The 56,405-nt window shown below is 72.9% G+C and carries 50 protein-coding genes, 1 tRNA gene and 1 pseudogene (1 of these 52 cut by a window edge); 25 read left to right on the top strand and 27 right to left on the bottom strand.

The genetic code is table 11. From position 1 onward, the window contains the following. Positions 1–1,146, bottom strand: partial view of a proteasome ATPase gene (arc, locus tag ACFY61_RS16635; protein WP_389472409.1) — the 5' portion only. The gene continues 621 nt to the left of window position 1, outside the view; only the first 1,146 of its 1,767 coding nucleotides appear in the window; it begins with the start codon at positions 1,144–1,146; its stop codon lies off the left edge, out of view. Between the two features lie 222 nt (positions 1,147–1,368). Between arc and ACFY61_RS16630 the strand changes: the two genes are divergently transcribed. Next, positions 1,369–1,653 (top strand): ferredoxin, encoded by a 285-nt coding sequence (locus ACFY61_RS16630; RefSeq protein ID WP_389472406.1) that lies wholly within the window; start codon positions 1,369–1,371, stop codon positions 1,651–1,653. A gap of 4 nt (positions 1,654–1,657) precedes the next feature. Here the strand turns inward: ACFY61_RS16630 and ACFY61_RS16625 are convergent, their stop codons facing one another. From ACFY61_RS16625 to ACFY61_RS16615, 3 genes are all read right to left on the bottom strand, one after another. Continuing rightward, entirely contained in the window at positions 1,658–2,266 is a 609-nt protein-coding gene (locus tag ACFY61_RS16625) for a hypothetical protein (protein WP_389472405.1), read from the bottom strand. A 287-nt stretch (positions 2,267–2,553) separates the two neighbouring features. Then, the gene (locus ACFY61_RS16620) at positions 2,554–3,459 is read right to left on the bottom strand and encodes a tRNA (adenine-N1)-methyltransferase (protein WP_389472403.1); all 906 of its coding nucleotides are present in this window, start codon (positions 3,457–3,459) and stop codon (positions 2,554–2,556) included. Between the two features lie 18 nt (positions 3,460–3,477). Further along, positions 3,478–4,608: a site-2 protease family protein gene (locus ACFY61_RS16615; protein WP_389472733.1), complete on the bottom strand. Its 1,131-nt coding sequence runs from the start codon at positions 4,606–4,608 to the stop codon at positions 3,478–3,480. Between the two features lie 222 nt (positions 4,609–4,830). Between ACFY61_RS16615 and ACFY61_RS16610 the strand changes: the two genes are divergently transcribed. Together ACFY61_RS16610 and ACFY61_RS16605 are read left to right on the top strand one after the other, a co-directional pair. Beyond that, the gene (locus ACFY61_RS16610) at positions 4,831–5,748 is read left to right on the top strand and encodes a RecB family exonuclease (RefSeq protein ID WP_389472401.1); all 918 of its coding nucleotides are present in this window, start codon (positions 4,831–4,833) and stop codon (positions 5,746–5,748) included. Positions 5,749–5,814: 66 nt separating this feature from the next. Further along, positions 5,815–6,486, top strand: coding sequence for a response regulator (locus tag ACFY61_RS16605; RefSeq protein WP_389472399.1), 672 nt, complete (start codon positions 5,815–5,817; stop codon positions 6,484–6,486). A 95-nt stretch (positions 6,487–6,581) separates the two neighbouring features. On the opposite strand, the gene ACFY61_RS16600 is transcribed toward ACFY61_RS16605, so the two are convergent. The 4 genes from ACFY61_RS16600 to metH all read right to left on the bottom strand — a co-directional run bounded on the left by ACFY61_RS16600 (position 6,582) and on the right by metH (position 14,625). Further along, on the bottom strand, positions 6,582–8,165 hold the full coding sequence (locus ACFY61_RS16600; protein ID WP_389472396.1) for an ABC transporter substrate-binding protein: 1,584 nt from the start codon (positions 8,163–8,165) through the stop codon (positions 6,582–6,584). Between the two features lie 32 nt (positions 8,166–8,197). Then, positions 8,198–9,805 carry an ABC transporter substrate-binding protein gene (locus tag ACFY61_RS16595; RefSeq protein WP_389472393.1) on the bottom strand — a complete coding sequence of 536 codons (1,608 nt, stop codon included), beginning with the start codon at positions 9,803–9,805 and terminating at the stop codon, positions 8,198–8,200. Positions 9,806–10,286: 481 nt separating this feature from the next. After that, entirely contained in the window at positions 10,287–10,988 is a 702-nt protein-coding gene (locus tag ACFY61_RS16590) for an HAD family hydrolase (RefSeq protein WP_389472390.1), read from the bottom strand. Between the two features lie 124 nt (positions 10,989–11,112). Further along, a complete protein-coding gene (gene metH / locus ACFY61_RS16585) occupies positions 11,113–14,625 on the bottom strand; it encodes a methionine synthase (RefSeq protein ID WP_389472387.1) in 3,513 nt (1,170 codons plus the stop codon). 240 nt (positions 14,626–14,865) lie between these two features. On the opposite strand from metH, the gene ACFY61_RS16580 reads away from it, so the two are divergent. The 5 genes from ACFY61_RS16580 (at position 14,866) to ACFY61_RS16560 (ending at position 21,107) form a co-directional block, all read left to right on the top strand. After that, a complete protein-coding gene (locus ACFY61_RS16580; protein WP_389472385.1) occupies positions 14,866–15,633 on the top strand; it encodes an IclR family transcriptional regulator in 768 nt (255 codons plus the stop codon). A 348-nt stretch (positions 15,634–15,981) separates the two neighbouring features. Then, on the top strand, positions 15,982–16,770 hold the full coding sequence (locus tag ACFY61_RS16575) for an MIP/aquaporin family protein (protein WP_389472382.1): 789 nt from the start codon (positions 15,982–15,984) through the stop codon (positions 16,768–16,770). Between the two features lie 52 nt (positions 16,771–16,822). Beyond that, positions 16,823–18,349 (top strand): glycerol kinase GlpK, encoded by a 1,527-nt coding sequence (gene glpK / locus ACFY61_RS16570; protein ID WP_389472380.1) that lies wholly within the window; start codon positions 16,823–16,825, stop codon positions 18,347–18,349. Between the two features lie 47 nt (positions 18,350–18,396). Continuing rightward, the gene (locus ACFY61_RS16565) at positions 18,397–20,001 is read left to right on the top strand and encodes an FAD-dependent oxidoreductase (RefSeq protein ID WP_389472377.1); all 1,605 of its coding nucleotides are present in this window, start codon (positions 18,397–18,399) and stop codon (positions 19,999–20,001) included. A 137-nt stretch (positions 20,002–20,138) separates the two neighbouring features. Further along, entirely contained in the window at positions 20,139–21,107 is a 969-nt protein-coding gene (locus ACFY61_RS16560) for a PAC2 family protein (protein WP_389472374.1), read from the top strand. A gap of 147 nt (positions 21,108–21,254) precedes the next feature. On the opposite strand, the gene mshC is transcribed toward ACFY61_RS16560, so the two are convergent. The 4 genes from mshC to ACFY61_RS16540 form a co-directional block, all read right to left on the bottom strand. After that, positions 21,255–22,484 (bottom strand): cysteine--1-D-myo-inosityl 2-amino-2-deoxy-alpha-D-glucopyranoside ligase, encoded by a 1,230-nt coding sequence (gene mshC / locus ACFY61_RS16555; protein ID WP_389472371.1) that lies wholly within the window; start codon positions 22,482–22,484, stop codon positions 21,255–21,257. Positions 22,485–22,604: 120 nt separating this feature from the next. Beyond that, a complete protein-coding gene (locus ACFY61_RS16550) occupies positions 22,605–23,387 on the bottom strand; it encodes an SCO1664 family protein (RefSeq protein ID WP_389472730.1) in 783 nt (260 codons plus the stop codon). Positions 23,388–23,527: 140 nt separating this feature from the next. Then, entirely contained in the window at positions 23,528–24,118 is a 591-nt protein-coding gene (locus ACFY61_RS16545) for a DUF3090 domain-containing protein (protein ID WP_389472369.1), read from the bottom strand. 100 nt (positions 24,119–24,218) lie between these two features. Further along, positions 24,219–24,923 carry a histidine phosphatase family protein gene (locus ACFY61_RS16540; RefSeq protein WP_389472366.1) on the bottom strand — a complete coding sequence of 235 codons (705 nt, stop codon included), beginning with the start codon at positions 24,921–24,923 and terminating at the stop codon, positions 24,219–24,221. 64 nt (positions 24,924–24,987) lie between these two features. On the opposite strand from ACFY61_RS16540, the gene ACFY61_RS16535 reads away from it, so the two are divergent. Continuing rightward, the gene (locus tag ACFY61_RS16535) at positions 24,988–25,980 is read left to right on the top strand and encodes a magnesium and cobalt transport protein CorA (protein WP_389472363.1); all 993 of its coding nucleotides are present in this window, start codon (positions 24,988–24,990) and stop codon (positions 25,978–25,980) included. A 69-nt stretch (positions 25,981–26,049) separates the two neighbouring features. Here the strand turns inward: ACFY61_RS16535 and ACFY61_RS16530 are convergent, their stop codons facing one another. Continuing rightward, positions 26,050–26,838 (bottom strand): ferritin-like domain-containing protein, encoded by a 789-nt coding sequence (locus ACFY61_RS16530; protein ID WP_389472361.1) that lies wholly within the window; start codon positions 26,836–26,838, stop codon positions 26,050–26,052. A 240-nt stretch (positions 26,839–27,078) separates the two neighbouring features. After that, positions 27,079–28,128, bottom strand: coding sequence for an LLM class F420-dependent oxidoreductase (locus ACFY61_RS16525; RefSeq protein WP_389472358.1), 1,050 nt, complete (start codon positions 28,126–28,128; stop codon positions 27,079–27,081). A 104-nt stretch (positions 28,129–28,232) separates the two neighbouring features. Here ACFY61_RS16525 and ACFY61_RS16520 point away from each other — a divergent pair, with 104 nt between their 5' ends. Together ACFY61_RS16520 and ACFY61_RS16515 are read left to right on the top strand one after the other, a co-directional pair. Beyond that, on the top strand, positions 28,233–29,216 hold the full coding sequence (locus ACFY61_RS16520) for an aldo/keto reductase (RefSeq protein ID WP_389472355.1): 984 nt from the start codon (positions 28,233–28,235) through the stop codon (positions 29,214–29,216). Then, on the top strand, positions 29,213–31,621 hold the full coding sequence (locus tag ACFY61_RS16515) for a helix-hairpin-helix domain-containing protein (RefSeq protein WP_389472353.1): 2,409 nt from the start codon (positions 29,213–29,215) through the stop codon (positions 31,619–31,621). Before ACFY61_RS16520 ends, ACFY61_RS16515 begins: the two co-directional genes overlap by 4 nt. Positions 31,622–31,693: 72 nt before the next feature. On the opposite strand, the gene ACFY61_RS16510 is transcribed toward ACFY61_RS16515, so the two are convergent. Continuing rightward, positions 31,694–32,317: a hypothetical protein gene (locus ACFY61_RS16510; protein ID WP_389472350.1), complete on the bottom strand. Its 624-nt coding sequence runs from the start codon at positions 32,315–32,317 to the stop codon at positions 31,694–31,696. A gap of 47 nt (positions 32,318–32,364) precedes the next feature. Between ACFY61_RS16510 and ACFY61_RS16505 the strand changes: the two genes are divergently transcribed. Beyond that, entirely contained in the window at positions 32,365–32,553 is a 189-nt protein-coding gene (locus tag ACFY61_RS16505; protein WP_389472348.1) for a DUF5703 family protein, read from the top strand. Positions 32,554–32,600: 47 nt separating this feature from the next. Here ACFY61_RS16505 and ACFY61_RS16500 read toward each other — a convergent pair whose 3' ends face one another. From ACFY61_RS16500 to ACFY61_RS16485, 4 genes and pseudogenes are all read right to left on the bottom strand, one after another. Beyond that, a complete protein-coding gene (locus tag ACFY61_RS16500; protein ID WP_389472747.1) occupies positions 32,601–32,729 on the bottom strand; it encodes a hypothetical protein in 129 nt (42 codons plus the stop codon). A 585-nt stretch (positions 32,730–33,314) separates the two neighbouring features. Continuing rightward, positions 33,315–33,440: pseudogene (locus tag ACFY61_RS16495) on the bottom strand (chaplin); the annotation flags it as partial. A 151-nt stretch (positions 33,441–33,591) separates the two neighbouring features. After that, complete coding sequence (gene chpH / locus ACFY61_RS16490) at positions 33,592–33,825, bottom strand: chaplin ChpH (protein WP_389472345.1); 234 nt, start codon at positions 33,823–33,825, stop codon at positions 33,592–33,594. 132 nt (positions 33,826–33,957) lie between these two features. Continuing rightward, the gene (locus ACFY61_RS16485; RefSeq protein ID WP_389472342.1) at positions 33,958–35,283 is read right to left on the bottom strand and encodes a M20/M25/M40 family metallo-hydrolase; all 1,326 of its coding nucleotides are present in this window, start codon (positions 35,281–35,283) and stop codon (positions 33,958–33,960) included. A 167-nt stretch (positions 35,284–35,450) separates the two neighbouring features. Here ACFY61_RS16485 and ACFY61_RS16480 point away from each other — a divergent pair. Further along, positions 35,451–35,538, top strand: a tRNA-Leu gene (locus ACFY61_RS16480). Positions 35,539–35,684: 146 nt separating this feature from the next. Here the strand turns inward: ACFY61_RS16480 and ACFY61_RS16475 are convergent. The 3 genes from ACFY61_RS16475 to ACFY61_RS16465 form a co-directional block, all read right to left on the bottom strand. Beyond that, the gene (locus ACFY61_RS16475) at positions 35,685–37,130 is read right to left on the bottom strand and encodes an amino acid permease (protein WP_389472340.1); all 1,446 of its coding nucleotides are present in this window, start codon (positions 37,128–37,130) and stop codon (positions 35,685–35,687) included. 209 nt (positions 37,131–37,339) lie between these two features. Then, complete coding sequence (locus ACFY61_RS16470; RefSeq protein WP_389472337.1) at positions 37,340–38,881, bottom strand: APC family permease; 1,542 nt, start codon at positions 38,879–38,881, stop codon at positions 37,340–37,342. A gap of 38 nt (positions 38,882–38,919) precedes the next feature. Then, positions 38,920–39,867: a hypothetical protein gene (locus ACFY61_RS16465; protein ID WP_389472335.1), complete on the bottom strand. Its 948-nt coding sequence runs from the start codon at positions 39,865–39,867 to the stop codon at positions 38,920–38,922. 210 nt (positions 39,868–40,077) lie between these two features. Between ACFY61_RS16465 and ACFY61_RS16460 the strand changes: the two genes are divergently transcribed. Continuing rightward, complete coding sequence (locus ACFY61_RS16460; RefSeq protein ID WP_389472332.1) at positions 40,078–40,503, top strand: ASCH domain-containing protein; 426 nt, start codon at positions 40,078–40,080, stop codon at positions 40,501–40,503. A 47-nt stretch (positions 40,504–40,550) separates the two neighbouring features. Here the strand turns inward: ACFY61_RS16460 and ACFY61_RS16455 are convergent, their stop codons facing one another. After that, complete coding sequence (locus ACFY61_RS16455; RefSeq protein WP_389472330.1) at positions 40,551–42,206, bottom strand: FAD-binding dehydrogenase; 1,656 nt, start codon at positions 42,204–42,206, stop codon at positions 40,551–40,553. Between the two features lie 56 nt (positions 42,207–42,262). On the opposite strand from ACFY61_RS16455, the gene ACFY61_RS16450 reads away from it, so the two are divergent. The 7 genes from ACFY61_RS16450 to ACFY61_RS16420 all read left to right on the top strand — a co-directional run bounded on the left by ACFY61_RS16450 (position 42,263) and on the right by ACFY61_RS16420 (position 47,416). Next, the gene (locus ACFY61_RS16450) at positions 42,263–42,820 is read left to right on the top strand and encodes an NUDIX hydrolase (protein WP_389472327.1); all 558 of its coding nucleotides are present in this window, start codon (positions 42,263–42,265) and stop codon (positions 42,818–42,820) included. Between the two features lie 46 nt (positions 42,821–42,866). Then, positions 42,867–43,265, top strand: coding sequence for a YidH family protein (locus ACFY61_RS16445; RefSeq protein ID WP_389472325.1), 399 nt, complete (start codon positions 42,867–42,869; stop codon positions 43,263–43,265). Next, positions 43,262–43,588, top strand: coding sequence for a DUF202 domain-containing protein (locus tag ACFY61_RS16440; protein WP_389472322.1), 327 nt, complete (start codon positions 43,262–43,264; stop codon positions 43,586–43,588). The genes ACFY61_RS16445 and ACFY61_RS16440 overlap by 4 nt, the downstream gene beginning before the upstream one ends. A 61-nt stretch (positions 43,589–43,649) precedes the next feature. Further along, positions 43,650–43,946 (top strand): hypothetical protein, encoded by a 297-nt coding sequence (locus ACFY61_RS16435; protein ID WP_389472320.1) that lies wholly within the window; start codon positions 43,650–43,652, stop codon positions 43,944–43,946. Positions 43,947–44,074: 128 nt separating this feature from the next. Beyond that, entirely contained in the window at positions 44,075–44,986 is a 912-nt protein-coding gene (locus tag ACFY61_RS16430) for an MBL fold metallo-hydrolase (RefSeq protein ID WP_389472317.1), read from the top strand. 135 nt (positions 44,987–45,121) lie between these two features. Then, positions 45,122–46,183, top strand: coding sequence for a phosphotransferase family protein (locus tag ACFY61_RS16425; protein WP_389472315.1), 1,062 nt, complete (start codon positions 45,122–45,124; stop codon positions 46,181–46,183). 12 nt (positions 46,184–46,195) lie between these two features. After that, the gene (locus ACFY61_RS16420) at positions 46,196–47,416 is read left to right on the top strand and encodes an acyl-CoA dehydrogenase family protein (protein ID WP_389472313.1); all 1,221 of its coding nucleotides are present in this window, start codon (positions 46,196–46,198) and stop codon (positions 47,414–47,416) included. Positions 47,417–47,500: 84 nt separating this feature from the next. Here ACFY61_RS16420 and ACFY61_RS16415 read toward each other — a convergent pair whose 3' ends face one another. The 3 genes from ACFY61_RS16415 to ACFY61_RS16405 are packed head-to-tail and all read right to left on the bottom strand — an operon-like array spanning position 47,501 to position 50,742. Then, positions 47,501–48,127 (bottom strand): TetR/AcrR family transcriptional regulator, encoded by a 627-nt coding sequence (locus tag ACFY61_RS16415; RefSeq protein WP_389472310.1) that lies wholly within the window; start codon positions 48,125–48,127, stop codon positions 47,501–47,503. A gap of 36 nt (positions 48,128–48,163) precedes the next feature. Then, on the bottom strand, positions 48,164–49,981 hold the full coding sequence (locus ACFY61_RS16410; protein ID WP_389472308.1) for a class I adenylate-forming enzyme family protein: 1,818 nt from the start codon (positions 49,979–49,981) through the stop codon (positions 48,164–48,166). Beyond that, positions 49,978–50,742, bottom strand: a complete 765-nt coding sequence (locus tag ACFY61_RS16405; RefSeq protein WP_389472306.1) for an SDR family oxidoreductase — start codon at positions 50,740–50,742, stop codon at positions 49,978–49,980. The genes ACFY61_RS16410 and ACFY61_RS16405 overlap by 4 nt, the downstream gene beginning before the upstream one ends. Before the next feature lie 109 nt (positions 50,743–50,851). On the opposite strand from ACFY61_RS16405, the gene ACFY61_RS16400 reads away from it, so the two are divergent. The 4 genes from ACFY61_RS16400 to ACFY61_RS16385 all read left to right on the top strand — a co-directional run bounded on the left by ACFY61_RS16400 (position 50,852) and on the right by ACFY61_RS16385 (position 55,028). Further along, positions 50,852–52,114 (top strand): exo-beta-N-acetylmuramidase NamZ domain-containing protein, encoded by a 1,263-nt coding sequence (locus ACFY61_RS16400; RefSeq protein WP_389472304.1) that lies wholly within the window; start codon positions 50,852–50,854, stop codon positions 52,112–52,114. Positions 52,115–52,207: 93 nt separating this feature from the next. Further along, positions 52,208–53,551: a serine-threonine protein kinase gene (locus ACFY61_RS16395; RefSeq protein WP_389472302.1), complete on the top strand. Its 1,344-nt coding sequence runs from the start codon at positions 52,208–52,210 to the stop codon at positions 53,549–53,551. 89 nt (positions 53,552–53,640) lie between these two features. Beyond that, on the top strand, positions 53,641–54,183 hold the full coding sequence (locus ACFY61_RS16390; RefSeq protein ID WP_389472299.1) for a hypothetical protein: 543 nt from the start codon (positions 53,641–53,643) through the stop codon (positions 54,181–54,183). After that, positions 54,180–55,028, top strand: coding sequence for a 3-keto-5-aminohexanoate cleavage protein (locus ACFY61_RS16385; RefSeq protein ID WP_389472296.1), 849 nt, complete (start codon positions 54,180–54,182; stop codon positions 55,026–55,028). Before ACFY61_RS16390 ends, ACFY61_RS16385 begins: the two co-directional genes overlap by 4 nt. A gap of 57 nt (positions 55,029–55,085) precedes the next feature. On the opposite strand, the gene ACFY61_RS16380 is transcribed toward ACFY61_RS16385, so the two are convergent. Beyond that, complete coding sequence (locus tag ACFY61_RS16380) at positions 55,086–56,336, bottom strand: M23 family metallopeptidase (protein ID WP_389472293.1); 1,251 nt, start codon at positions 56,334–56,336, stop codon at positions 55,086–55,088. Between the last annotated feature and the right edge of the window lie 69 nt (positions 56,337–56,405).

Genomic DNA, 56,405 nt, shown 5'->3' with positions numbered 1-56,405 from the left:
TTCCACGCCGTCGATCTCGGCGAGCAGCTGGGGGACGATGGTGTTCTCCACGTCCGAGCTGACGCCGGATCCGCGGGTGCGGAAGAGGGATTCCATCTCGTCGAAGAAGACGATGACGGGGGTGCCCTCGCTGGCCTTCTCGCGGGCTCGCTGGAAGACGAGGCGGATGTGCCGCTCGGTCTCACCGACGTACTTGTTGAGGAGCTCGGGGCCCTTGATGTTCAGGAAGTAGGACTTCCCGGCGGGCTGGCCGGTCACCTCGGCGACCTTCTTCGCCAGTGAGTTGGCCACGGCCTTGGCGATGAGGGTCTTTCCGCATCCGGGGGGCCCGTAGAGCAGGATGCCCTTCGGGGGCCGGAGTTCGTGCTCCTTGAAGAGGTCGGGGTAGAGGTAGGGGAGCTCGACGGCGTCGCGGATCAGCTCGATCTGGTCGCCCAGGCCGCCGATCTTGTCGTAGTCGATGTCCGGGACCTCTTCGAGGACGAGTTCCTCGACCTCGCTCTTGGGGACGACCTCGTAGACGTAGCCGGAGCGGGGTTCGAGCAGGAGGGCGTCGCCGGGGCGGATGGTGATGTCCAGCAGCGGCTCGGCGAGCCTGACCACCCGTTCCTCGTCGGTGTGCCCGACCACCAGGGCGCGCTCGCCGTCCTCCAGGATCTCCTTGAGGGTGACGATGTCCCCGGCCCGCTCGAATTCCATGGCCTCGACCACGTTGAGGGCCTCGTTGAGCATGACCTCCTGGCCGCGCCGGAGCTCTTCCGGGTCGACGCTGGGGCTGACGTTCACGCGGAGCTTCCGGCCTCCGGTGAAGATGTCGACGGTGCCGTCCTCGTTCGCCTGGAGGAAGACACCGAAGCCGGCCGGGGGCTGAGCGAGCCGGTCGACTTCCTCCTTGAGGGCCACGATCTGGTCGCGGGCCTCACGGAGCGTATTTGCCAGTCGTTCGTTCTGGGCGGAGACGCCGGCCAGGTTCGTCTGGAGCTCGACGATCCGCTCTTCGAGAATCCTCGTGTGCCGAGGAGAGTCGGCGAGCTTGCGTCGCAGGACGGCGATTTCCTGCTCTAGGTAGGCAACCTGACCGGCGGGGTCGTCGGACCCCCGCCCGGGCCGGATGCCGCGGTTGATGTCGTCGTCGTGGGCTGCCACGGTCCTCACCTCCTCCAAGGGGAGCTGGACGCTTTCTGACCCTACCTGGGCTGGTGGTGATTGAAACCCCTAGATCACAAAGACGGTAGGGGTGTGTCCGATCTTCACCCTTGCGTATCCCCTCACGCCAGGTGAATACCCAGCCATCAACATCGGAAAGCGGCCAGTTGTAAGGTCGGGGTGTTCAACACCCGCGCGCAGCACAAGGAGACGGCAGAGGATATGACCGGGCAGCAGCCGCTGGAGGTCTGGATCGACCAGGATCTCTGCACCGGGGACGGGATCTGCGTGCAGTACGCGCCGGAGGTGTTCGAGCTGGACATCGACGGTCTGGCGTACGTGAGGGGCGAGGGGGACGAGCTGCTGCAGGACCCGGGGGCGACCGTTCCGGTTCCCGTGGACCTGCTGCGGGACGTGGTGGAGTCGGCCAAGGACTGTCCGGGCGACTGCATCCACGTCCGGCGGGTTTCGGACAGGGTCGAGGTGTACGGCCCGGACGCGGAGTAGCAGGTCAGGTACGCAGGGTGGGAGCGGCGGCGTCCGTACGCTCCTGGCGGAATCCGCCTCCGCTCCAGCGCCAGTTGAGCCGCTCCGCGAGGTCGGGGCAGCAGCGCGGGACGCCGGGGCCGCTGTAGCCGAGGAGCGTGGCGTGGACCGCGCGGCCGGTGACGGCCAGCTCGGTGACGTTCTGTCGCCGGGTGGTGTCCACGAGGGTGGCGACGACGCGGGGGCGGCCGGGGTCCCGCGGGTCGTGGGTGAGGACGTAGAGGGCGCTGGGCGGGGTGCCGATGCCGGTCTCGCAGCGGACGGCGGCCACGGTCTCGGCGTTGCCGTCGCCGTCGAGGTCGCCCTCGGCGGTGGCGGTGACCTGGTGGGGGCCGCCGCGGCAGTCGAGGGGGTAGGCGCCCGCGTTCGCGTCGGGGGCGGGGCGGCCGGGTGCCGGGCGGCCCGGTGCCGCGGCGGGGCCGGTGGTGGCCGCCGGGGGGCGGCCGGCGGCGGGTTCGGGCTGTATGAGGCCGGCGGTGGCGACCACGGCGGCGATGGCGGCCGTGGTGGCGGCCCAGTGCGCAGGACGGGTGCGGGTGTGGGCCGGGTCCGGTGTGGCGGGGCTGTGCAGCACGCGGAGGTCTCCTGAGGGGCGGCCGGCGGGGAGTCAGCGACGTGGCCGAGTCAGCATCGTGCCACAGGCCCGGCAGGGGTGGAACGGTCGGGTCCGGGCGGTCGCGCGTGCGGCCGCCCGGGGGACGCCGCGGACCGGCAGCCCGGGGGTCGCCGCGGGCCGGCCGGGCGGCGCCAGGAGCAACGGAAAGGCGCCCTGCGGCAGTTCCCCCGCGTGTGGGGGGAACTGCCGCACGGCGCCGTCGTGTTGGGCCGGCCTGGGCCGGTACGGGGTGTCTGCCGTGTCGGCTAGCCGCGCTGGGAGCCGCCGGCGGCGCCGGGGCCCTCGTAGTCCTCGCCGTAGGCACCCTTGGCCGGGCGGCGGCGGCGCAGTGGCGGCTCGACGCCGTCGGCCAGGCGGCGGGCGGTGACGAGGAAGCCGGTGTGGCCGATCATCCGGTGGTCGGGGCGGACGGCGAGGCCTTCCACGTGCCAGTTGCGGATCATCGACTCCCAGGGCTGCGGTTCGGCGAAGCAGCCGATCTCGCGGATGGACTCGACGGTCTTGGAGAGCTGGGTGGTGGTGGCCACGTAGCAGCAGAGGATGCCGCCGGGGACCAGGGCCTTCTTGACCGCTTCCAGGCACTCCCAGGGGGCGAGCATGTCGAGGATGACCCGGTCGACGTCGGTGTCGGAGAGGTTGTCCTGGAGGTCGCCCACGGTGAGCTGCCACGCCGGGTGGGGGCCGCCGAAGTAGCGTTCGACGTTCTCCTTGGCGATCTCCGCGAAGTCGGCGCGCCGCTCGTAGCTGTGGAGCATGCCCTGGTCGCCGATGGCGCGGAGCAAGAAGCTGCTGAGGGAGCCGGAGCCCACACCCGCTTCGACGACGCGTGCGCCGGGGAAGATGTCGGCGAAGGCCAGGATCTGGCCCGCGTCCTTGGGGTAGACCACGGCGGCGCCGCGGGGCATGGACAGGACGTAGTCGGGGAGCAGGGGACGCAGCGCGAGGTACGCGACGTTCCCCGTGGTACGGACAACACTGCCCTCGGGAGCGCCGATCAGCTCGTCGTGCGGGAAGGAACCCTTGTGGGTGTGGAAGTTCTTCCCGGCTTCGAGCGTGAACGTGTAGTGGCGTCCCTTGGGGTCGGTGAGCTGGACCTGGTCCCCGACCTTGAAGGGCCCGCGTCGGCGGGCGGCACCGGTCGGTTCGGACATGTGACCAGTGTATTGGGTTCAGGAGTGGGGCCGTGCCATGGCCTTGAAGAAGGCCTTCTCGACGTCGAGGGTGGACAGGACGCCGTAGACGGCCCCGTCGTCCTCGACGACGAGGTATTCGGAGGCGGGGGTGGTGCGGAGGTGGTCGAGGAGTTCCTCGCCGGTGAGGTGCGCGGAAACCTTCATTCCGTCGGTGAGGTCCTGGGCGAGGGTGCCGGAGGCGACCCAGGGGCGCCGGTGTTCGGGGACGGAGGCGATGGCCGTCTCGCGGACGATGGCGGTGGGGTCTCCGTGGCCGTCGGTGACGACGAGGGCGCGGGCGCCGGCCTCGTTGGCGCGGCGGAGGGCCTCGGAGAGCGGGGTGGCCGCTTCTACGGGGATGGCGCGGCGGGTGAGGGTGCGGGCGCGGAGTTCCGGGAGGTGTTCGCGCAGGCGGGCCATGCGCAGGCTGTTCCCGGCGCCGGTCCACATGATCGCGGCGAGGATGGCGGCGAGCAGGGCGTTCAGGACGGTGTCCATGCCGCCGGCGCCGTCGCCGCCGGAGCCGATGACTCCGGTCTCGGTGAGGAGGGGGAGGCCGAGGAGGACGCCGACGGCGATGGCGCGGCCGACCCAGGCGGCGGCGACGGTGCCGGACATGGGGCGTCCGGTGACGGCCCAGACCAGGGCGCGGAGCATGCGGCCGCCGTCGAGGGGGAGGCCGGGGAGCAGGTTGAAGACGGCCACGATGAGGTTGGCGACCATCAGTCCGGCGAGGAGGACGCCGGGGACGGTGCCGGGTTCGACGGCGGTCATGCCGAGGTAGAAGGCGCCGGCGAGGAGCAGGGAGAGCAGGGGGCCGACGCCGGCGAGGACGAATTCGCGGCCGGGGCTGTCGGCCTCGTCGACGTGGGTGGCGCCGCCGACGAACTGGAGCTGGATGCGGCGGACCGTGAGTTTGAAGCGGAGGCCGGCGACGGCGTGGGCGAGTTCGTGGACCAGGACGGAGGCGTAGAGGGCGACGGCGAAGAAGAGGGCGACGAGGTAGCGGGCGGCGCCGAGGCCGGGGAGGACCTCGTCGAGGCGGTCGCCGAAGATCCAGGTGATGAGGGCGGCGACGACGAACCAGCTGGGCGAGACGTAGACGGGTACGCCGAAGGGGCGGCCCATGAGGATGCCGCCGCCGGGTTCGGAGCGCCGGTCCGGGCGTTCGCCGGTTCCGTCGGTGTCTGCCACGGCTGTCCTTCGTTCGTCGTGCGGCGGCCGGTGGTGCGGCCGGGGTGTCCGGTGTGTCCGCCGTCGCTGGGGGTGATGGTCCGATCATGCAGTGCGAGGGGGGTCGCCGTCGATGGTATGCGCGTGCTGTCGGCCTCGGGTCGTAGGGTCTTGTCCATGACGACGACTTCCGGCGCCGTGCCCGGCGCTGCCGACGCCGCTGCCGATGCCGCTGCCGATGCCGCGCCGGTTGCCGCGCGGCCCGCTTCGCTGTCCCCCTCCCGGGCCAGTGACTTCATGCAGTGTCCGCTGCTGTACCGGTTCCGGGTGATCGACCGGCTGCCGGAGAAGCCCAGTGCGGCGGCTACCCGGGGCACGCTGGTCCATGCGGTGCTGGAGCGGCTCTTCGACGATCCGGCGGTGGAGCGCACGGCGGTGCGGGCGAAGGCGTTGCTGCCGGGCCAGTGGGACCGGTTGCGCGAGGCGCGGCCGGAGCTGTCGGAGCTGTTCGCGGGGGACGGGGGCGGGGAGGCGCTGGCGCGGTGGCTTTCGGAGGCCGAGGCGCTGGTGGAGCGGTGGTTCACGCTGGAGGACCCGACGCGGCTGGAGCCGATGGAGCGGGAGTTCTTCGTGGAGACGGAGCTGGAGTCGGGGCTGCGGCTGCGCGGGATCATCGACCGGGTGGACGTGGCGCCGACCGGCGAGGTGCGGATCGTCGACTACAAGACGGGCAAGGCGCCGCGGCCGGAGTACGCCGAGGGCGCGCTGTTCCAGATGAAGTTCTACGCGCTGGTGGTGTGGCGGCTGAAGGGCGTGGTGCCGCGGCGGCTGCAGCTGGTGTACCTGGGCAGCGGGGACGTGCTGACGTACGACCCGGTGGTCGCGGACCTGGAGCGGGTGGAGCGGAAGCTGCACGCGCTGTGGGAGGCGATCAAGGAGGCGACGGAGTCCGGTGACTGGCGGCCGCGGCCGACGAAGCTGTGCGGTTGGTGTGATCATCAGGCGGTGTGTCCGGAGTTCGGGGGCACTCCCCCGGCCTATCCTCTGATGATCGTCCCCCGGGTGTCCGAGGGGGCCCGTCCGGCGGAGTCGTGATCCTCCGTCCGGGGCAGAATGGGGCGCGTCGTTCGATGCGCCGTTGACGAATACGAGGTGGACCCCGTGGCGATCCGCGTCCTTCTGGTCGACGACCAGCCGCTGCTGCGTACCGGTTTCCGGATGATCCTGGAGGCCGAGCAGGACCTGGCGGTGGTGGGTGAGGCCGGGGACGGTCTGCAGGCGCTGGAACAGGTCCGCGCCCTCCAGCCGGACGTGGTGCTGATGGACATCCGGATGCCGCGCATGGACGGGGTGGAGGCGACCCGCCAGATCACCGGGCCGGGCCGGGACGGGCCGGCGAAGGTGCTGGTGCTGACCACCTTCGACCTGGACGAGTACGTGGTGGAGGCGCTGCGGGCGGGGGCCAGCGGGTTCCTGCTGAAGGACGCGCCGGCGGACGAGCTGGTGCAGGCGATCCGGGTGGTGGCGGGCGGCGAGGCGATGCTGGCGCCGTCGATCACGCGGCGGCTGCTGGACAAGTACGCGGAGCACCTGCCGGCCGGCGAGGAGGCGGTGCCGGATTCGCTGGGCTCGCTGACGGAGCGCGAGGTCGAGGTGCTGAAGCTGGTGGCGCGGGGGCTGTCGAACGCGGAGATCGCGGCGGACCTGTTCGTGAGCGAGACCACGGTGAAGACGCACGTGGGTCACGTGCTGACGAAGCTGGGGCTGCGGGACCGGGTGCAGGCGGCGGTGTACGCGTACGAGAGCGGCCTGGTGCGGCCGGGCGCGCAGTAGCCGCGCGCCGGCGCCGGGCCGGTGCCGGACGTACGCGCGAGGGGCGCCCCGTGCTCGGCACGGGGCGCCCCTCGCGTGTGTGCGTGTGTGCGCGGTCAGCCCTTGGCGATCTCCCAGAAGCGGAAGACGGTGCTGGCGTCGAGGGACCACTGGAGGCCGCTGACGTTCTCGCGGGCGACGGCGTACTGCTTGCTCTGCCAGAGCGGGAGGACCGGGATCTCCTCGGCGACGATGTCCTGGAGGCGGGCGAAGTCGTCGTCGGCGGCGGAGCGGTCGGAGATCGCCGAGGTGGCCGGGATGATCTTCCCGGTGATCTCCTTGTTGTCGTAGTTGTTCCCGAGGACGTTGTCCTTGCCGAAGAACGGCTGGGTGAAGTTGTCGGCGTCCGGGTAGTCGGGCACCCAGCCCTTGACGTAGACGCCGTACTTGCCGGCGGCGATGTCCTTCTCGTACTGGTCGAACTCGACCGACTTGACGTCGGCTTCGAACAGGCCGCTGTCGTTGAGCTGCTTGGCGATGGCCTGGAACTCCTGGTCCGTGGCCGGGCCGTAACGGGACGGGGTGGACCAGAGGGTGAGCTTGACCTTGCCCTTGATGCCGGCCTTCTGGAGGACCTCGCGGGCCTTCTCGGGCTGCGGGGAGCCGCCGTACTTGTCGAAGAAGGAGGTGGTGTGGCCTCCGATGCCGGCCGGGACGATGGAGTAGAGCGGCGTGGCGGTGCCCCCGTAGACGTTCTTCGTCAGGGCCTGGCGGTCCACCAGGTACGCGATGGCCTTGCGGACCGGGAGCTTCCCGGCGACCGGGTCGTTCATGTTGAAGACCATGTGCTCGACCTCGGCGCCGGCGCCCTGGATGACGGAGGTCTTCCCGTCGGTGCCGCCGGCGGCGGTGAGGCCCGCTATGTCCTGGGCGGCGAGGCCGCGGAAGGCGAAGTCGACCTCGCCGTTCTGCAGGGCCTTCTTCAGGGCGGCCTGGTCCTCGTGGAAGAACTTCATGGTCACGCCGGTGTTCTTGGCCTTGGCCGCACCGGTGTAGCTCTCGTTGACCGAGAAGGAGGCGCTCTTGTCGCCGAAGCTGTCGAGCTTGTAGACGCCGGAGCCGATGGCCTTGCCGTCGCTGCGGAGCTTGTCCGCGGGGTACTCGCGGTGGTCGACGATCGAGCCGGCGCCGGAGGCGATCTTGCTGGGGAAGGTCGCGTCCGGCGTCTTGAGGCGGAAGACCACGGTCCTGGCGTCCGGGGTGTCGATGCCGGCGATCGACGTGAGCATGACGGCGGGGCCGTTCTCGTCGTTGATCTTCAGCGTTCGCTCGAAGGAGTACTTGACGTCCTCGGAGGTGAGGGCGTGGCCGTTGGAGAACTTCAGCCCGCCGCGCAGGGTGCACTTGTAGAGCTTGCTGTCGCTGCCCTCGAAGCCGCAGGACTCGGCGGCGTCGGGGGAGGGCGTGGTGGAGCCCTTGGGGAAGTGCAGCAGCGACTGGAAGACGTTGTTGAACAGCATCCAGGACCCCGGGTCGTAGCCGGAGGCGGGGTCCGTGGACTTCACCACGTCGGACATGCCCATGACCACGGAGTTGCCGGTGCCCCCGGCGCCGCCCTCCTGCGAGCCGCAACCGCTGAGCAGCGCCGCCGCGGTGGCCGCTCCGAGCGGGGCCGCCAACCACTGGTTACGAATCTTCACGTGCCTGTCCTTCACAGTCTTGGTGCTTCGTTTCAGCCGCTGACGCCGCGGCCCAGTTCCCACAGCTGGAGGTCGGAGATGGAGTTGACGGACCACTCCACTCCGGTGATGCCGTCGCGGGCGGCGACGTACTGCTTGCCCTGCCACAGCGGCAGGACGGGCACGTCGTCGGCGACGATGTCCTGGATGTCGCCGAGCGGGCCGCTGGCCATGGTGCGGTCGGCGGCCCGGCGCGACTCGGGGAGGAGCTTGGTGCGCACCGTGGCGTTCGCGTACGGCGTGCCGAGGAAGTTGTCCTGGTCCAGGAAGGGGCCGAGGAAGTTCTCGGCGTCGGCGTAGTCGGGGAACCAGCCGAGGCCGTAGGCCGCGTAGTCGCCCTTCTTCTGCGCGGGCCGGAACTGCGCCCAGTCGGTGCCCTGGACGGTGATGTCGAACAGCTTGGTCGCGTTGAGCTGCTGCTTGAGGGCCTCGAACTCGGCGGCGGTGCCGTCGCCGTAGTGGTCCGTGGTGTAGTTCAGGGTCAGCTTGACCGGGGTCTTCACGTTGGCGGCGCGCAGCAGGCCGGCTGCCGCCTGGGTGTCGGCCTGCCCGTACTTGTTGAAGAACGAGTTGACGTGGCCGGGGACGCTGCTGGGCACCAGCGAGTAGAGCGGCTGGGCGCTGTGGCCGTAGACCTTGTCGATGATCCGGGCCCGGTCGACGGCGGCGGCGAGCGCCTGGCGTACGGCCTTCTCCTTGACGGCGGGGGCCTCGGTGTTGAAGCCGAGGTAGCGGATCTCCAGGCCGGGCAGCGGGACGAGCCGGACGCCCTTGGGCGGGGTGGCGGAGAACCGCTTGATCTGGGCCGGCGACAGGGTGCGGGAGACCACGTGGACGCTGCCGCCGGTGAGCGCGTCGCCCAGGGACTCGGCGTCGTCGAAGCTGCGGAGCTCGACCCGGTCGGTCTTCGGCTTGAGTTCGCCCTTGTAGTTCTCGTTGCGGGTGAACACCGCCCGGACCATGCGGTTGCCCTCGACCTCGGCCTTCATCCGGTACGGACCGGAGCCGTCGACCTCGAAGCCCTCGCGGAGCTTCTTCGCCTCGTAGGTCTTGCTGTTGACGATGCCGGTGGCGGGGGTGGCGAGCTTGTAGGGGAAGGTCGCGTCGGGGGTCTTCAGGTGGAAGACGACGGTGTCCTCGCCCTTGGCCTCGGTGCGGTCGATGGTGGACAGCAGGGAGGCCGGGCCGTTCTCGTCCTTGATGGCGAGGACCCGGTCGATGGAGAACTTGACGTCCTTCGCGGTGAGCGGGTCACCGTTGGCGAACTCCAGGTCCGGCCGCAGGGTGCAGCGGTACGTCTGGTTGGTGCCGTCCGTGAAGGCGCAGTCGGAGGCCGCCTCGGGGACGGGCTTGCCGCCGCCGCGCGGGGTGCGCATCAGCGTCTGGAGGGTCTGGCGCAGCACGTTCCAGGCGCCGGCGTCGTAGGCGTAGGCGGGGTCGAACGGGGCGGGGGCGGAGTCGGCGGCCTCGAACCGGTCGGTGGTCCCGACGACGATCGCTCCGGATCCCGCTCCTCCCCCGGTCGCGCTGCCGCAGGCGGCGAGCGCGGGGGTGAGCAGGCCTGCGGCGGCGGCCGTCAGCACCATGGTCTTGCGGTTCATGCTTCGAAAACTCCCTCACCCGGCACTTGTTCACAGCTGTACGCCAGGCGCTTCGCGGCGTCGCCCGTTCTGGGCGGAACGATCGGGCCGGTGTCATGACGATCGGTCCACGCGGTTCCGGGCGCGTGGGTGTGCGCCCGGAACGGCTGAGGTGCGGCGAAGTGCCCGCGACGACATTAGTGGCCCGGAAGGGGGTGGCTTGAACCGGTTGGGGAGGGGAGGGTGCCGCAGGGTGAGGGGAGCGAACTGGCTGTTCCCCTAGGGGACTCGGCAGATCCGGTCAGGAGCTGATCAATCCGGACACAAGGGAACGTGCGCCGGGGTGCCGCGGGGGGCGGAGGCGGCGTGCCGGGTGACGAAGCTCACCCGGCGCGGGAGGCCCCCCAGGGGATGGAATTTCGGCCTCCGGTCTTCCGTACGGGAGATCCTTCCGCGGATCGGGCCCTCGGGCGGGGTTCCGTTCGGTACGGAGCGTGCGCGGTCAGTTCATCACCGTGATGAGCGAGCGGAGGAAGGGCAGGTCGACGTCCTCCAGCGAGCGGACGACGGTCCGGCCGGGTGCGGGAGGGATCAGGCCGACCGAGGGGACGGCCACGACCGGGCAGCCCGCGGCCTCGGCGGCGGCCACGCCGGTGGCGGTGTCCTCGATGACGGCGCAGCGGGAGGGGTGGGCACCGAGGGCCTGGGCGGCGTACAGGTACGGGTCGGGGTGGGGCTTGGTCCGGGCCACCTCGTCGCCGGCGACGGTCAGGGCGAACCGGTCGGCCCCGAGGGAGAGCAGGACGCGGTCGATGACGCGGCGGTGGGAGGCGGAGACGAGGGCGGTGGGCACCCCGTGGCGGGCGAGTTCGGCGAGCAGGCGGTCGGCGCCCGGCATGAGGGGGACCTGTCCGGCGATCCTGGCCTCGAAGCGCTCGTTGAGCAGGACGCTGAGCTCGGCGACGGTGATGTCGGCGCCGGTGGACTCGATCAGGAAGCCGGCGCTGCGGGTCATCGGGCCGCCGACGACCACGTGGCGCCAGGAGTCGTCCAGGCTGTGGCCGAGTTCACCGAAGACCGCGACCTCCACGTCCCACCAGAAGCCCTCGGTGTCCACCAGGGTGCCGTCCATGTCGAGCAGCACCGCCTGCAGGGCCGAGCCGTCCGCCGTGCGGGTGAGGGCGGCGGGAACGGTGCTGGTCATTCGGCTTACCTCTTCCGGAGGGACGAGAAGGCCGGTCACCTCTTCCCGCGCGGGGCGCCCTGGGGCGCGCCGGTGGGAACAGGCGACCGGCCTGTGTGGACCGACAAGTGTACGTCGCGGAGGGTCAGCGTGCGTTGAAATACTTCGCTTCGGGGTGGTGGATCACGATCGCGTCGGTGGACTGCTCGGGGTGGAGCTGGAACTCCTCGGAGAGCTGGACCCCGATGCGTTCGGGCTGCAGCAGGTCGGCGATCTTGGCGCGGTCCTCCAGGTCGGGGCAGGCCCCGTAGCCGAGGGAGAAGCGGGCGCCGCGGTACTTGAGGGCGAACATGTCCTCGACGTCGGCGGGGTCCTCGCCGGCGAAGCCGAGTTCGGAGCGGACCCGGGCGTGCCAGTACTCGGCGAGCGCCTCGGCGAGCTGGACGGACAGGCCGTGCAGTTCGAGGTACTCGCGGTAGGAGTCGGACTCGAAGAGCCGGGCGGTGGCCTCGCCGATCCTGGAGCCGACGGTGACGACCTGGAGGCCTACCACGTCGGTCTCGCCGGACTCCTCGGGGCGGAAGAAGTCGGCGAGGCAGAGGCGGCGGCCGCGGCGCTGGCGCGGGAAGGTGAACCGGGTCCGCTCGTTGCCGCGCTCGTCGAGGATGAGCAGGTCGTCGCCCTTGGAGACGCAGGGGAAGTAGCCGTAGACCACGGCGGCTTCCAGCAGGTTCTCGGTGTGGAGCTTCTCCAGCAGGCCGCGCAGCCGGGGCCGCCCCTCGGTCTCGACGAGCTCCTCGTAGGTGGGGCCGCCGGCGCGGGCCTGCTTCAGGCCCCACTGGCCCTTGAAGAGCGCGCCCTCGTCCAGCCAGGAGGCGTAGTCCTTCAGGCCGATGCCCTTGACGACGCGGGTGCCCCAGAACGGAGGGGTGGGCACCGGGTTGTCGACCGCCACGTCGGAGCGGCCGCCCTGCTCGGGCTCCTGGACGTCCAGCACGGGCGTGTCGCGCTTGGCGACCCGGCGCTGCTTGAGCTCGGGCAGGGTGGCGCCGGGCACGCCGCGCTTGACGGCGATCAGGGCGTCCATCAGGCGCAGGCCCTCGAAGGCGTCGCGGGCGTAGCGGACTTCGCCCTCGTAGATCTCGTGGAGGTCCTGTTCGACGTAGGCGCGGGTGAGGGCGGCGCCGCCGAGGATGACGGGGTAGGTGGTGGCCAGCTTGCGCTGGTTGAGCTCCTCCAGGTTCTCCTTCATGATCACGGTGGACTTGACCAGGAGGCCGGACATGCCGATGACGTCGGCCCGGTGTTCCTCGGCGGCTTCGAGGATGGCCGAGACGGGCTGCTTGATGCCCAGGTTGACCACGTTGTAGCCGTTGTTGGAGAGGATGATGTCCACGAGGTTCTTGCCGATGTCGTGGACGTCGCCGCGGACGGTGGCCAGCACGATGGTGCCCTTGCCCTCGGCGTCGGACTTCTCCATGTGCGGTTCCAGGTGGGCCACGGCGGTCTTCATGACCTCGGCGGACTGGAGGACGAACGGCAGCTGCATCTGGCCGGAACCGAACAGTTCGCCGACCACCTTCATGCCCTCGAGCAGGGTGTCGTTGACGATGTCCAGGGCGGGGCGGGTCGTCAGCGCCTCGTCCAGGTCCGCTTCCAGGCCGTTCTTCTCGCCGTCGATGATGCGGCGCCTGAGGCGCTCCTCCAGGGGCAGGGCCAGCAGTTCCTCGGCCTTGCCGGCCTTGAGGGACTTGGTGTTGACGCCCTCGAACAGCTCCATCAGCTTCTGCAGCGGGTCGTAGCCCTCGCGGCGCCGGTCGTAGATGAGGTCGAGGGCGGTGTTGACCTGCTCCTCGTCGAACCGGGCGATCGGGAGGATCTTCGAGGCGTGCACGATCGCCGAGTCCAGGCCGGCCTTGACGCACTCGTCGAGGAAGACCGAGTTGAGCAGGATGCGCGCGGCCGGGTTCAGGCCGAAGGAGATGTTCGACAGGCCCAGGGTGGTCTGCACGTCCGGGTGGCGGCGCTTGAGTTCGCGGATCGCCTCGATGGTGGCGATGCCGTCGCCGCGGGACTCCTCCTGGCCGGTGCAGATGGTGAAGGTGAGGGTGTCGATGAGGATGTCGGACTCGCGGATGCCCCAGTTGCCGGTGAGGTCGGCGATGATGCGTTCGGCGATGGCGACCTTGTTCTCGACGGTGCGGGCCTGGCCCTCCTCGTCGATGGTCAGGGCGATCAGGGCGGCGCCGTGCTCCTGGGCCAGACGGGTGACCTGGGCGAAGCGGGACTCGGGTCCGTCGCCGTCCTCGTAGTTGACCGAGTTGATGACGGCGCGGCCGCCGAGCTTCTCCAGGCCCGCCTTGATGACGGCCACCTCGGTGGAGTCCAGCACGATCGGCAGGGTGGAGGCGGTGGCGAAGCGGCCGGCCAGCTCCTCCATGTCGGCGACGCCGTCGCGGCCGACGTAGTCCACGCACAGGTCGAGCATGTGCGCGCCCTCGCGGATCTGGTCGCGGGCCATCTCCACGCAGTCGTCCCAGCGGGCGTCGAGCATGGCCTCGCGGAACTTCTTCGAACCGTTGGCGTTGGTCCGCTCGCCGATCGCCATGTACGAGGTGTCCTGCCGGAACGGCACGGTCTGGTACAGGGAGGCGGCGCCGGGCTCGGGCCGGGGCTCGCGGGCCTGGGGGGCCAGGCCCCGCACCCGCTCCACGACCTGCCGCAGGTGCTCGGGGGTGGTGCCGCAGCAGCCGCCGACCAGGGACAGGCCGTACTCGCGGACGAAGGTCTCCTGGGCGTCGGCGAGCTCGGCGGGGCTCAGCGGGTAGTGGGCTCCGTCCTTGGTCAGGACGGGGAGGCCGGCGTTGGGCATGCAGGAGAGCGGGATGCGGGCGTTGCGGGCCAGGTAGCGCAGGTGCTCGCTCATCTCGGCGGGGCCGGTGGCGCAGTTCAGGCCGATCATGTCGACGCCGAGCGGCTCCAGGGAGGTCAGGGCCGCGCCGATCTCCGAGCCGAGCAGCATGGTGCCGGTGGTCTCGACGGTGACGGAGCAGATCAGCGGGACGTCGACGCCCAGGGCCGCCATGGCGCGGCGGGCGCCGATGATCGAGGCCTTGGTCTGCAGGAGGTCCTGGGTGGTCTCGACGAGCAGGGCGTCGGAGCCGCCGGCGATGAGGCCCTCGGCGTTGGTCTGGTAGGCGTCGCGGAGGGTGCCGTACGCGATGTGGCCGAGGGTGGGCAGCTTGGTGCCGGGACCCATGGAGCCGAGGACCCAGCGCTGGCTGCCGGTCTCGGCGGTGAAGCGGTCGGCGACCTCGCGGGCGACGCGGGCGCCCGCCTCGGACAGCTCGAAGTTGCGCTCGACGATCTCGTACTCGGCCAGGGCGGAGTGGTTGGCGCCGAAGGTGTTGGTCTCGACGCAGTCCACGCCGGCGGCGAAGTAGGCCTCGTGGACCGAACGGACGATGTCCGGGCGGGTCACGTTGAGGACCTCGTTGCAGCCCTCCAGCTGCTCGAAGTCGTCGAGGCTGGGTTCCTGCGCCTGGAGCATGGTCCCCATGGCTCCGTCGGCCACGACCACGCGGGTGGCGAGCGCCTCTCGGAGGGCGTCCGCCCGGGTCTGGGTGTCGGCGGGCTGGTTCGTCGGCAGCGAGGCCATGGTTCTGCTCCCTGGGATGCGACGGCTGTCGGCTTTGCACCCCTTGTTCTAGGGGGCACGCCGTCAGCGTAACCGCGTCGGCTCAAGCCCGGTTAGGGCGTCCCAGGTGGCGGACGGCATCCTGTGCGCGGGGGCGACACCGGAGGTGAGGTCTTGACGGGCCTCACCCAACAATGCAAAGGGTCGGCATGGGCCGATACTGTTCAGCATTGTCGAACTATGTGAGCAGGAGGCTGCGCGATGGCACGGAACATCCAGTCGCTCGAACGAGCCGCTGCGATGCTGCGGCTGCTGGCGGGCGGGGAGCGCCGGCTGGGGCTGTCGGACGTGGCCTCCGCCCTGGGGCTCGCCAAGGGCACCGCACACGGGATCCTGCGCACCCTCCAGGCCGAGGGCTTCGTGGAGCAGGACCCGGCGTCGGGCCGGTACCAGCTGGGCGCGGAGCTGCTGCGGCTGGGCAACAGCTACCTGGACGTGCACGAGCTGCGGGCACGGGCGCTGGTGTGGACCGACGACCTGGCCCGGGCGAGCGGCGAGAGCGTGTACGTGGGGGTGCTGCACCAGAGCGGGGTGCTGATCATGCACCACGTGTTCCGGCCGGACGACAGCCGGCAGGTGCTGGAGGTGGGGGCGATGCAGCCGCTGCACTCCACCGCACTGGGAAAGGTGCTGTCGGCGTACGACCCGGTGGCGCACAGCCAGGCGGTGGACGCGGAGCGGGAGGCGTTCACCCCCCGTACGGTCACCGACCTGGAGGGCTTCGAGTCGGTGCTGGCGCTGACCCGGGCGCGGGGCTGGGCGGCGGACGTGGAGGAGACCTGGGAGGGCCTCGCCTCGGTGGCGGCTCCGATCCACGACCGGCGGCGGATGCCGGTGGGCGCGGTGGCGGTGGCGGGTGCCGTGGAGCGGGTCTGCGGGGATCTGGGGGAGCCGCGTCCGGCACTGGTCGCGTCGGTGCGGGACTGCGCGCGGGCGGTCTCGCGCGACCTGGGGGCGGGCCGGTTCTGACCGGTCGCCCCAGCTGAGGATTCCTTGCCCGGAGGCCACTCGGTGGCCTCCTTTGGCATTTTCGGCCATTTTCAGCCACGATCCGCCGTGTTGCAGGCCCTTCTTGGCTGGATTTGGGCGATCGTACCGGGTGGTAACGATCCGGCAATCGGGCCGGTCACACCCTTGACGCGTTCTTCACCTGGCCGGAAAACTGCCGTTCATCGGTCGGCATTGTCGAACACCTACCGGCAATACACGCTAGGGTGTGACAAGCCAAGGACCGGTGAAGCACTCACCGAGTGCGCGGCGGCCGGACGGGACCCGGTCCGCCACCCACCCCCTGGACGTAGGACAAAGGAGTCGCGGGTGTCCAGCTCCGACATCTTCATCGGCGAGACCATCGGTACCGCCGTGCTCATCCTTCTCGGCGCCGGCGTGGTGTGCGCCGTCGTGCTCAAGCGCTCCAAGGCGCAGAACGCCGGATGGCTGGCGATCACCTTCGGGTGGGGCTTCGCGGTCCTGACCGCCGCCTACATGACCGGCCCCCTCTCCGGCGCGCACCTCAACCCGGCCGTCACGCTCGGCATCGCCATCAAGGACGGCGAGTGGGGCAACGTACCGGTCTACTTCGCCGGCCAGCTGCTCGGCGCGATGATCGGCGCCACCCTGGCCTGGGTCGCGTACTACGGCCAGTTCCAGGCGCACCTGACCGACCCGGAGATCGTCTCCGTCAAGTCGGAGGCGGCCGGACTGGTCGACCAGAAGACGGAGCCGGCCGCCGGCCCGGTGCTCGGGATCTTCTCCACGGGCCCCGAGATCCGCAACGTCTGGCAGAACCTCGCCACGGAGATCATCGGCACCCTGGTGCTCGTGCTCGCGATCCTCGCCTTCGGGCTCAACGACAGCGGCAAGGGCCTCGGCACCCTCGGCGCCCTCATGGTCTCCCTGGTCGTCGTGGGCATCGGCCTCTCGCTCGGCGGACCCACCGGCTACGCCATCAACCCGGCGCGCGACCTGGGTCCGCGCATCGTCCACGCACTGCTCCCGCTGCCGAACAAGGGCGGCTCCGACTGGGGCTACGCATGGGTCCCGGTCGTCGGCCCGCTGATCGGCGGCGCCCTCGCCGCGGGTATCTACAACCTCGCGTTCGTCTAAGCCGTACGTCGTTCGTCCACCGGACCTCATCGGACCTCAGGAGCCTTCAGACATGACCACGAGCACCGGCCCGTTCATCGCCGCGATCGACCAGGGCACCACCTCCTCCCGCTGCATCGTCTTCGACCGCGACGGCCGCATCGTCGCCGTCGACCAGAAGGAGCACGAGCAGATCTTCCCGAAGCCGGGCTGGGTCGAGCACGACGCCGCCGAGATCTGGACCAACGTCCAGGAGGTCGTCGCCGGAGCCATCTCCAAGGCCGGCATCACCGCCGCCGACGTCAAGGCCGTCGGCATCACCAACCAGCGCGAGACCACCCTGATGTGGGACAGGAACACCGGCGAGCCGGTGCACAACGCGCTGGTCTGGCAGGACACCCGCACCGACGCCCTCTGCAAGGAGCTCGGCCGCAACGTCGGCCAGGACCGCTTCCGCCGCGAGACCGGACTGCCGCTGGCCTCCTACTTCTCCGGCCCCAAGGTCCGCTGGCTGCTCGACAACGTCGAGGGCCTGCGCGAGCGCGCCGAGGCCGGCGACATCCTGTTCGGCACCATGGACTCCTGGGTCATCTGGAACCTGACCGGCGGCGTCGACGGCGGCGTGCACGTCACCGACGTCACCAACGCCTCCCGCACCCTCCTGATGAACCTGCACGAGCTGTCCTGGGACGAGCGCATCCTCGCCTCCATGGACATCCCGGCCGCCGTGCTGCCGGAGATCCGCTCCTCCGCCGAGGTCTACGGCGAGGTCAAGGAGGGCGTCCTGGCCGGCGTGCCCGTCGCGTCCGCGCTCGGCGACCAGCAGGCCGCCCTGTTCGGCCAGACCTGCTTCGCCGAGGGCGAGGCCAAGTCCACGTACGGCACCGGGACGTTCATGCTGATGAACACCGGCGACAAGATCATCAACTCCTACAGCGGCCTGCTGACCACGGTCGGCTACCAGATCGGCGACCAGAAGCCGGTCTACGCCCTGGAGGGCTCCATCGCCGTCACCGGCTCGCTCGTCCAGTGGATGCGCGACCAGATGGGCCTGATCAAGTCCGCGGCCGAGATCGAGACCCTGGCCTCCTCGGTCGAGGACAACGGCGGCGCGTACTTCGTGCCCGCCTTCTCCGGCCTGTTCGCCCCGTACTGGCGCTCCGACGCCCGCGGTGTGATCGCCGGCCTCACCCGTTACGTCACCAAGGCGCACATCGCCCGTGCCGTGCTGGAGGCCACCGCCTGGCAGACCCGTGAGATCACCGACGCCATGACCAAGGACTCGGGCGTCGAACTGTCCGCCCTGAAGGTCGACGGCGGCATGACCTCCAACAACCTGCTGATGCAGACGCTCTCGGACTTCCTGGACGCCCCCGTGGTCCGTCCCATGGTCGCCGAGACCACCTGCCTCGGCGCGGCCTACGCCGCCGGCCTCGCCGTCGGCTTCTGGCCGGACACCGACGCCCTGCGCGCCAACTGGCGCCGGGCCGCCGAGTGGACCCCGCGGATGCCCGCCGAGCAGCGCGAGGCCGAGTACAAGAACTGGCTCAAGGCCGTACAGCGGACCATGAGCTGGATCGACGACGAAGACGCCAGCTGAGCGCCGCACGCATCAGCTGACGCAAGCGACGACGAGGAGCTAGAGACATGAGCAGCCTGCAGAGCGTGCCCGCCCTGGGCACGCACCCGACCGCCGGTTCGAACGCGAGCCGTGCCGAGACCCGCGAGCAGCTGGCGAAGGCCACGTACGACCTGCTGGTCATCGGCGGTGGCATCCTGGGCACCTCGGTGGCCTGGCACGCCGCGCAGTCGGGCCTGCGGGTCGCCATGGTGGACGCCGGCGACTTCGCCGGCGCCACCTCCTCGGCCTCCTCCAAGCTGGTCCACGGCGGTCTGCGCTACCTGCAGACCGGCGCGGTGAAGCTGGTCGCCGAGAACCACCACGAGCGGCGGGTACTGGCCAAGGACGTGGCCCCGCACCTGGTCAACCCGCTCACCTTCTACCTGCCGGTCTACAAGGGCGGCCCGGTGGGTGCGGCCAAGCTGGGCGCGGGCGTCTTCGCCTACTCCGCCCTCTCGGCCTTCGGCGACGGCATGGGCAAGGTCATATCGCCGGCCCGTGCCGCCGCCGACAACCCCGGCCTGAAGACCGACAACCTCAAGGCCGTCGCGGTCTACTACGACCACCAGATGAACGACTCCCGGGTCGCCGTCATGACGGTCCGCGCGGCCGTCGAGTCGGGCGCGGTCGTCCTCAACCACGCCGAGGTCACCGGCCTGCGGACGTCCCGCGGCCGGGTCACCGGCGCCGAGCTCAAGGACCGTCTGGACGGCACCGAGTTCGGCATCGACGCGCGGGTCGTGCTCAACGCCACCGGCCCGTGGGTGGACCACCTGCGGCGCATGGAAGACAAGCACGTGGCGCCGTCGATCCGGCTGTCCAAGGGTGCGCACATCGTGATGAAGCGGAAGTCGCCGTGGAAGGCCGCCATGGCCACCCCGATCGACAAGTACCGCATCACCTTCGCCCTGCCGTGGGAGGACCAGCTCCTGCTGGGGACCACCGACACGCAGTACGAGGGCGACCCGGCGGACGTGCGCGCCACCGAGTCCGACATCCAGCAGATCCTGGACGAGGCGGCGTTCTCCATCAAGGACGCCGACCTGGACCGCTCGCTGATGACGTACGCCTTCGCCGGCCTGCGGGTGCTGCCCGGCGGCCCGGGCGACGTGGCCCAGGCCAAGCGCGAGACGGTCGTCACCGAGGGCCGCGGCGGCATGCTGTCGGTGGCCGGCGGCAAGTGGACGACGTACCGGCACATCGGCCGCGTGGTCATGGACAAGCTGGCCAAGCTCCCCGGCAGCCCGCTGACCGAGGACATGGAGCCGGTGAAGTCGCTGGTCCGCCGGGTGCCGCTGCCCGGCGTCGCCAACCCGAACGCGGTCGCGCACCGCCTGCTGGTGGACCGGGACCCGGGCACGCGGATGGACCCGCTGACCGCCAAGCACCTGGCCACCCACTACGGTTCGCTGGCCTTCGACATCGCCCGCATGGTCAACGAGAACCCCGGACTCGGCGAGCGGATCCACGAGGACGGCCCGGAGATCTGGGCGCAGGTCGCGTACGCGCGGGACTTCGAGTGGGCCGAGACGGTGGACGACGTGCTGCGCCGCCGCACCACGGTCACCGTCCGCGGTCTGGACGACGAGTCGGTCCGGCTCCGGGTCGCGGAGATGCTCGCCCGCAAGTGACGCGGGCGGGCGCGCGCGACGCACGGCGCAGGGGCGGTTCCGGACGGGACCGCCCCTTTGCCGTGGGCTGTGGCTGCCGTCCCCTCAAGGCATAGGCTGGCCCCCGTACACGAGGAGACTTCGGGAAGGAGACCTGGGTGATCGAGCTGGAGGGCGTGCCCGAGCTGATCGACCCGGTCATGGTGGCCGCGTTCGAGGGTTGGAACGACGCGGGAGACGCGGCCTCCGGTGCGGTGGCGCACCTGGACCGGGAATGGAAGGGCGAGGTCTTCGCGGCGCTGGACGCCGAGGACTACTACGACTTCCAGGTCAACCGGCCGACGGTGTGGCTGGACAACGGCGTGCGGAAGATCACCTGGCCGACGACCCGGCTGTCGGTGGTGCGGATCGGCGGCGCCAAGCCGCGCGACCTGGTGCTGGTGCGGGGCATCGAACCGTCCATGCGGTGGCGGTCGTTCTGCAACGAGCTGCTCGGCTTCGCGCACGAGCTCGGCGTCGAGATGGTGGTCATCCTCGGCGCGCTGCTGGGCGACACCCCGCACACCCGGCCGGTGCCGGTCAGCGGGGTGACCTCGGACCCGGACCTGGCGCGCACGATGGAGCTGGAGGAGACCCGCTACGAGGGCCCGACGGGCATCGTCGGCATCCTCCAGGAGGCGTGCACGCACGCGGGCGTGCCGGCCGTCTCGCTCTGGGCGGCGGTCCCCCACTACGTGTCGCAGCCGCCCAACCCGAAGGCCACGCTGGCCCTCCTGAACCGGCTGGAGGACCTGATCGACATCAGGATCCCGCTGGGCGAGCTCCCGGAGGACGCGCGCGCCTGGCAGCTGGGCGTGGACCAACTGGCGGCGGAGGACAGCGAGGTCGCGGAGTACGTCCAGACGCTGGAGGAGGCGCGGGACACGGCGGACCTGCCCGAGGCGTCGGGCGAGGCGATCGCCCGCGAGTTCGAGCGGTACCTGCGGCGGCGGGACCCGTCGGCCGCGGATCCGGGCACGGCGACGGAGTCCGGCGGCACGTACTTCCGCGACCCGGGCTCGGTCAACCGCCCGAAGCCGAAGCCGGAAGACCCGCCCACCCCCGAAGAAGACCCCCCGACCCCGTAACCCCGGGCCGTGCCCGGGCGGCGCGACACCTGCCCGCCCGCGGCTACGGCCGGGCCCGCTCGAACGCCGCTCGGGCCGGCTACGGCCCGCCGGCGGCGCCGCGGCGCGAAGCCCCGCCGGGCCAGGGGCGCGGCGGGGCTTCGGGGGTCAGAGGGCTACGCCCAGGAGCGCGTCGACCGTGCGGGAGACCAGGCCGGGGGCGGACTCGTCCTCGCCGCCCTCCGCCTCCTGCCGCGCAGCCCACGCGTCGACCGCCGCCAGAGCCGCCGGCGCGTCCAGGTCGTCCGCGAGCGCCGCGCGCACCCGCTCGAGGACCGCGTCGGCGGACGGGCCGTCCGGCTGGGAGACGGCCGCGCGCCAGCGCGCCAGTCGCTCCTCCGCCTCCGCCAGCACCGCGTCGGTCCACTCCCAGTTCGCCCGGTAGTGGCGGGACAGCAGCGCCAGCCGGATCGCGACCGGGTCCACGCCCGCACGGCGCAGCGCGGAGACGAAGACCAGGTTGCCCTTGGACTTCGACATCTTCTCGCCGTTCAGGGCGACCATGCCCGCGTGCACGTACGCCTTGGCCATCGGGTACTCCCCCGTCAGCACCTGCGCGTGCGAAGCGCCCATCTCGTGGTGCGGGAAGGCCAGGTCGGACCCGCCGCCCTGGATGTCGAAGCCCATCCCGAGGTGGTCGAGGGCGATGGCGACGCACTCGATGTGCCAGCCGGGGCGGCCGCGCCCGAGCGAGGCGCCGTCCCAGCTCGGTTCGCCGTCCCGCGCCGCCATCCACAGCATCGGGTCGAGCGGGTTCTTCTTGCCGGGCCGCTCGGGGTCGCCGCCGCGCTCCGCGGACAGCAGCCGCATCGCCTCCGCGTCGAGCCGCGACACGGCCCCGAAGTGCGCGTCGGACTCCACCGAGAAGTAGACGTCGCCGTCCAGCTCGTACGCGGCACCCGCGTCCCGCAGCCGCTCCACCAGGGGCACGATGCCCGGTATGGCCTCGACCGCGCCGATGTAGTGCTGCGGGGGCAGCATCCGCAGGGCGGTCATGTCCTCGCGGAACAGCGCGGTCTCGCGCTCGGCGAGCTCGGTCCAGTCGTGGCCGTCGCGCAGCGCCCGCTCCAGCAGCGGGTCGTCCACGTCCGTGACGTTCTGGACGTAGTGGACCTGCCGCTTGGTGTCGAGCCACACGCGCTGCACGAGGTCGAACGCGTTGTAGGTCGCCGCGTGACCCATGTGGGTCGCGTCGTACGGGGTGATCCCGCAGACGTAGATACGGGCGACGGGACCGGGGGAAAGGGTTACCTTCCCGTCGGTCGCGGTGTCGTGGATCTGGAGGTCGCGGCCCTTGCCGGGCAGGGCGGGAACCTCAGAAGCGGGCCAGGCATGCATGTCTTGAGCCTAACCGGACGGATGTTCCGGAAACGAACCGGATCCGTACTGTTGGCCGGAACCCCACCCTTGCGTTTCCCCCACCGGTGTGCATGGCCGTCCGCGCAGGTCAGCGCCGTGTCAGACGGGCGGCCACGGGATGGCCGGCCACTGCCCCGAGGGCCGCGGGTGGATGCGTGTACGCAGCAGTACGGCCACCCGGTCCCGTACGGCGGCCAGCTCGGCGGGCGTGATCAGTTCGGCCAGCCGGGTGGCGAGCGGGGCTCCGTCGGCGAGCTGCCCGGCCAGCGAGCCGAGCACCCGCAGGGCCTCGTCGGTGAGCGGTTCGCCGGCCCAGCCCCACAGCAGGGTGCGGAGCTTGTCCTCGACGTGGAAGGTGACGCCGTGGTCGATGCCGTAGAGCCGGCCGTCGCCGGCCGCGAGCAGGTGCCCGCCCTTGCGGTCCCCGTTGTTGATCACGGCGTCGAGTACGGACAGCCGGCGCAGCCTCGGGTCGTCGGCGTGCACCAGCAGCGCGGTGCGGCCGTCCCCGACCTCGGCGAAGGCGACCGGCTTCCAGCCCTCCCCCGCCTCCTCGCCCTCGACCAGGGCGAGCAGGGCGCCCTCCGCGGGCTCCTCGTCCGCGCCGTGGATCCAGTGCTGGACCATGCCCTCGCCGTACGGGCCCTCGCGCAGCACGGTCGGCGGCACCAGCCCCCAGCCGGTGGCCTCGGAGACCAGGTACGCGGCGACCTCGCGGCGGGCCAGGGAGCCGTCGGGGAAGTCCCACAGCGGGCGCTCGCCCTTGACCGGCTTGTAGACGCAGTCGGCGGTGGTGCCGCCGAGGCTGGCGGTGCACAGCAGGACGGCGTTGGAGGCCTCGGCGATCCGGCCGCGGACGGCGAGGTCGCCCCGGGTGAGCACCTCCCGGAGGGCCGGGGTGTCCGAGCCCGGGGTGTCCGTGCCCGGGGTGTCCGAGCCCGGGGCGGTGTCCGGGTCGGTGTCCACGGGCCGCCCGGGGCCCCCGCGGCCCTCGTGGAGTCCCTCACCGGGGGTCACGGCGGTCACACCTGCCGCCGGTATCCGTTCTGGCGGGGGCAGACGTGCCCCTCGGGGTCCAGCGGGAGGCTGCACAGCGGGCACGGCGGCCGGCCGGCGTTGACCACGTCCAGGGCCCGCTTGGCGAAGGCCCGCGCCTGGGCGCCGGTGAGCCGGACGCGGAGCATCGGCGGGCCGTTCTCCTCGTCCTGCAGGAGCCGTTCCTCCGCCTCGGCGAGCTCCTCCTCGGAGTCGGCGTCCAGCTCCACCAGCGCCTGCGCCTCGACGATCATCCGCTGGTGCTCGCCGTCCCAGGCGAGGGCCATGGTGCCGACGCGGAACTCCTCGTCCACCGGCACGTCCAGCGGGGCGGTGTCGGCGGCCTCGGCAGGGGCGACGGCCGGGACCGCGGCGTTGCCGCCGGTGCGGCGAACGACCTCGTCCAGGAGTTCGTCCATCCGCTCGGCCAGCGCGGCGACCTGGGTCTTCTCCAGGGACACGCTGGTCATCCGGGCTCCGGCGGAGGCCTGGAGGAAGAACGTACGGCGTCCAGGCAGGCCGACCGTGCCGGCGACGAAGCGGTCCGGCGGGTCGTAGAGGAACACGTGACGGGGCACGTCCAGTCTCCAAGTCTCGGCGGCAGGTCCGGCGGGGCCGGCGGCGGGGGGCGGGGCGGCGCACGCGTGTTGGTTCAGTCCACCCTACTGCGCCGTTCGATCACCCGGCGCCCGCGCCGCCCCCCACGACCGCGTTCCCGCCTTCTTCGACTGCTTTGTCCGCGTTGTTCTCGCGCGGGGCCAGGGAGGCGAAGTCGCCGGTGTCGCCCAGCCTGAGCAGGAACGGCCGGGTGGGGCTGTAGCGGATCGCGGTGACGGAGCAGGGGTCGACGTGGACGCGCTGGAACATGTCCAGGTGCATGCCGAGGGCGTCGGCGACCAGCGACTTGATGATGTCGCCGTGCGAGCACATCAGGTAGACGGCGTCCTCGCCGTGCTCCCGCTCGACCCTGGCGTTCCAGTCGCGCACGGCGTCCACGGCGCGGGCCTGCATGGCGCGCATGGACTCCCCGCCGGGGAACACCGCGGCGGACGGGTGCTGCTGGACGACGCGCATCAGGGGTTCGTCGGCGAGTTCGGCGAGTTTGCGGCCCGACCAGTCCCCGTAGTGGCACTCGCCGATCCGCTCGTCCGTGTGCAGCTCCAGCCCGGGCCGGGCGGCGAGCAGCGGGGCGAGGGTCTGCCGGCAGCGTTCCAGGGGGCTGGTGACGGCCGCGGCCAGGGGCAGGCCGGCGAGCCGTGCGGGGAGGGCGGCGGCCTGGGCGGTGCCGCGCTCGTCGAGGGTGACGCCGGGGGTCCATCCGGCGAGCAGCCCGGCGGTGTTGGCGGTGGACCGCCCGTGTCGTACGAGGATCAGCGTGGCCATGCGGCCAAGGGTACGGTCCCGCCGCCCGGGGCCCGGCGTGCGGACGGCGGCCGGGCGGAGGAGAATGCGCGGCGTGATTGTGGACTGCGCGATTTACCGGGACGGCCGGCGCACCGAGGGCCCGGCGGACTTCTCCGACGCCCTGGACGAGGCCCGGGCGGCCGGGGACGCCTTCCTCTGGGTGGGCATGTACGAGCCGACGGAGAAGGAGTTCGGACACGTCAGCGAGGAGTTCGGGCTGCACCCGCTGGCGGTGGAGGACGCGCTGACCGCCCACCAGCGGCCGAAGCTGGAGGTGTACGACGACTCGCTGTTCGCGGTGCTCAAGCCGGTCCTGTACGACGACGACACGGACACGGTGAGCACGGGCGAGCTGATGGTCTTCGTCGGCGACTCGTTCGTCGTCACCGTCCGGCACGGCCGGGGCGGGGCGCTGGCCGCGGTGCGCGGGCGGCTGGAGCAGGAGCCGGAGGTGCTGCGGCACGGGCCGACGGCGGTGCTGTACGCGGTGAGTGACGCGGTGGTGGACCACTACATCGAGGTGGCCGCGGAGCTCCAGGCGGACCTGGAGGAGCTGGAGGCGCAGGTGTTCGCGCCGAACCAGACCGACGCGAAGTCGATCGCGGCGCGGATCTACGGGTTCAAGCGGCAGGTGCTGGAGTTCCGGCGGGCCACGAGTCCGCTGCTGACGCCGATGAACCGGCTGGCCTTCGGGACGGTGCCGTTCGTGGACGACCACTCGCGGCCGTTCTTCCGCGACGTCGCCGACCACCTGACCAAGGCCAACGAGTACATCGAGGGGCTGGACCGGCTGCTGTCGGACGCGCTGGCCGCGCACCTGGCGCAGATGGGCGTCCGGCAGAACGACGACATGCGGAAGATCTCGGCGTGGGCGGCGATGGCGGCGGTGCCGACGATGGTCGCCGGCATCTACGGCATGAACTTCGAGCACATGCCGGAACTCAGGCAGTGGTGGGGGTATCCGGCCACGGTGCTGGTGATGGCGGGGGCCTGCGTGGGCCTGCACCGCCTGTTCAAGCGCCGGGGCTGGCTCTAGGCGGCTCGCTCCGCGCCTGCCTCCAGGCCTGCCGCCGGCTTGCCTCCAGACCTGCCCCCCGGCCTGCCCTCAGGCGAACTCGGGGGCGGTGGTGGCCGGTCCGCCGAGGGCGTCGCGGCGCTCCGGCATGGCGAGGCCGACCATCCGGTGCCAGCCGGCGAAGCGCTCGTAGGCGTACACGGCCCGGATGCCGGCGGCGAGCGCGGCGGCCTTGGGCGCCGGCCACTTCAGGAGGCGGCCCATGTGGTCCATGACGGCGAGGCTGACGTCCCGGTAGACGGCGATCTCGGCGAGGGCGCTCTCCCGGAGCACCTGGTGGATGGTCCGGCCGTGGCCGGCACGGGCGAGGCGGAGCAGTTCCTCATGGCAGTAGGCGAGGTGGTTGTCCTCGTCGTTGCTGATCATGCGGATGGCCCGGCCGAGTTCGGGGTGGTCCCCGAAGTGCTTGACGAGCATGACCATCTGGTCCGCCGCGCGCTGCTCGGTGACCCGGCTGTGCGAGAGGTAGACGACGATGTCCCGTTCGGTCAGCGGCTCGTCCCCGCGGAGCTTGCCGTGGGCGAGGCCGATCCCGCGGCGCTCCAGCAGCATGGTGTAGTCGGTCTCGGGCGGTACCGGGACGGGGGTGAGCCCGCGTTTGCGGAGCAGGGCGTTGAAGATGCGGCCGTGCTTGTCCTCGTCGGCGCCGTGCCGGGCGATCTTGGGTGCCATGCCGCGCATGCCGTCGGGCACCAGGGCGGCGATCCGGGCGTTCTCCCAGCCGCCCTGGCTCTCGCCGCTGGCGGCGATGGAGCAGAACAGCCGGAAGGACTCGTCGTCGTCGACGATCTCCTGGAACAGGCTTCGGGCAGAGAGCATCGGCCACCTCCGGGCGCGGGCGTACCCGGGGACCACGGGGTCCCCAGGGGTCCACTGAAGTCCGGAACGCGGGCCCGGGCAACCGAGACATCACGGCACTCGGCCGAACGAAGGACGCGAACGGGTGAAGGCGGGGCGCGTAACCCCGGGGCGTCCCGCGCGTTGATGGGGGTGACGGCCGTGGCGGGGAAGACCCCCGAGCCCCCACCACGGCCGCGGTGCCGCCCCGGCCTCCCGCCTCTACGCGAGGCCGGCCCGCTCCAGGGCCTCGGTGCCGGCCCGCAGGGCGGTGATCCGCTCGTCCAGCGTGAAGCCCGCCGGGGCCAGTGTGAGGGTGGTGACCCCGGCCTCGGCGTAGGCGCGCATGCCGTCGGCGATCCGCTCGACCGGGCCGAGCAGGGTGGTGGAGTCGATCAGCGAGTGCGGGACCGCGGCGGCGGCGCCCTGCTTGTCCCCGGCCAGGTACTTGTCCTGGATCTCCGCGGCCTCCTTCTCGTACCCCATGCGCTGGGCGAGCTGGTTGTAGAAGTTCTGCTTCCGGCTTCCCATGCCGCCGACGTACAGGGCGGTGTAGGGGCGGAACATGTCGGCGAGGCCGTTCACGTCCTCGCCGACGGCGAGGGGGACGGTGGGGCAGACGTCGAAGCCGTCCATGGTCAGCCCGGCCTTCTCGCGGCCGGCCCGGACGTGCCGCAGGGCGGTCTCCTCCAGGTGTTCGGCGGCCGGGAAGATGAGCAGCGCGCCGTCGGCGATCTCACCGGTCTGTTCCAGGTTCTTGGGCCCGATCGCCGCGATGTAGAGCGGGATGTGCGGGCGGGTCGGGTGCACGGTGAGCTTGATCGGCTTGCCGGGGCCGCCGGGCAGCGGCAGGGTCCAGTGCTCGCCGTCGTGGGTGAGCCGCTCCCGGCTCATGGCCTTGCGGACGATCTCCACGTACTCGCGGGTGCGGGCCAGCGGCTTGTCGAACCGCACGCCGTACCAGCCCTCGGAGACCTGCGGGCCGGAGACGCCGAGTCCGAGGCGGAACCGGCCGCCGGTGAGGGAGTCCAGGGTGGCGGCGGTCATCGCGGTCATGGCGGGCTGCCGGGCCGGGATCTGCATGATCGCGGAGCCGACGTCGATCCGCTCGGTCTGCGCCGCGACCCAGGCGAGCACGGTCGGCGCGTCCGAGCCGTAGGCCTCCGCCGCCCAGCACACCTCGTAGCCGAGGCGGTCCGCCTCCTGGGCCACGGCGAGGTTGTCGGCGTCCATGCCCGCGCCCCAGTAGCCGAGGTTGATGCCGAGCCGCATGGTGTGTCCCCTTACCGTTCCGCTTACCGATCAGTAACTCAGGTCTGCGGGGACTGTAGCGCGCCGAGGTCCGTCGCGTCAGGGCCCCAGTAGTCTCAGCGGTCATGGAGCAGAGGCATCTCGGCCGCACCGGCCTGCGCGTGTCCCGCATCGGCCTCGGCACGCTGACCTGGGGGCGCGACACCGACGACCAGGCCGCCGCGGAACAGCTGAAGACCTTCTGGGAGGCGGGCGGCACCCTCGTCGACACCGCCGACGTGTACGGCGGCGGGGAGGCCGAGTACCTGCTGGGGCAGCTGGTCGGCGGCCTCGTACCGCGCGACGACCTGGTGATCGCCACGAAGGCGGGCTCGGTACGGGCGCCCGACCGCCGGGTCGACGGCTCGCGCGGCCACCTGCTGGCCGCGCTGGACGACTCGCTGGCCCGGCTCGGCACCGACCACGTGGACCTGTGGCAGATCCACGGCTTCGACCCGCACACCCCGCTGGAGGAGACCCTCCAGGTGCTGGACCAGGCGGTGGCCAGCGGGCGCGCCCGCTACGCGGGGGTCGCCGGGTTCTCCGGCTGGCAGCTGGCGAAGGCGGCGACCTGGCAGCTGGCCGGGCCCGGGGTACGGACCCGGCTCGCCTCGACGCAGATGGAGTACTCGCTCCTCCAGCGGGGAGTGGAGCGGGAGGTCCTGCCGGCCGCGCTGGACCTGGGGGTGGGGCTGCTGCCCTCCTCGCCGCTGGGCCGGGGGGTCCTCACCGCCAAGTACCGCAGCGGGGTGCCGGCGGACTCGCGGGGTGCGTCGGAGACCCTGGCGGCGTTCGTCGAGCCGTACCTGGACGACGCGTCGAGCCGGATCGTGGACGCGGTCACGACGGCGGCGAACGGGCTCGCCGTGACCCCGCTCCAGGTGGCCCTGGCGTGGGTGCGGGACCGGCCCGGGGTGGCCGCGCCGGTGGTCGGCGCGCGGACGTCGGCGCAGCTCACGGAGGCGCTGTCGGCGGAGACCCTTAGTCTTCCCGAGGAGATCCGCCGGGCGCTGGACGACGTGTCGGCCCCCGTGCACCGCTACCCCGACCAGGACTGGAGCACCCTGTGACCACGGACCGGGCCCCCGAGCCCTCCACCCCCACCCCCCCGCACCCCGGGCCCGGGGCGGAGCCGGGGGCGGCCGACGCGGCCGCCGGTCAGCGGTCCGCCGGACGCCCCCCCGCCGCGGACTCGCCGGAGCCCGGGAGCACCCCCGACTCGACCCCCGCACCGGAGGACGCCGCGGCCGGAGCCGACCCGGAGCCGGCGGACGCGGAAGCGGTCGAGGCGGGCCTCGAGGCGGCGGAGGCCGCGGACGCGGCGGAGGCCGACACGGGCACGACGCAGGGCGGAGCAGGTACGGCCGACGCGAACACGGTGGACGGCGACACGGCGGACGGCGACACGGCGGACGGGACGGAAGCCGGCGCGGAAGCGACGGAAGCCGGCGCAGGAGCGGACGGGGCCGGGGACGGCTCCGGCGGGGCGCAGGCGCTGAGCGAGGCCGAGGCCGAGCTGGCCGCGCAGAGGGTGGAGCGGGAGCGGATCGCCCGGCGGAAGGCGGAGCGGGCCGCTCCGATCGAGGCGGGCGCCAAGCTGAGCGGCAAGGCCGCCGACCTGCTGGCCGCCGTACGGGCCGTGGAGAGCGGGGAGAAGCCCGGCCCCGTCTTCTTCGACGAGGCGCCCACCGCCCCCCGCCGGGCCCCCGCGCCGGCGCCCGCCCCGCCGCGTCCCGCCGCGCCCGCCCCCGTCGCCGGGCCCTCCGCCGACGCGGTCGCGGCCGTACGGGCCCTGCTGGCCCGGGGCGGCGCCCCCGAGGCGCTCGCCGCCCCGGCCGCCGGGCTGTTCGGCGAAGCCGCCGCGGACCTGCTCGCCAGGGACCCCTGGCAGCTGCTCGCCGTACCCGGCGTACGACCCTCCCAGGCCGACGGTTTCGCCCGTGCCCTCCTCGGCCCCGAGTGCGGGCCCGCCGACGAGCGCCGCACCACCGCCCTGGTCGTCTGGCTGCTCTCCCAGGCCGCCGTCAAGGGCCACACCGCCCTGGAGGCACCCGTCCTGGCGTCCGCCCTCGGCCAGTACGCCGTCCCCGACCCGGACGCCGCCCTGGAAGCGGCCATCGGCGACGGCGCCGTCCTGGTGTTCCACGAGCCGGTGGGCGAGCCGGCCGGGGAGGGCGAGGAGCAGCCCGTCCGCATCCTGGTGGGCCTGGAAGGCGCCGCCCTGGCCGAGGAGAGCCTCGCGGACGGGCTGGTCCGGCTGGTCAACACCTTCGGCGGGCCCGCGGACTGGGCCGCGGCCGCGGCCGAAGCACCGAGCCCCTCCGCCGCCGAGCTGATGCGCGCCGCGGCCGGGCACGGCCTCGTCGCCCACACCGGCGGCGAGGCGGCCCGCGCGGAACCGCTCGCCCTGCTGGCGGCCGCCCGCCGGCTGGGCCTGCGCGCCTGGCTGGCCGCCCACACCGCGCGGGAGCGGGACCGCCTGGCGGCCCGCCCCGGCGGCGAGGGCTGCGTGACGGTCGCCGGACTCCTGGACGGCACCGAGGGCCCGGCGCGCGACGGGGACGGGCAGTGGGAGCTGGACCTGCTGGTCGTACTGGACGCCCCCCAGCTGGACGTGGAGGGCGCGGCCGCGCTCGTCGAGTCGGTGCCCGACGGCGCCCGGCTGGTGCTCTCCGGGGACCCCGGCGTGCTCGGATCGGCCGGCCCCGGCCGGGTGTTCGCGGACGTGCTGGCCGCCCGGATCTGCCCGCAGGCGGCCTCGCGGACCCCGGACCCCGGCCCGCTCGGCGAGCTGGTCTCCGGTATCGGCGTGGGTGAGCTCGCCCGGGTCGACGCCCCGGGCCACGAGGTGGTGATCGTGCCCGTGCGGGACGCCGGCGAGGCCGTGCACCGCACGGTCCAGCTGGTGACCGAGTCCGTGCCCCGTACCTTCGGCCTCACGGCCGGGGACATCCAGGTGATCACCCCGGGGCACGCCGGTTCCGCCGGCACCCGGGCGCTCAACGCGGCCCTGAAGGAACGCCTGAACCCCGGCCCCGGCCGGTTCGGCGGCTTCGACCCCGGCGACCGGGTCGTGTACGTGCCCTCGCCCGGCCGGGCCGTCCCCGCGCGGGTGGTGTCCGCCGACGCCGAAGGGCTGCACCTCGACCGGGGCGACGCTCCCGGCGGCCGGCTGACCGTGCCGAAGGACCGGGTCGAGTCGGCGGTGCGGCACGGCTGGGCGCTGACCGCGCACCAGGCGGTCGGCTCCCGCTGGCCGGCCGTGGTGGCCGTGCTGCCGGGCGACGCGGCCGACGTGCTGTCCCGGGACTGGGTCTACACCGCGTTCGGCCGCGCCGAGCGCCACCTGTCCGTGGTGCACGGCGTGGACCAGGCGCTGCCCCGGGCGGTGGCGGAGGTCCTGCCGAAGCCGCGTACGACCCGGCTGGCGGGCCTGCTGCGCACCCTGGTCGCCTCGGCGGAGTCCGCGGGCTGAGGGACGCGGGCCGGCCGGCGACGCGGGCGGGGCCGGGAGCGGTGTGCTCCCGGCCCCGTTCGCGCCCGCCGCTCAGTGGTGCGGTTCGAGCTCGTCGAACTCGTCGTCGAAGACGGTACTGACGTCGAACCGGTGCAGCACGTGCTCCGGATCGGCCTGGTCGAAGGGGGCGCCCAGCCACTCCCCCGGCTCCGGGGCCTCCTCCGTCACCGCGACCCACAGCGTGGAGTCGCCCTCCTCCAGCCCGAACTCGGAGGCGCGGGACGCGATTTCGTCCGGTTCGTACTCCCCGAAGAGGACGCCGAGGGCGCCCGCCGTGCCGCCCCCGTCGACGAGTTCGGCGTCGCGGTCGTGGGCGGCGACACGTTCCGCCTGGGCGATCAGACGCTGCGGCTCGGCCACCGCGTAGTCCCGCCGGATGAGGATGCTGAAGGCCGTCGGCTCGGCCGGGCCCGTGTACGGGACGCGGTCGTCACCGGACGGGATCTCGAAGGGGGTGACCTCGTCGTAGCGCTCGTAGATCAGTTCGTCGTACTCCTCGGCCGCGACGGCCAGTTCGTTGAACGCGGCGTGGACCTCCGGGTCGTCCTCCCCGGACCTGCGCTCGACCGCCGCGAGGTGTCGGTCAAGCGCGGCTTTGACCGCCTCGGCGGCGGCGCGTACCTCGGCAACGGAGGGCAGAGCGGCATCAGACATAGTGCAGACGCTATCCGGAGGGGGCCGGTGCCCGCACAATAGATTCGATGCCGGAATACGAATTTGTCGACGTGTACGTACCCCGGGGGGTCTCCCGCAAGGAGGCGACCCGGCTGCTGACCGACCATGCCGAGTACGGGAACTGGGAGCTGGACCGGCTGTCGCTGCGCCGTGACGGCAGCCGCAGAGTGCGGTTGCGGCGGCGGATCATCCGTCAGGTCCGGGCCACCTGGTGAGACGGGGCCCCGGGTTCGACCCGGGGCCCCGCCTCGTTCCGCGCCCGTCAGGCGGAGCCGCGCGCCCGCCGGTAGAGCACGCTCCCGGCCAGCAGCAGGCCGCCCGCGAGCGGCAGGCCCGCGGTCAGCACGCCGTCGTGGGTGCCCGTCTCGGCCAGCCCGGGCCCACCGTGCACCCCGCGCCCACCGGGCCCGTTGCCCCCGGGCTCCAGACCCCCACCGGGCTGCCCGGGCCCACCCGGGTTACCGGGATTGCCAGGATTGCCCGGGTTCCCAGGGTTACCCGGGTTCCCAGGATTACCGGGGTTGCCAGGGTTCCCGGGGTGACCCGGGTTTCCCGGATTGCCGGGGTTGCCCGGGTTGCCCGGGTTCCCAGGGTTACCGGGATTACCCGGGTTACCGGGGTTGCCCGGGTTGCCCGGGTTGCCCGGGTTCCCCGGGTTACCGGGGTTACCGGGGTTACCGGGGTTCCCAGGGTTACCGGGGTTGCCAGGGTTCCCGGGGTGACCCGGGTTACCCGGGTTACCGGGGTTGCCAGGGTTCCCCGGGTGACCGGGGTGCCCCGGCTCGCACGGCTCACCCGGGTGTCCCGGGTGTCCCGGGTGCCCCGGAGTGCCCGGGTTCCCGGGATGCCCCGGGTGGCCCGGCTTGCCGGGCCTCGGCTTCGGCTTGCCCGGCTTGCCCGGCTTGCCCTGCCCCGCGTTCAGGCAGTGGTTGCCGAACGCCGGGTTCAGGCCGCCCACCACCGTCACGGTGTTGCCGCAGGCGTTCACCGGCGCGTGCACCGGCGCCTGGACCTGGTTGCCGGACAGGATGCCCGGCGAGTTCGCGGCCCGGCCGGTGGCGCCGGCGTCCGCGTGCGCGTATCCCCCGCCCAGCGCGAGCACGCCGCCCGCGGCGGCCACCGTGACGAAGGCCTTCCTGGTGACCGCGAGCTTCCGCTCCTGCACTACTCCCCCTGCTGTCCGTGTGTGAGAAACCCAGCGGCCCCGGAACGCTGGATCGCGCTCCGGGGCCAGTGACGTCGGAACGTCAGCGTCAGGCGTTGACGCAGGTGTTGCCGAAGGCCGGGTTCAGCAGGCCGATGACGTTGACGGTGTTGCCGCACACGTTCACCGGGATGTGGACCGGAACCTGGACGACGTTGCCGGACAGGACGCCGGGGGAGCCGACGGCCGCACCCTGGGCACCGGCGTCGGCGACGGCGAGGCCGGCACCCGCGAGAACCAGGCCACCGGTGGCAGCCGCAGCGGCGACAACCTTCTTGAGCATTGTTCCTCCTAGTAGACAATGCGGTCCCAGCCGCGGACCGCACCACCTGTAACGAGGAGTTCCCACCGGGGCTACGAGCGTATGAGCGCATTCACTCTTCCCAGTGAGAGGCGCACACGCTCGCGATTCCCGTCAGCAGTCGTCGAGGAAACGGTCCAGCACCCGGACGCCGAACTTCAGGCCGTCCACCGGGACCCGCTCGTCCACGCCGTGGAACATCCCGGCGAAGTCGAGCTCCGGCGGCAGCTGGAGCGGCGCGAAGCCGAAGCAGCGGATGCCCAGGTCGTCGAAGGACTTGGCGTCGGTGCCACCGGAGAGCATGTACGGCACGGCCCGCGCGATCGGGTCCTCGGCCTTCAGCGCGGTCTGCATGGCGTCGACCAGGCGGCCGTCGAAGTCCGTCTCCAGGGCCTTGTCCCCGTGCACGTCCTCCCGCCTGACCCGCGGGCCCAGGATCCGGTCCAGGTCGGCGAGGAACTCGTCCTCGTAGCCGGGCAGGAAGCGGCCGTCCACGTGTGCCACGGCCTGGCCGGGGATGACGTTGACCTTGTAGCCGGCGCCGAGCATGGTCGGCTGGGCGGTGTTCCGCAGGGTGGCGCCGATGATCTTGGCGATGCCGCCCAGCTTCGCCAGGGTCGCGTCCATGTCCTCCGGGTCGAGAGGGGTGCCCAGGGCGTCGGAGAGCTCGTCCAGGAAGGACCGCACGGTCTTCGTGACCCGGACCGGGAACTTGTGCCGGCCCAGCCGGCCCACGGCCTCGCAGAGCTCGGTGATCGCGTTGTCCTCGTTGGTCATGGAGCCGTGTCCGGCGGTGCCGTCCACGGTCAGCCGCATCCAGTGCATGCCCTTCTGGGCCGTCTCGACGAGGTACAGCCGAAGGTTCTCGTTGACCGTGAAGGAGAAGCCGCCGACCTCCCCGATCGCCTCCGTCACGCCCTCGAACAGCCCGGGGTGCTTGTCCACCAGGTGACGGGCGCCGTACACCCCTCCGGCCTCCTCGTCGGCCAGGAAGGCCAGCACGATGTCACGGGGCGGCTTGCGGCCGCTGCGCAGCCGGTCGCGCACGACCGCCAGGGTCATCGCGTCCATGTCCTTCATGTCGACCGCGCCGCGCCCCCACAGGCAGCCGTCGGCGATCTCGCCGGCGAAGGGGTCGTACGTCCAGTCGGCCGCGTTGGCCGGGACCACGTCGGTGTGGCCGTGGATCAGCAGGGCCGGCCGGGAGGGGTCCTCGCCCTCGATCCGGGCCACCGTGGAGGCCCTGCCCTTGTGGGATTCGAAGATCTGCGGCTCCAGGCCCACCTCGGCGAGCTTCTCGGCCACCCACTCGGCGGCCTTCCGCTCGCCGGGGCCGGAGTGGTCCCCGTAGTTGCTGGTGTCGATCCGGATGAGGTCCCGGCAGAGGTCGACGACCTCGTCCTCGCCGGTGACGGTCCTGCCCGCGCTCGACTCGCTCACGCTGCTTCCTCCCACTGATCGGATGTACGTCCCCCATCCTCCCGCCGGGGGCGCCGCTCCCCAAGGGGCCCTCCCCGGCCTCCCGGGCACCTGATCGAGGCACTCCGAAACCCTGGTAATGTTCTCTTCGTCGGAACGGCCCGCGAGGGACGCGAGACAGACACCTTGTCCGGGTGGCGGAATGGCAGACGCGCTAGCTTGAGGTGCTAGTGCCCTTTATCGGGCGTGGGGGTTCAAGTCCCCCCTCGGACACCAGCGGAACCCCAGATCGAGCTGATCGGTCTGGGGTTCCTTCGTGTTTCCGCGGCGGCGCGCACCGGAGCGGCGGCGGGCGTACGCGGAGGGCCCCGGACCCGGGTGTCTCCCGGGGCCGGGGCCCTCCGCGTACGGGGCGCGGGCCGTCAGCCGCGTTCGGCGGCGATGCGGGCGACGCGCCTGCGGACGCAGAACCAGCCGACGACCAGGCCCGCGGCGATGACCGGGAGCATGGAGACGGTCCAGCGGCCGACGCCGCCGTCGCTCCACATCAGCACCAGCACGGTCACCAGGAAGCCGAGGGTGACGATCTGGGTGTAGGGGGCCCAGGGCAGGCGGTAGGCGGGGCGCTCGACCAGGCCGTCCTTGGCGCGGCGCCAGAAGAACAGCGAGCAGAGCATGACCATGCCCCAGGTGCCCAGGATGCCGAGGGAGGCGAGGTTGAGCACGATCTCGAAGGCCTCGCCGGGCATGAACTTGTTGAGGACCACGCCGGCGATGCCGAAGGCGGCGGTGAACAGGACGCCGCCGTACGGGACCTTGCCCTTGTTCATGCGGGCGGTGAACTTCGGCGCGGAGCCGGACATCGCCATGGAACGCAGGATGCGGCCGGTGGAGTACAGGCCGGAGTTCAGGGAGGACAGGGCGGCCGTGAGGACGACCAGGTTCATGATGCCCGCGGCGCCGGGGATGCCGAGCTTGTCGAAGACGGTGACGAAGGGGCTCTGGTCGGCGGAGTACGCGGTGTACGGCAGCAGGAGGCCGAGGAGGACCACCGAGCCGACGTAGAAGACGCCGACGCGCCACATGATCGAGTTGATCGCCTTCGGCATGATCTTCTCGGGGTTCTCGGTCTCGCCGGCGGCGACGCCGCACAGCTCGACGGAGGCGTAGGCGAAGACGACGCCCTGGATCACGAGGAGCATCGGGAGGACGCCGGTCGGGAAGAGGCCGCCGTTGTCGAAGACGGTGGAGATGCCGGGGACGTGGCCGTCGATGGGGTGGCTGGTGGCGACCAGGTAGATGCTCACGGCCATGAAGACCACCAGGGCGCTGACCTTGATGATCGAGAACCAGAACTCCATCTCGCCGAAGTACTTCACCGAGATCAGGTTGGCGGCCAGGACCACGGAGAGGGCGATCAGGGCGAGGAGCCACTGCGGGACGTCGCTGAACGCGGACCAGTACTGGGCGAAGACGGCGGCGGCCGTGATGTCGGCCACGGTGGTGGTCGACCAGTTCAGGAAGTACAGCCAGCCCGCCGTGTAGGCGCCCTTCTCGCCCATGAACTCGCGGGCGTAGGAGACGAAGGCTCCGGAGGAGGGCCGGTAGAGCACGAGCTCGCCGAGTGCCCGGACGACGAAGAAGGCGAAGACGCCGCACACCGCGTAGGCGATCGCGAGGGAGGGCCCGGCCCCGGCGAGGCGGCCGCCGGCGCCGAGGAACAGGCCGGTGCCTATCGCTCCGCCGATCGCGATCATGTTGATGTGGCGGGACTTGAGGTCCTTGCTGTAGCCCTCGTCACCGGCGTCGACGTGCGCGCTCGGCGACGGCGACGCGGCCGAGGCCTTCGTCAGGGTGCGGTCACTCATGTATGACTTCGCCTTCGTGGGTGGGACAGGCAGGCCGGAGCGGGGCGCGGGGGCCTTCGGTGGTGTCCCCTCTGCCGCGTTCCGGATGTTTTTGGTCGCCATAGGAGACCACGCCGGTCAGCGGGGGCCCAAACCGGCCATCGAAAGCGAAGGCCCCCGGCGCCCTTGGAAAGGGGTGCCGGGGGCCTGTTCCAAGCCCGGTGGGAAGGTCAGTCGCGGCCTTCGGCTGCGGCCTGTTCCAGGCGGAAGGCTTCGTTCCCGAGCCCGATGCGGGCGTGGGTCTCGGGGCGCCTACGGCGCAGCAGGAGTCCGTAGCCGAGGCCGATGACGGCGGCGGCGGCGATGATGCCCGGCAGGATCCGGCCGAGTGCGGAGCCCTCGCCGGCGTTCACGAGGACGCCGAAGTCCTTGACGGTGTAGACGACTATCGCGAGCAGGGCGAGGCCGGCGGCGCCGGCGGCGGCCAGCCGCCACTTCTGGGCGGCGGCGGTGCCGCGGCGTACGAAGAAGGCGATGACGGCGAAGGAGGCGGCGGACATGAGCAGGGTCACGCCGAGGGCCCCGACGCTGCCCATCCAGGTGAAGAGGTGCAGGACGGGGGCGGTGGGGTCGCCGGTGGGCTTGTCGTCGGCGAGGGCGAAGGCGATGACGACGAGGGCGGCCACGGCGGTCTGCAGGAGCGATCCGGTGCCGGGGGCGCCGGTGCCGGCGTTGGTGCGGCCGAAGGCGGCGGGCAGCAGGCCCTCGCGGCCCATGGCGAAGGCGTAGCGGGCGACCACGTTGTGGAAGCTGAGCATGGCCGCGAACATGCCCGTGACGAACAGCACGTGCAGGACGTCGGTGAAGGTGGTGCCGAGCCGGGTCTCGGTGAGGGCGAACAGCAGGCCGGGGCCGTTCTCCGCGGAGGTCGCGACGACGCGGGAGGGGCCGGTGGCCACGGTGAGCGCCCAGGCGCTGACGGCGAAGAAGACGGCGACGAAGCCGATGGCGAGGAACATCACGCGGGAGACGACGATGTGCGGCTTGCTGGTCTCCTCGGCGTAGACCGGGGACTGCTCGAAGCCGACGAAGGCGGCGATGCAGAAGCACAGGGCGGTGCCGAGGCCGGCGCCGGAGAGGGTCGCCGGGTCGAAGGCGTGGAGGGAGACGCCCTCGGGGCCGGGCTTGGCGAGGGCGGCGACGTCGAAGATCACGACGAGGGCGCATTCGACGAGGAGGAGCACGCCCAGGACCCGGGCGTTGAGGTCGATCTTGAGCCAGCCGAGGGCACCGGTGACGGCGACGGCCAGCAGGGCCGGTATCCACCAGGCGAGCTCGGTGCCGAGGTAGGTGGCGAAGAGGCCGGAGATCTCGAAGCCGAGGATGCCGTAGACGCCGACCTGCATGGCGCTGTAGGCGACCAGGGCGACGACGGAGGCGCCGACGCCCGCGGTGGGGCCGAGGCCGCGGGCGATGTAGGCGTAGAGGGCTCCGGCGTTGTGGACGTGCCGGCTCATCTCGGCGTAGCCGATGCCGAAGAGGGCGAGGACGATGCCGAGGATGACGAAGAGCAGGGGCTGCCCGACGACGCCCATGACGCCGAAGGTGGTCGGCATCACTCCGGCGACCACCATCAGGGGGGCGCTGGCGGCGAGGACGGAGAGCAGCAGGCCGGCGGTGCCCAGCCGGTCGGCGCGCAGGGCCCGGTCCTGGCCCTTGTAGGTGCGGATCTCGGCCGCTGGATCGAGCGTGGCGGGTCTGCCCGTCGCCATGGCGGGGTCCTTTCGGGAGTCTTGGGGAGGGGCCGGGGTCAGGCGGAGCCGAGCGCGGCGCTGCGCGCGGCGAGGAAGGCCTTCTGCGGGTCGAGGTCGGGGTACGACCAGGGGGCGCGGGTGGCGTGCCGCCCGATGCGGTGGAAGAGGGCGGCGGCTTCGGCGGGGCGGCCCTCGCAGAGCTTGGCGTGGGCGAGGAAGTTGAGGTCGACCCGGTTGCGGGGGTGGTCCTCGCGTTCCCATTCGAGCCACCAGTCGAAGGCGGAGCGCAGTACCTGGCGGGCGCGGCGGCCGGACCAGTGCTCGGCGGTGGCGTCGGCGGTGAGGGGGCCGGTCGCGGCGAGGACGCGGTAGCGCTCGGCGTGGGCGATGACGGGCAGGACGGCGAGCGGGGAGTCGGCCGGGCATTCCTCGGCGGCCCAGGCGGCGAAGTCGTACACCTCGTGGAGGGGGTCGTGTCCGGCGCCGGGGGTGCGTTCGGCGAGCCGGGCGACCATGAGGTGGTGCGCGTGGTGGTGCTCGCGGTGGCGGGCGCGGACCTGGTCGAAGTGGCGGCTGAACTCCTCCTCGCTGCCGAAGGCGCGGCTGAGCATGAGCAGGGCCAGCCACGGGGTGGGGTCGGCGGGCAGCAGGGCGGCGGCCCGCCGGCAGGCCTCGTCGGCGTCCTCGGGCGCGCCCTTGCGGCGCAGCGCGGTGAAGACGGAGGCGCAGGCGAGCAGGGTGGCGGCGTCGGCGCTCTCGGGTTCGGCGAGGAGCCATTCCCGGGCCCAGGCGGTGGCGGCCGGGGTCTGGGCGAGGACGACGAGGCGGTGGCCGCGGCGGTCCCAGTCGTCGCCGGTGGCGACGAGGAGGGAGCGGACGCTGCTCCAGCGGCCCTGGGTGAACCGGGCGCGGACGTCGACGAGTTCGGTGTCGCACAGGGCCGGGTCGAAGAGCTGGGCGTCCCGCTTGCGGGCGCGGCCGAGGGGCGGCGGAGGCGGGGACATCCGCGGTGTTCCCTTCAGGACGCGGGTGGTCGGTTCGGGCGCCGCGCGCGGGAAGCGAGCGGATGATCACGCACAGCAAAGCGGTAGGCACAGCTCCGCGTCAAGGTCCAGGCCACTGCCTGGCGCGTTTCAACTCCTTCCTTTCGTGGGTAAGTTGGGTAGGTTGAGCCACTCCCGGGGGTGATCGCCCCAGCGGGTTAGGGTGTCGCCATGTCGAGTCACGAAGATCTCCCGCCGTACGTGCTGGGCTTTCCCGGACCGCTGCGCGACGAGCTGGTCGCGGCGGTGCTGAGCGGGCGGAAGACGGCCACGACCGGCTTGTTGGCCGCGTACGAGGCGGAGGCGGAGCCGCTGCCGGCGGCCGGCGACCGGGCCGGCCTGGTCGACTCGGACGAGCGCGTGGTGGCCGTCGTGGAGGTGACGGAGGTCCGCGTGGTGCGCCTGGCGGACGTCGGTCCCGGGCACGCGGCCGACGAGGGCGAGGGGTACGCCTCGGTGGCCGAATGGCGCGCCTCGCACGAGCGGTTCTGGCACTCGGCGGAGTGCAGGGAGGCGCTCGGCGACCCGGGGTTCCGGGTGGACGACGACACCGAGGTGGTCCTGGAGCGGTTCCGCGTGGTCGCGCTGGTGCCGTGAGCCGCCCGTGAGCGCGCGGGCCGGGAGCCGGCCCGCGCGTACGCCGGTCAGGAGACCGCGGCGGCGGCCGCCCGGCCCGCCGTGCGGCCGGAGAAGAGGCAGCCGCCGAGGAAGGTGCCCTCCAGGGCGCGGTACCCGTGGACTCCCCCGCCGCCGAACCCGGCCGCCTCGCCGGCCGCGTACAGGCCGGGGAGCGGCTCTCCGTCCGGGGTGAGCACGCGGGAGGAGAGGTCGGTCTCCAGGCCGCCGAGGGACTTGCGGGTGAGGACGGACAGCCGCACCGCGATCAACGGGCCGGCCTTCGGGTCCAGGACCCGGTGCGGGGCGGCGGTGCGGATCAGCTTGTCGCCGAGGTACTTGCGGGCCCCGCGGATGGCCATCACCTGGAGGTCCTTGGTGAACGGGTTGGCGATCTCCCGGTCCCGGGCGGTGATCTCGCGGCGCAGCTGCGCCTCGTCGATCAGGTCCTCCTTGGTCAGCTCGTTCATCCGGCGGACGAGCGCGGACAGGTCGCGTTCCACGACGAAGTCGGCGCCGCGGTCCATGAAGGCCTGTACCGGGCCGGGCACGGCCTGCCGGGCGCGGTCGATGACGTCGCGGACCGACTTCCCCGTGAGGTCGGGGTTCTGCTCGGAGCCGGACAGCCCGAACTCCTTGCCGATGATGCGCCGGCTGAGGACGAACCAGGTGTGGTCGTGACCGGTCTTCATGATGTGGTCGAGGGTGCCCAGGGTGTCGAAGCCGGGGAAGAGGGGGACGGGGAGCCGCTTGCCGGTGGCGTCCAGCCAGAGCGAGGACGGGCCGGGGAGGATGCGGATGCCGTGCCGGGCCCAGATCGGATCCCAGTTCTCGATCCCCTCCGTGTAGTGCCACATCCGGTCGCGGTTGATGTGGCTGGCGCCGGCGGACTCGGCGATGCCCAGCATCAGCCCGTCGACGTGGGCGGGGACTCCGGACAGCATCCGGGCGGGCGGCTTGCCGAGGCGGTCCGGCCACTGCGCCCGGACCAGGTCGTGGTTGCCGCCGATGCCGCCCGAGGCGATGACCACCGCCTGGGCGCGGAAGGAGAAGGTGCCGGTGACCTCCCGGCTGCTGGCGGCGCCGCGGACGGCGTCGGAGGGGGCGAGGACCTCTCCGGTGACCGTGTCCACGGCACCGGCGGTACGGCCGAGGGCGGTGACCCGGTGGCGGTGGGCGAGCCGGACCAGGCCGCGGGCGGCGCCGGCCCGGACGCGGCGGGCGAAGGGCTCGACCAGACCGGGGCCGGTGCCCCAGGTGATGTGGAAGCGGGGCACCGAGTTGCCGTGGCCGGTGGCGTCGTACCCGCCGCGTTCGGCCCAGCCGACCACCGGGAAGAAGCGGACGCCCTGGGCGTGCAGCCAGGGCCGCTTCTCGCCGGCGGCGAAGTCCACGTACGCCTCGGCCCAGCGGCGGGGCCAGGCGTCCTCGGGGCGGTCGAACCCGGCGGTGCCGAACCAGTCCTGGAGGGCGAGCTCGTGGCTGTCCCTGATGCGCAGCCGCCGCTGTTCGGGCGAGTCGACGAAGAACAGGCCGCCGAAGGACCAGTGCGCCTGGCCGCCGAGGGACTGTTCGGGCTCCTGGTCGAGCAGGATGACCTTGCGGCCCGCGTCGACGAGCTCGGCGGCGGCGGCGAGCCCCGCCAGTCCGGCCCCGATCACGATCACGTCTGCGTCGTACGTCATGCGCAGATCCTGGCTACGCGGCGGTAACCCGTCAACACCGGTGCTTGGATGGATCCGTGCGAGCCGAAGAAGAAGTGCTGGACGTGGTCGACCGTGAGGACCGGGTCGTGGGACGGGCCCCGCGCGGGGAGGTGTACGCCGAAGGGTTGCTCCACCGCTGCGTGTTCGTGCAGGTCACCGATGCTTCGGGGCGGGTGTTCACGCACCGGCGGACGGCGTCGAAGCTGGTGTTCCCGTCCCGTTACGACATGTTCGTCGGCGGGGTGCTGGGGTCCGGGGAGGGCTACGCCTCCGCGGCGCTGCGCGAGGCCGGCGAGGAGCTGGGGGTGAGCGGGCTGCCGCAGCCGGTGCCGCTGTTCAAGTTCCTGTACGAGGGCGAGGGCGGCGCCTGGTGGTCGTACGTGCACGAGGTCCGCTGGGCGGGGCCGGTGCACCCGCAGGAGTCCGAGGTGGACTGGCACGCGTTCCTGGAACCGGCGGAACTGGAGCGGCGGGTGGCCGACGGGTCCTGGCCGTGGGTGCCCGACGGGCTGGAGGCGTACCGGCGCCTGCGGGCGTTCCGCCGCGGCGGGGCCACCGGCTCCGGTGGGGCCACCGGCTCCGGGGGTGCCTGACGCGTCCCGGGCCGGCGGGGCGGAGCCGGGGACGTACATTGCACGTGTGATCGAGTTCGTGAAGGACGTGCGCCTCTGGTTCGCGCCGGAGCGGATCCGGGAGGAGGGCGACACGCCCGACTACCGGTTCTCTTTGGCCAATGAACGGACCTTCCTGGCCTGGGTCAGGACGGCGCTGGCCCTGGTGGGCGGCGGGTTCGCGGTGGACCAGTTCCTGCCGGACCTGCGCTGGGGCGTGCGGGTGGGGATGGCGCTGGCGCTGCTGGTCGCGGGCGCGGCGTGCGCCCTGCGGGCGGTCAACCACTGGGTGCGGTGCGAACGGGCGATGCGGCGGGGAGAGGACCTGCCGGTGTCCCGGTTCCCGGTGGTGCTGGGGCTGGCCGTGGGCCTGGTGGCGGCGGCGATGGTGCTGGTGGTGCTCATGGGCTGGACCGACGGGCGATGAACGGGGCCGAGGCGGCCGAGGCCGGACGGGATCCCGGGCTGCAGCCCGAACGCACCCGGCTGGCCTGGCGCCGCACCACCCTGACCTGCACGATCACCGCCGTACTGGCGGTCCGGCAGGCGGTGCGCGGCTCCGGCGCTCCGGTGGAGGTGGCCGGGACGGCGTTCAGCGTGCTGGTCTGGCTGGCCTTCCTGGTGGTGGCGCACCGGCGGATCCGGGCGCTCGCGGTGCCGCGTCCGGCCGGGCTGACCGCCCGGTCGGCGCTGGCGGGCGGGCTGTGCGCGGTGGCCCTGGCCGGCTTCGCCATCGCTGTGATCATCTGAAGTTCTCCGGCAATCCCGACACGACAGGCGATACCGGGGCGATCTCACTAATCTCGGGCGTATGACCACCATGCACGAGGAACACCCGACCCACGAGCACGCCCACGGCCCGGGCTGCGGCCACACCGAGGTGGCCCACGGCGACCACGTCGACTACGCGCACGACGGCCACCTGCACCGGCAGCACGGCAGCCACTGGGACGAGTGCGAGCCCCGGGGCCACGTCACCCACGAGGGGCACGAGCACGCGCACGGCGAGGACTGCGGCCACCAGGCGGTGGCGCACGGCGACCACCTGGACTACCTCCACGACGGCCACCGGCACGCCGCGCACGACGGCCACTACGACGACCACTGAGGGACGCCGCCCCCTCCTCCACGCTCCCCTCCCCTCGGCTCCCCCTCCCCCGGCTCCCCCTCTCCCCGGTCCGCGCGGCGGCTGGCAGGATGCTGCCCGCACGCCGACGCGACCCGGGGAGAGCGCAGATGACCGTCGACCGGCCCTACCTCGTCCAGCCCGCGCCAGGGGTGTACGCCTACGTACAGCCCGACGGCGGCTGGTGCCTGAACAACGCGGGCTTCGTGACGGACGGCGGCCGGACCCTGCTGGTCGACACCGCCGCCACGGAACGGCGGGCGCTGGCGCTGCGCGACGCCGTGACCGCCTCCGGCTCCCCGCCGCCGCGGACCGTGGTCAACACGCACCACCACGGTGACCACACCTACGGCAACGCGGTGTTCACCCCGGAGGCCCTCGTCCTCGGGCACGAGAACGCGCGGGCCGAACAGCTGGCCGCGGGCCACCAGCTGGAGGCGATCTGGCCGGCCACCGACTTCGGCGACATACGGATCACCCCGCCCGACCTGACGTACACCGACCGGATGACGCTGTACGCCGGTGACACCGAGGTGCGGGTCCTGCACCCCGGCGTGGCCCACACCACCGGGGACTCGGTCGTGTGGCTCCCGGAGCAGCGGGTGGTGTTCACGGGGGACCTGGTCTTCGCCGGCGGCACGCCGTTCCTGGCGATGGGCTCGCTGGCCGGCTCGCTGCGGGCGCTGGAGCTGCTGCGCGACCTCGACGCGGAGACCGTCGTACCCGGTCACGGGCCGCTGACGGACCCCTCGGCGTACGACGCCACCGAGCGGTACCTGCGGTGGGTCGCCGAGCTGGCCCGCGAGGGGCGGGCGGAAGGGCTGAGTCCGCTGGAGGCCGCGCGGCGGGCGGAGCCCGGCGAGTTCGGGAAGTGGCGGGAGAGCGAGCGGCTGGTGGCCAACCTGCACCGGGCGTACGCGGAACTGGAGGGGCTGCCGGACGGGACGCCGCTGGACGTCGTGGCCGTCCTGAGGGACATGACCGTGATGAACGGCGGCACCCCGATCCTCTGCCACGCCTGAGGCGTTCGTTCGCGGAGCGCGGCGGGCAGGTTCCCGGTCCGCCGGGCCGGATTCCGGCCCGCACCCTGGACGACATACCGACTGGTCGGCATGATGGGCGGCGACAGCATCGGCTCCGTCCGGAGGTGCGCACCCATGACCCCGTCGTCCCACGGGAACCCCGAGGCCCCTGCCGGTCCGGAGGGCCTCGACCTGGAACGGCTGCGCGGCCACCTGGACCGCGTCCGGCCCGGCCTGGTCACCGGGGAGCTCACCGGCCGGCTCATCGAGGGCGGGCGGTCCAACCTCACCTACCGGGTGACGGACGGAACCGGGCGGTGGGTGGTGCGCCGGCCGCCGCTCGGCCACGTGCTGGCCACCGCGCACGACATGGCGCGGGAGCACCGGGTGATCCGCGCCCTGCACGGCACGGCCGTGCCGGTGCCCGAGCCGCTGCTGCTGTGCGAGGACCCGGAGGTGCTGGGTGCGCCGTTCTACGTGATGGAGTACGTGGACGGGACCCCGTACCGGACGGCCGGGCAGCTGGCCGCCCTCGGGCCCGACCGCACCCGGCGGGCCGTGCTGGGCCTGGTCGACACGCTGGTGGACCTGCACGCGGTGGACCCGGCCGAGGTGGGCCTGGCGGACTTCGGCTGGCCCGAGGGCTTCCTCGACCGGCAGCTGCGCCGCTGGGGCAAGCAGCTTGACGCCTCCCGCAGCCGCGAGCTGCCCGGCATCGACGAGCTGCACGGCGCCCTGGGCCGGGCGCTCCCCCGGTCCCCCGCGCCGGCCGTGGTGCACGGCGACTTCCGGCTGGACAACGTGCTGATCGCCGCTTCCCCGGCCGGGCACGACACCGTCCGGGCGGTGCTCGACTGGGAGATGTCCACCCTGGGCGACCCGCTGACCGACCTCGGACTGCTGGTCATGTACAGCTCGGACCTGGGGCTGCCCGAGTCCCCGGTCAGTACGACGAGCGGCGCGCCCGGGCATCCGGCCCCCGGGGAGCTGGTCGAACGGTACGCGGCCCGCTCGGGCCGGGACACGGCCGCCATCGCCTGGTACACGGCCTTCGCCTGGTTCAAGCTCGCGGTGATCCTGGAGGGCATCCACTACCGCTACACGCTGGGCCGGACCGTCGGCACCGGCTTCGACCGGATCGGCGAGCTGGTCCCCGTCTTCATCGAGCACGGCCTGACCACCCTTCAGGAAGGCTGAGGAACCGCCCCCATGGACTTCGCATTCGACGCCCGCACGGTGGAACTCCGCGAGCGGCTGCTCGCGTTCATGACGGAACACGTGTACCCGGCGGAGGCGGTGGCCGCCCGCCAGCGGGCCGGCCTGGCCTCGCCCTGGGACACCCCGCCCGTCTTCGGCGAACTGCGGGCCGAGGCCCGGCGGCAGGGACTGTGGAACCTCTTCCTCCCGGACGCCGGGCTCGGGGCGGGCCTCACCAACCTCCAGTACGCGCCGCTGGCGGAGATCACCGGCCGCAGCCCGCACCTGGCGCCGATGGCGACCAACTGCGCGGCCCCCGACACGGGGAACATGGAGCTGCTCGCCCAGTTCGGCAGCGAGGAACAGAAGAAGCAGTGGCTGGAACCGCTGCTGACCGCCAAGATCCGTTCGGCCTTCGCCATGACCGAGCCGGAGGTCGCCTCCTCCGACGCGACCAACATCGAGACCCGGATCGAGCGGTCCGCGGACGGCTCGGAGTACGTGGTGACCGGCCGCAAGTGGTACATCTCCGGGGCGATGAGCCCCGACTGCAAGGTCTTCATCGTGATGGGCAAGACCGACCCGGGAGCGGCCGACCCCCGCCGCCAGCAGTCGATGGTCCTGGTCCCGAGGGACACCCCGGGGGTGGAGGTCCGGCGGGCGATGACCGTGTACGGGTACCACGACCACGACCACGGCGGGCACGCGGAGGTGGTCTTCCACGGGGCCCGGGTGCCGGCCGCGAACCTCATCGGCGAGGAGGGCTCGGGCTTCGCCATCGCCCAGGCCCGGCTCGGTCCGGGCCGGATCCACCACTGCATGCGGCTGATCGGCATGGCCGAGCGGGCCATCGAGCTGATGTGCCGGCGGGCGGTGGGGCGTACGGCCTTCGGCAAGCCGCTCGCGGCGCAGGGCGTGGTGCGGAACTGGATCGCGGACGCCCGGGTGACCGTGGAGCAGCTGCGGCTGCTCGTCCTGAAGACGGCCTGGCTGATGGACACGGTCGGCAACCGCGGTGCGCACACCGAGATCCAGGCCATCAAGATCGCCACGCCGCGGGCGGTGGTGCGGATCCTGGACGACGCCGTGCAGCTGCACGGCGCGGGCGGGGTCAGCCAGGACACCCCGCTGGCGGAGCTGTGGGCGGCGGCGCGCACGCTGCGGCTGGCCGACGGCCCGGACGAGGTGCACCAGCGGTCGCTGGCCCGGCGCGAGCTGGAGCGGTACGCCTAGGAGCGGACGCTGGTCGGACCGGGCCCGGGGGCCGGGTCCGGGGCCGGTCGCCCGGTCGCGCGGTCGCCCCGCGCGGGGCCGGGGTCAGGGACGGAGCGCGCGCAGCAGCAGGTCGGCGAGGTGGTCGGCGACCTGCCGCGGGGTCAGCGGGCCGTCCGTCCGGTACCAGGTGGAGAGGTGGTGGACGGACCCGAAGTGGTAGTCCACCACCAGGTCCGCGGGGGTGGCGGTGGAGAAGACCCCGGTCCGCTGCCCCTCCTCGATCAGCGCCCGGAAACGCTCGTGGTAGCGCCGTCGTTCGGCCCGGACCTGCTTGTACTTCTCCGGGCTCAGCTGGTGCATCGACCGGAAGAAGATCATCGCGTCGTCGAGGTTCTCGATGGTCGTCACCACCACGTCGGCGGCCGCGGCGCGGAGCCGGTCCTCCACCGGGGCGTCGGAACCGGCCACCGCGTCGAGCCGCTGCTGCTGGAGGCGCAGCATCCGCGCGTACACCTCGTGCAGCAGGTCGTCCTTGGAGCCGAAGTAGTGGTAGAGGGCACCCTTGGTGACCCCGGCGGCCTCGACGATCTCCTGCACCGAGGTGCGGTCGTAGCCGCGTTCGGCGAAGAGCCGCGTGGCGACGGCCAGCAGCCGCTGCGGGACCGGAGTGCCGTCCTGGTTCCCGGGGTTGCCGGCGTGCTCCTCCGGCACCGTGCTCCTGGCTGCCATGGGCCTTCCCCTTTCCGTATGGTCCTCCGGCGGTTTTCAGCCGCGTTCGCGCAGTTCCCGACGCAGGATCTTGCCACTGGTCGTCTTGGGTAGCACAGCCAGGATCTCCACCCGGCGCGGGTACTTGTACGCGGCGATGCGCGCCCGGCAGTACTCCGCGAGCTCCGCCGGTTCGGCGCGGGCACCGGGGCGGAGGCTGACGTAGGCCTTCACGGTCTCGCCGCGGTACGGGTCGGGGACGCCCACGACGGCGGCCTCGCGGACCGCCGGGTGGGTGTAGAGGACGTCCTCGACCTCGCGCGGCCACACCTTGAAGCCGGAGGCGCTGATCATGTCCTTCTTCCGGTCGACCACGTAGAGCCAGCCGTCCGGGTCCATGAAGCCGACGTCGCCGGTGCGCAGTTCGCCGTCCGGGAAGGCGGCCGCGGTCTCCTCGGGGCGCCGCCAGTACCCGGCGGCCAGCTGGGGTCCGCGGACGGCGATCTCGCCGGTCTCGCCGAACGGGAGCTCGCGGCCGCGTTCGTCGAGGATGCGTACGACGGTGTCGGCGCCGGGGACGCCGACGGAGAGGGTGCCCGTGGCCGGGTCGACGGGCGCCTCGCGGTGGGCCGGGACGGCCGCCACGGCGGCGGTGGACTCGGTGAGTCCGTAGCCGTTGCGGAGGCGGACGCCGAAGGCGGAGCGGAACCGGTCGACCAAGGCGGGCGGGAGGGGTGCGCCGCCGCAGGAGGTGATCCGGAACGAGGCGAAGTGGTCCGGGGTCACGGCGGGGTGGGCGGCGAGGGCCAGGTAGGCGGTGGCCGGGCCGACGGTGTAGGCGGGCCGGTGCTCCAGGAAGGCGTCCAGGACGGTGCCGGCGTCGAAGCGGTGCGCGAGGGCGAGGGTGCCGGCGTTGACGAAGCAGGCGGCGAGCTCGCAGACCATGCCGGTGATGTGGAAGAGCGGGGCGAGGGCGAAGTAGGTCGAGCCCTCGGGTATCGGGTGGCCGGCGACCTGCCGGGCGGCGTTGTGGGTGAGGGCGCCGTGCGGGTTGAGGGCGCCCTTGGGGGTGCCGGAGGTGCCCGAGGTGTAGCTGATCAGGGCGGTGTCGCCGGCGGCCGGGGCGGGGACGTCGGGGGCGGGCCGGCGACGTCGGGCCTCGGTCCCGAGGTCGGCCACGTGGGGGACGGCGGCGGCGGGCGACGGGGCCGCGTGGGTGCGCGGGGCGTCGTCCGGGCGGGGGGCGGGGGCCGGGCGCGGGGCGTCGTCCGGGTGGGGGGCGGGGGCCGGGCGCGGGCCGAACACGCGGGGGTCGTCGCGGGTCTGGAAGTCGCGGTCGTCGGCGGTCAGGACGGTCCGCAGCGGTGTGCCGGCGGCGGCCGCGCCGAGGAACTCCGACCAGGCACTGCGCTCGCACACGAGGGCGGCGGCGCCGGAGTCGGCGAGGACGTGCCGCACCTCGCCGGCCTTGTACATGGGGTTCAGGGGGACCACGACCGCGCCGGCCTTCCAGGCGGCCAGCACGGCGAGGACGAAGTGCGGGGTGTTCTGCAGCATGACCGCCACCCGGTCACCGGGCCGCACGCCACGGTCGGCGAGGTGCCCGGCGAGGGAGTCGGAGAGCGCGTCGGTCTCGGCGTAGCTCAGCCGGCCGTCGAAGTACGCGAGGGCGGTCCGGTCCGGCGCACGGCGCGCGGCCGCCCGGAACGCCTGCGGGACGCCGGGCGGCGGGCTGATCGGCGCCCGCTGCGCTTCGGCGAGCAGGCCGAGCCACGGCTTTGCCGCGTAGCGGGAGGCGGCGGGCCCCGCGTCCGGCACGGCCGGAGACGGCGGGGGCGGGGTCCGGGGTGCGACTGAGGCTGCGGGTGGGGTCATGCGCCCTCCCACTTGCGCTGGAGGTGGTTCATGCCGGTCAGCCAGCGGTCCGGGTCGGTGGCGCGCGCCGCGTGGTAGGCCGCGACCTCGGGGTGCGGGAGGATCAAGAAGGTGCCCTTCTCCATGCCGTCGAACAGGGCGTCGGCGACCGCTTCCGGTTCGATCGCGGTCGGCGCCAGGACCAGGTCGCCGGCCGAGCCCGCGGCGGTCAGCATGTCGGTGCGCACCCCCTGCGGGCAGATGGCGTGGACCTGGACGCCGCGGTGGCGGTAGGTCAGCGAGAGCCATTCCGCGAAGGCGAGCGCGCCGTGCTTGGTGACACTGTACGGGGCGGCTCCGATCATGGTGAGCAGCCCGGCGGCGGAGACGGTGGAGACGAAGCGGCCGCTGCCCCGCTCCAGCCACTGCGGCAGCAGGGCGCGGACGGCGCGGACGTGGGCCATGACGTTGGTCTGCCAGGCGGCGTCCCAGACCTCCTCGCCGGCGAAGGCGTCGCCGCCCGAGGCGAGCCCGGCGTTGGCGCAGTACACGTCGACGACGCCGCCGAGCGCCTCGCGGGCCGGTCCGGCGACCTCGGAGGCGTCGCCGGGCAGCGGGATCGCGCGGGGGCCGATCCGGTCGGCGACGGACGCGGCGCGGGCCGGGTCGAGGTCGTTCACCACGACCCTGGCGCCTTCGGCGGCGAAGCGGTGCGCGAGGGCGGCGCCGATGCCGCCGCCCGCGCCGGTGACGACGACTCGCTGGTCCTGGTAGGCGCCCACGGAATCCACCTCTCGACAGCGGGCCCGGCCTGACCGGCCGGGCGGACGCTCGGCAGACTAACCGGTCGGTATGCCGGGGTGGAAGGGTGTGCCGACCTAGCGTTGCCGGATGACGCTGTCGAGACGGGGGCTGCTGGGACTGGCGGGGGCCGCGGGTGCGGGCGGGGCCGTGGGAGCGGCGGTGACCGGTGTTCCGGGTGCGGCCGCCGCGCCGCGGGCGGAACGGGTGCGGACCGGTTTCGAGCAGCTGGCGGCCGGCGGGTACGCGCTGCTCGCCGGGCGGCGGGTGGGGGTGGTCACCAACCCCACCGGGATCGCGGCGGACGCCCGCCACCTGGTCGACGTACTGCACGCCGACGAGCGGGTCGACCTGGTGGCGGTGTTCGGGCCCGAGCACGGCTTCCGCGGGACGGCGCAGGCCGGCGGCTCGGAGGGGTCCGCGCGGGACCCGGCCACCGGTCTGCCGGTCTTCGACACGTACGGCAAGAGCGGGCGGGCGCTCGCGGACGTGTTCACGGCGGCCGGCGTGGACACCGTCGTCTTCGACATCCAGGACGTCGGCGCCCGCTTCTACACCTACGTCTGGACGCTGTACGACTGCATGCGCGCGGCCGCCCTGGCCGGCAAGGCGGTGGTGGTCCTGGACCGGCCGAACCCGGTGGGCGGGCTGCGGGCCGCCGGGCCGGTGCTGGAGCGGCCGTACGCCAGCTTCGTCGGACGGGAGCCGGTCGCGCTGGCACACGGCATGACGGTGGCGGAACTGGCCCGGCTGTTCAACGGGGAGTTCCTGGCCGCGGACCCGGTGCCGCTGGAGACGGTACGGATGGCCGGCTGGCGGCGGGAGTACCACTTCGGCGCGACGGGGCTGCCCTGGGTGCCGCCGAGCCCGAACGTGCCGACCCCGGACACGGCCCTGGTGTACGCCGGGACCTGCCTGTTCGAGGGGACCAACCTGTCCGAGGGCCGGGGCACCACCACTCCGTTCCAGCTGGTGGGCGCCGAGGGCGTGGACCGCCGGTGGGCGGAGGCGGCGGACGCGCTGGGCCTGCCCGGGGTGTGGTTCCGGGAGGCGTACTTCACCCCGTCGTTCTCCAAGTTCGCCGGGAAGACCTGCGGCGGGGTGCGGGTCGTGGTGCACGACCGGGCCGCCTTCGACCCGGTGCTGACCGGGATCGGGCTGCTGGTGACGGCGCGGCGGACCTGGAGCGGGTTCGCCTGGCGGGCCGACCACTGGATCGACCGGCTGACCGGCTCGGACCGGGTGCGCAGGATGGTCGACGCCGGGGCGGGGCCGGCGGAGATCGCGGCGGACTGGGCGGCGGGGCTGGCCCGGTTCGCGGCGGTCCGGGAACGCTACCTGCTGTACCCCTGATCCGGGGCCGCCGCGGGTCTGGCCGGACGCACGGGACGGCGGGATGCTGGGCGGGCGGACGGCTTGCGGGCGGGCGGCGACGAGGGGGGACCCATGTCGGGTGCGGGTGCGGCGGGTGCGGGTGCGGTGGGCTCGGTCGCGGGCCCGGGCGCGGTGGGCGTGGAGCCTTACGCGGAGCTGGTCTTCGACGCCGAGGGCGACGTGGACCCGCGCTCGCGGGACGCCCTGGTCCGGCTGGACGCGACCGACCTGCTGGTGTTCTCGCACGGCTGGAACAGCCAGCGGTCCACGGCGACCCGGCTGTACGGCCGGTTCTTCGCCCCCTTCCCGCGGCTGGCCGGGCCGTCGGTGAGGCTCGGCTACGTGGGCGTGGTCTGGCCCTCGATCCGGTTCGCGGACGAGCCGGTCCCGGACTTCGAACTCCGCGCGGCGCTCGCCGAACCGGGCTACGGGTCCGCGCTCGATCCGGACACCCGGCAGGCACTGGACGGGTTCTGGCCGGGCCACGGTGCCGAACTGGACCGGATCGAGGAACTGCTGGCCCGGCGGCCGGAGTCGGCGGAGGCCTTCGCCGAGTTCGGGGTGCTGGTCCGGGCCCTGGCCGGGCTTCCCGAGCGGCCCGTACCGTCCGCCGCGACGGGCCACGGCGACAGCGGTGGCGGGGCCGATGGCGAGGACGGGGACGGGGACGCCGTACCGGTGCTGTTCTCCGTACCGCCGGAGGAGGCCTGCCGGGTGCTCGCCGACGGCCTGGCCGAAGCCGGGGCCGACGGTCGGCAGGCCCTGTGGAACGGGGGCAAGGAACTCCTCCGCCAGGCCAGCTACTACCGCATGAAGAAGCGGGCCGGGCTGATCGGCGAGCGCGGGCTGGGCCCGGTACTGACGGAGCTGTCGCGCGGCCGCCCCGGACTGCGCGTCCACCTGATCGGGCACAGCTTCGGGGCCCGGCTGGTCTCCTTCGCGCTCCGCGCGGTCCCGGACGGCCGGGGCTGCGTGAAGTCCCTCACCCTGCTCCAAGGAGCCTTCTCCCATTACGCGTTCGCCGAGCGACTGCCGCACGACCGGGGCCGCGGCGGGGCCCTGGCCGGGCTCCAGCGGCGGGTGGACGGCCCGGTGGTCTGCTGCCACTCCGAACACGACTCGGCCCTGCGGGTCTTCTACCCGCTGGCCTCGCGGATGGCCGGGGATTCGGCCGGTTTCGCCGGCTTCGACGAGCGGTGGGGCGCCATGGGCCACGACGGCGTCCAGGCCGTGCCCGGCGCGGTACGGCTCACCCTGGACGCGGCGCTGCGCGAGGGGCTGCCGGGCACGGGTTGTGCGAGCGTGGACGCCGCCTCCGTGGTGCGGCGCGGCGGGGCACCGTCGGGGGCGCACAGCGACATCTGCCACGAGGAGCTGGCCCGGGTGGTGGTGTCGGCGGGACGGCTGGGGCGCTGACATCCGGCCACGTGCCACCGCCGCGCCTCGTCCGCCCCCGCATGCGCCCACACCCTCCCGGGCATGTTGGGCACGGAGGTGGAGCGGTGATGGCGGGATTCCGGAGTCTGGCGGTCCAGGTGCGGGACGCGCGCAACGACCGGGCGCTGCGGCGTCACTCACTGCGCCGCTGCCTGGAGAGGTTCGCACCGTACGGGCACCGGGCGACCTGGTGGCACCTGTGCGACCGGCACGGCATCGGGCCCGAGGACCGGGCGGCGGATCCGCAGCGGCTGGTGGCTGCGCTGGAGGAGCTGGAGGAGGCCCGGGCGGTCTGGCTGGAGTACGAGCGGCACTTCGCGGAGCGGCGGCGGCGTGAGAAGCACGACGGTCTGCGGCGCCCGGAGTGGGCGTGGGGCGGCGAGGCCGTGGTGCGGTGCGCGGACCCGGGTGTACGGCCGGAGGGGCCGCTGGGCGAGGTGCTGCGGCGGCTGGTGAAGGCGCTGGAGTCGGCGCCCGGGACGGCCTGCCCGGTCTGCGGCGAGCAGGAGCTGCGCTGGGTCGGGCCGGACGGCCGGGGGCGGTGGGACGGGCCGGTGTGCGGCGGGTGCGGGATCGTCGTGCCGAGGCCGGCGCTGGCGGATTCGGCGTGAGCCCGGTCGTCCAGGTCTCGCTGAACGGCAGCCGTACGGGCGCCGATTCGGCGGCGGTGCCGATGTCCCCGGCGGAGCTGGTCGAGGCGGCGGTACGGGCGGTGGCCGCCGGGGCCACCGAGGTGCTGGTGCACCCGCGGACCCCGTGCGGACGGGAGAGCCTGTCGCCGCGGGTGGTCGGGCCGGTGGTGGCGGCGCTGCGGGCGGCGGCCGGGGTGCCGGTGGCGGTGTGCGCCACGGTCGGCGCGGAACCGGATCCGGCGGCCCGGCTGGCGCGGGTGCGGTCCTGGGAGGTGCTGCCGGACCGGGCGGCGGTCGGCTGGTCGGAGCCGGGGGTGCCGGAGCTGACGGCGGCCCTGCTGGAGCGCGGTGTGGCGGTGGACGCGGTGCTGCCGTACGGCGGCCCGGCCCCGGTCCCCCACCCGGCGGTCCGACCGGTACTCCTGGTCGGGGCGGGGCCGGGGGACCGGACATGGCCCGGGGGCCGGGCGGGGCTCAGGGGCGGGCCGGGGGTATGGGGCGGGCCGGGGCTTCGGTTCCGCCCGGGCGGAGGCCCGTACGACGCGGCCGCACGGCCGGACGGCGGGCCGGCGGACGGCGGGCCGGCGCAGGGCGAGCCGGTGGACGACGGGCCGCGGGAAGGCGGGCCGGTGGAGGCCTCGCCGCTGATCTGCGGCCGGGACGGCGCGGCCTGGCCGGCCGTACGGCTCGCGGCGGAGCTGCGGGCGGGCGTACGGACCGGCGTAGGCGACGTCCTGCACCTCCCGGACGGACGCCCGGCCCGGTCCAGCGCCGAACTGGTCGCGGCGGCGCTGGCGTTCGCCCGGAGCCGGTCGGGTGGGTGACCGGCTCCGGCACGTCCGCCGGGCCGGCCGGCGAGCCGCAGCGTGAGCCGGTGACGGCTACATGCCGTCCCAGTCGCCGGCGACGGGGACCATCCCGGTGGCGCCGAAGACGAAGCTCGAATCCGCGACGTTGTCGGTGTTGGAGTTGTTGACGTAGAAGGTGTGGTTCGACGGACGCCACAGCGCGACGGTGTCCTTGCCGTCCGCGTCGAAATCGCCGGGCACCGCGATGTCGCCCGCGCTGCCGAACGACATCTCGTGGTCGTTCCCACCCGCGCTGGGCGTGTTCCGCAGGTACACCTTGTGCGTCGAAGGGTCGTACATGCCTATCCCGTCGCCTCGCACACCGTCCCAGTTCCCGGCGATCGGCTGCATCCCGCCCGCCCCGTACACGAACTCCATGTCGGCCCTCGGCTGCGTGTTGGAGTTGCTCAGGTAGAACGTGTGGTTCGACGGACGCCACACACCGATCGTCACCGTGCCGTTGCCGTCCCAGTCTCCCGTCACCGGAACGTCACCCGGGCTGCCGAAGCGGACCCTGACGTCCGTGGCACCCGCGTTCGCCGCGTTGCGCAGATGGAAGGTCGCCGTGGCCTTCTCGTACATGCCGACACCGTCCGCACCCACGCCGTCCCAGTCACCCGTGACCGGCGTCATGCCGTCCGCGCCGAACACGAACTCCCCCGCGTCGTTCCCCCCGGGTGTCGCCGTGTTGCGCAGATGGAACCCATGACTGCGCGGCTCCCACATCCCCACGCCGTCCCGCTTCTGCCCGCAGTTCCTGCTGGTGAAGTCGGTGTCGCCGCCGTAGCCGTACGCCACGCCGTTGAACGTGACGGGCTGCCCGGCACCGTTGAGGGTCTGCTGGTAGTGGAGGTGCGAGCCCTGCGAGTTGCCGGTGTTGCCGACGGCACCCACCGCGTCGGCGGCGTCGACCCGGTCGCCGACGCCGACCTTGACGGTCGACAGGTGTGCGTAGTGGGTCGTCCAGCCGCCCCCGTGGTCGATCAGCACGTGGTTGCCGGCCCAGTTGCCGCTCGCACCCGCCTGCTTGACCACCCCTCCGGCGCTGGCGAGCACCGGCCGGCCCTCGTCCCCGGCGGGGTGGTTGAGGTCGACGGAGTAGGCGGGCTCGTGCCCTGCGTACGTCGACACCTGCCAGGTCTGGTTGCAGGTGACGGGCAGTTGGAAGGCGGGACGACCGCTGGCGTGGGCGACGGCCGGGGTCAACACGGAGAGCCCGAGCGAGGCGGAGCCGAGCGCGAGGGCGCCGGCGAGGGCGCGACGGAGCGACGCGGAAAGCTTCACGGAGGAGTCCTTTGAGGCGTACATGACATTCGGTGCGCCGCAGCGGCTGCCATGCATGAGCGGGGAGAG

The organism is Streptomyces sp. NPDC012888 (genome assembly GCF_042900645.1).
Classification (GTDB): domain Bacteria; phylum Actinomycetota; class Actinomycetes; order Streptomycetales; family Streptomycetaceae; genus Streptomyces.
Note: the sequence above shows the minus strand (reverse complement) of the source record. Positions and strands in the feature narration are given on the sequence as shown.

Bases quoted from the DNA above. Each gene is read 5' to 3' on its own strand.
- ACFY61_RS16620 (WP_389472403.1), bottom strand. From the start codon at position 3,459: ATGTCCGAACCGACCGGTGCCGCCCGCCGACGCGGGCCCTTCAAGGTC.
- ACFY61_RS16415 (WP_389472310.1), bottom strand. From the start codon at position 48,127: ATGGCAGCCAGGAGCACGGTGCCGGAGGAGCACGCCGGCAACCCCGGG.
- ACFY61_RS16465 (WP_389472335.1), bottom strand. From the start codon at position 39,867: ATGTCCCCGCCTCCGCCGCCCCTCGGCCGCGCCCGCAAGCGGGACGCC.
- ACFY61_RS16435 (WP_389472320.1), top strand. From the start codon at position 43,650: ATGACCACCATGCACGAGGAACACCCGACCCACGAGCACGCCCACGGC.
- chpH (WP_389472345.1), bottom strand. From the start codon at position 33,825: ATGCTCAAGAAGGTTGTCGCCGCTGCGGCTGCCACCGGTGGCCTGGTT.
- ACFY61_RS16400 (WP_389472304.1), top strand. From the start codon at position 50,852: ATGACGCTGTCGAGACGGGGGCTGCTGGGACTGGCGGGGGCCGCGGGT.
- ACFY61_RS16520 (WP_389472355.1), top strand. From the start codon at position 28,233: ATGGAGCAGAGGCATCTCGGCCGCACCGGCCTGCGCGTGTCCCGCATC.
- ACFY61_RS16630 (WP_389472406.1), top strand. From the start codon at position 1,369: ATGACCGGGCAGCAGCCGCTGGAGGTCTGGATCGACCAGGATCTCTGC.
- glpK (WP_389472380.1), top strand. From the start codon at position 16,823: ATGACCACGAGCACCGGCCCGTTCATCGCCGCGATCGACCAGGGCACC.
- ACFY61_RS16525 (WP_389472358.1), bottom strand. From the start codon at position 28,128: ATGCGGCTCGGCATCAACCTCGGCTACTGGGGCGCGGGCATGGACGCC.
- ACFY61_RS16540 (WP_389472366.1), bottom strand. From the start codon at position 24,923: ATGGCCACGCTGATCCTCGTACGACACGGGCGGTCCACCGCCAACACC.
- ACFY61_RS16455 (WP_389472330.1), bottom strand. From the start codon at position 42,206: ATGACGTACGACGCAGACGTGATCGTGATCGGGGCCGGACTGGCGGGG.
- ACFY61_RS16610 (WP_389472401.1), top strand. From the start codon at position 4,831: ATGACGACGACTTCCGGCGCCGTGCCCGGCGCTGCCGACGCCGCTGCC.
- ACFY61_RS16390 (WP_389472299.1), top strand. From the start codon at position 53,641: ATGGCGGGATTCCGGAGTCTGGCGGTCCAGGTGCGGGACGCGCGCAAC.
- ACFY61_RS16590 (WP_389472390.1), bottom strand. From the start codon at position 10,988: ATGACCAGCACCGTTCCCGCCGCCCTCACCCGCACGGCGGACGGCTCG.
- ACFY61_RS16395 (WP_389472302.1), top strand. From the start codon at position 52,208: ATGTCGGGTGCGGGTGCGGCGGGTGCGGGTGCGGTGGGCTCGGTCGCG.
- ACFY61_RS16440 (WP_389472322.1), top strand. From the start codon at position 43,262: ATGAACGGGGCCGAGGCGGCCGAGGCCGGACGGGATCCCGGGCTGCAG.
- ACFY61_RS16505 (WP_389472348.1), top strand. From the start codon at position 32,365: ATGCCGGAATACGAATTTGTCGACGTGTACGTACCCCGGGGGGTCTCC.
- ACFY61_RS16430 (WP_389472317.1), top strand. From the start codon at position 44,075: ATGACCGTCGACCGGCCCTACCTCGTCCAGCCCGCGCCAGGGGTGTAC.
- ACFY61_RS16535 (WP_389472363.1), top strand. From the start codon at position 24,988: ATGCGCGGCGTGATTGTGGACTGCGCGATTTACCGGGACGGCCGGCGC.
- mshC (WP_389472371.1), bottom strand. From the start codon at position 22,484: ATGCATGCCTGGCCCGCTTCTGAGGTTCCCGCCCTGCCCGGCAAGGGC.
- ACFY61_RS16460 (WP_389472332.1), top strand. From the start codon at position 40,078: ATGTCGAGTCACGAAGATCTCCCGCCGTACGTGCTGGGCTTTCCCGGA.
- ACFY61_RS16615 (WP_389472733.1), bottom strand. From the start codon at position 4,608: ATGGGCCGCCCCTTCGGCGTACCCGTCTACGTCTCGCCCAGCTGGTTC.
- ACFY61_RS16475 (WP_389472340.1), bottom strand. From the start codon at position 37,130: ATGAGTGACCGCACCCTGACGAAGGCCTCGGCCGCGTCGCCGTCGCCG.
- ACFY61_RS16595 (WP_389472393.1), bottom strand. From the start codon at position 9,805: ATGAACCGCAAGACCATGGTGCTGACGGCCGCCGCCGCAGGCCTGCTC.
- ACFY61_RS16580 (WP_389472385.1), top strand. From the start codon at position 14,866: ATGGCACGGAACATCCAGTCGCTCGAACGAGCCGCTGCGATGCTGCGG.
- ACFY61_RS16530 (WP_389472361.1), bottom strand. From the start codon at position 26,838: ATGCTCTCTGCCCGAAGCCTGTTCCAGGAGATCGTCGACGACGACGAG.
- ACFY61_RS16565 (WP_389472377.1), top strand. From the start codon at position 18,397: ATGAGCAGCCTGCAGAGCGTGCCCGCCCTGGGCACGCACCCGACCGCC.
- ACFY61_RS16470 (WP_389472337.1), bottom strand. From the start codon at position 38,881: ATGGCGACGGGCAGACCCGCCACGCTCGATCCAGCGGCCGAGATCCGC.
- metH (WP_389472387.1), bottom strand. From the start codon at position 14,625: ATGGCCTCGCTGCCGACGAACCAGCCCGCCGACACCCAGACCCGGGCG.
- ACFY61_RS16425 (WP_389472315.1), top strand. From the start codon at position 45,122: ATGACCCCGTCGTCCCACGGGAACCCCGAGGCCCCTGCCGGTCCGGAG.
- ACFY61_RS16510 (WP_389472350.1), bottom strand. From the start codon at position 32,317: ATGTCTGATGCCGCTCTGCCCTCCGTTGCCGAGGTACGCGCCGCCGCC.
- ACFY61_RS16410 (WP_389472308.1), bottom strand. From the start codon at position 49,981: ATGACCCCACCCGCAGCCTCAGTCGCACCCCGGACCCCGCCCCCGCCG.
- ACFY61_RS16420 (WP_389472313.1), top strand. From the start codon at position 46,196: ATGGACTTCGCATTCGACGCCCGCACGGTGGAACTCCGCGAGCGGCTG.